43 protein-coding genes and 1 pseudogene are annotated in these 57,671 nt (G+C 72.4%); 26 read left to right on the top strand and 18 right to left on the bottom strand.

All coding sequences use genetic code 11. The features are described from left to right. From IH26_RS0148020 to IH26_RS0148035, 4 genes are all read right to left on the bottom strand, one after another. Positions 1 to 873: HAMP domain-containing protein (locus IH26_RS0148020; RefSeq protein ID WP_030443015.1), on the bottom strand; the 873-nt coding region annotated here is incomplete at its 3' end. Between the two features lie 72 nt (positions 874 to 945). Continuing rightward, positions 946 to 2,166, bottom strand: a complete 1,221-nt coding sequence (locus IH26_RS0148025) for an outer membrane protein assembly factor BamB family protein (protein WP_030443016.1) — start codon at positions 2,164 to 2,166, stop codon at positions 946 to 948. Between the two features lie 32 nt (positions 2,167 to 2,198). Beyond that, the gene (locus IH26_RS0148030; protein WP_157437780.1) at positions 2,199 to 3,101 is read right to left on the bottom strand and encodes a hypothetical protein; all 903 of its coding nucleotides are present in this window, start codon (positions 3,099 to 3,101) and stop codon (positions 2,199 to 2,201) included. Positions 3,102 to 3,208: 107 nt separating this feature from the next. Beyond that, positions 3,209 to 3,658, bottom strand: coding sequence for a MerR family transcriptional regulator (locus IH26_RS0148035; RefSeq protein ID WP_245666024.1), 450 nt, complete (start codon positions 3,656 to 3,658; stop codon positions 3,209 to 3,211). 24 nt (positions 3,659 to 3,682) lie between these two features. Between IH26_RS0148035 and IH26_RS0148040 the strand changes: the two genes are divergently transcribed. The 5 genes from IH26_RS0148040 (at position 3,683) to IH26_RS0148065 (ending at position 13,020) form a co-directional block, all read left to right on the top strand. Next, a complete protein-coding gene (locus IH26_RS0148040) occupies positions 3,683 to 5,146 on the top strand; it encodes an MFS transporter (protein WP_034217748.1) in 1,464 nt (487 codons plus the stop codon). Positions 5,147 to 5,413: 267 nt separating this feature from the next. Beyond that, positions 5,414 to 10,156 (top strand): DUF4011 domain-containing protein, encoded by a 4,743-nt coding sequence (locus tag IH26_RS0148045; protein ID WP_030443020.1) that lies wholly within the window; start codon positions 5,414 to 5,416, stop codon positions 10,154 to 10,156. Between the two features lie 14 nt (positions 10,157 to 10,170). Beyond that, positions 10,171 to 11,568, top strand: a complete 1,398-nt coding sequence (locus IH26_RS0148050) for a WD40 repeat domain-containing protein (RefSeq protein WP_084599788.1) — start codon at positions 10,171 to 10,173, stop codon at positions 11,566 to 11,568. A gap of 647 nt (positions 11,569 to 12,215) precedes the next feature. Continuing rightward, on the top strand, positions 12,216 to 12,662 hold the full coding sequence (locus IH26_RS0148060) for an Hsp20/alpha crystallin family protein (protein ID WP_030443022.1): 447 nt from the start codon (positions 12,216 to 12,218) through the stop codon (positions 12,660 to 12,662). 61 nt (positions 12,663 to 12,723) lie between these two features. Further along, on the top strand, positions 12,724 to 13,020 hold the full coding sequence (locus IH26_RS0148065) for a hypothetical protein (RefSeq protein WP_157437781.1): 297 nt from the start codon (positions 12,724 to 12,726) through the stop codon (positions 13,018 to 13,020). A 428-nt stretch (positions 13,021 to 13,448) separates the two neighbouring features. On the opposite strand, the gene IH26_RS56790 is transcribed toward IH26_RS0148065, so the two are convergent. Beyond that, the gene (locus IH26_RS56790) at positions 13,449 to 14,828 is read right to left on the bottom strand and encodes a serine/threonine-protein kinase (RefSeq protein WP_157437782.1); all 1,380 of its coding nucleotides are present in this window, start codon (positions 14,826 to 14,828) and stop codon (positions 13,449 to 13,451) included. A 344-nt stretch (positions 14,829 to 15,172) separates the two neighbouring features. Between IH26_RS56790 and IH26_RS0148075 the strand changes: the two genes are divergently transcribed. After that, a complete protein-coding gene (locus IH26_RS0148075) occupies positions 15,173 to 15,712 on the top strand; it encodes an HXXEE domain-containing protein (protein WP_034217750.1) in 540 nt (179 codons plus the stop codon). 4 nt (positions 15,713 to 15,716) lie between these two features. Further along, on the top strand, positions 15,717 to 17,222 hold the full coding sequence (locus IH26_RS0148080; protein ID WP_030443026.1) for an alkaline phosphatase D family protein: 1,506 nt from the start codon (positions 15,717 to 15,719) through the stop codon (positions 17,220 to 17,222). Here the strand turns inward: IH26_RS0148080 and IH26_RS0148085 are convergent, their stop codons facing one another. The 3 genes from IH26_RS0148085 to IH26_RS0148095 are packed head-to-tail and all read right to left on the bottom strand — an operon-like array spanning position 17,223 to position 19,785. Continuing rightward, complete coding sequence (locus IH26_RS0148085) at positions 17,223 to 17,522, bottom strand: hypothetical protein (protein ID WP_030443027.1); 300 nt, start codon at positions 17,520 to 17,522, stop codon at positions 17,223 to 17,225. An 11-nt stretch (positions 17,523 to 17,533) separates the two neighbouring features. After that, positions 17,534 to 18,844: an MFS transporter gene (locus IH26_RS0148090; protein ID WP_030443028.1), complete on the bottom strand. Its 1,311-nt coding sequence runs from the start codon at positions 18,842 to 18,844 to the stop codon at positions 17,534 to 17,536. Positions 18,845 to 18,873: 29 nt separating this feature from the next. Next, the gene (locus IH26_RS0148095) at positions 18,874 to 19,785 is read right to left on the bottom strand and encodes an AraC family transcriptional regulator (RefSeq protein WP_030443029.1); all 912 of its coding nucleotides are present in this window, start codon (positions 19,783 to 19,785) and stop codon (positions 18,874 to 18,876) included. A gap of 140 nt (positions 19,786 to 19,925) precedes the next feature. Here IH26_RS0148095 and IH26_RS0148100 point away from each other — a divergent pair, with 140 nt between their 5' ends. The 5 genes from IH26_RS0148100 to IH26_RS0148120 all read left to right on the top strand — a co-directional run bounded on the left by IH26_RS0148100 (position 19,926) and on the right by IH26_RS0148120 (position 27,711). After that, on the top strand, positions 19,926 to 22,916 hold the full coding sequence (locus IH26_RS0148100) for an alpha-L-rhamnosidase (protein WP_034217751.1): 2,991 nt from the start codon (positions 19,926 to 19,928) through the stop codon (positions 22,914 to 22,916). 1 nt (position 22,917) lies between these two features. Further along, entirely contained in the window at positions 22,918 to 24,231 is a 1,314-nt protein-coding gene (locus IH26_RS0148105) for an ABC transporter substrate-binding protein (RefSeq protein ID WP_030443031.1), read from the top strand. Positions 24,232 to 24,242: 11 nt separating this feature from the next. Further along, on the top strand, positions 24,243 to 25,160 hold the full coding sequence (locus tag IH26_RS0148110) for a carbohydrate ABC transporter permease (RefSeq protein ID WP_030443032.1): 918 nt from the start codon (positions 24,243 to 24,245) through the stop codon (positions 25,158 to 25,160). After that, positions 25,157 to 26,002: a carbohydrate ABC transporter permease gene (locus IH26_RS0148115; RefSeq protein WP_245666025.1), complete on the top strand. Its 846-nt coding sequence runs from the start codon at positions 25,157 to 25,159 to the stop codon at positions 26,000 to 26,002. The genes IH26_RS0148110 and IH26_RS0148115 overlap by 4 nt, the downstream gene beginning before the upstream one ends. Before the next feature lie 98 nt (positions 26,003 to 26,100). After that, positions 26,101 to 27,711 carry a glycoside hydrolase family 27 protein gene (locus tag IH26_RS0148120; RefSeq protein ID WP_030443034.1) on the top strand — a complete coding sequence of 537 codons (1,611 nt, stop codon included), beginning with the start codon at positions 26,101 to 26,103 and terminating at the stop codon, positions 27,709 to 27,711. A gap of 3 nt (positions 27,712 to 27,714) precedes the next feature. Here IH26_RS0148120 and IH26_RS0148125 read toward each other — a convergent pair whose 3' ends face one another. Continuing rightward, the gene (locus IH26_RS0148125) at positions 27,715 to 30,756 is read right to left on the bottom strand and encodes an AfsR/SARP family transcriptional regulator (protein ID WP_034217753.1); all 3,042 of its coding nucleotides are present in this window, start codon (positions 30,754 to 30,756) and stop codon (positions 27,715 to 27,717) included. 213 nt (positions 30,757 to 30,969) lie between these two features. Next, positions 30,970 to 32,418 (bottom strand): DUF8189 domain-containing protein, encoded by a 1,449-nt coding sequence (locus IH26_RS0148130; RefSeq protein WP_030443036.1) that lies wholly within the window; start codon positions 32,416 to 32,418, stop codon positions 30,970 to 30,972. 109 nt (positions 32,419 to 32,527) lie between these two features. Here IH26_RS0148130 and IH26_RS0148135 point away from each other — a divergent pair, with 109 nt between their 5' ends. The 3 genes from IH26_RS0148135 to IH26_RS0148145 all read left to right on the top strand — a co-directional run bounded on the left by IH26_RS0148135 (position 32,528) and on the right by IH26_RS0148145 (position 39,689). Beyond that, positions 32,528 to 32,971 carry a GNAT family N-acetyltransferase gene (locus tag IH26_RS0148135; protein ID WP_034217755.1) on the top strand — a complete coding sequence of 148 codons (444 nt, stop codon included), beginning with the start codon at positions 32,528 to 32,530 and terminating at the stop codon, positions 32,969 to 32,971. Between the two features lie 78 nt (positions 32,972 to 33,049). Further along, positions 33,050 to 38,188: a diguanylate cyclase gene (locus IH26_RS0148140; RefSeq protein ID WP_030443038.1), complete on the top strand. Its 5,139-nt coding sequence runs from the start codon at positions 33,050 to 33,052 to the stop codon at positions 38,186 to 38,188. A gap of 196 nt (positions 38,189 to 38,384) precedes the next feature. Next, complete coding sequence (locus IH26_RS0148145) at positions 38,385 to 39,689, top strand: neutral zinc metallopeptidase (protein ID WP_030443039.1); 1,305 nt, start codon at positions 38,385 to 38,387, stop codon at positions 39,687 to 39,689. Here the strand turns inward: IH26_RS0148145 and IH26_RS0148150 are convergent, their stop codons facing one another. After that, entirely contained in the window at positions 39,690 to 40,463 is a 774-nt protein-coding gene (locus IH26_RS0148150; protein ID WP_051809868.1) for a phosphatase PAP2 family protein, read from the bottom strand. It lies immediately after the preceding gene. A gap of 434 nt (positions 40,464 to 40,897) precedes the next feature. On the opposite strand from IH26_RS0148150, the gene IH26_RS0148155 reads away from it, so the two are divergent. Then, positions 40,898 to 43,252, top strand: coding sequence for a transglycosylase domain-containing protein (locus IH26_RS0148155; protein WP_084599790.1), 2,355 nt, complete (start codon positions 40,898 to 40,900; stop codon positions 43,250 to 43,252). A gap of 13 nt (positions 43,253 to 43,265) precedes the next feature. Here the strand turns inward: IH26_RS0148155 and IH26_RS0148160 are convergent, their stop codons facing one another. Continuing rightward, entirely contained in the window at positions 43,266 to 43,700 is a 435-nt protein-coding gene (locus IH26_RS0148160) for a hypothetical protein (protein ID WP_051809873.1), read from the bottom strand. Positions 43,701 to 43,775: 75 nt separating this feature from the next. Between IH26_RS0148160 and IH26_RS0148165 the strand changes: the two genes are divergently transcribed. Next, positions 43,776 to 44,303, top strand: coding sequence for a VOC family protein (locus IH26_RS0148165; RefSeq protein WP_030443043.1), 528 nt, complete (start codon positions 43,776 to 43,778; stop codon positions 44,301 to 44,303). On the opposite strand, the gene IH26_RS64150 is transcribed toward IH26_RS0148165, so the two are convergent. The 4 genes from IH26_RS64150 to IH26_RS0148185 all read right to left on the bottom strand — a co-directional run bounded on the left by IH26_RS64150 (position 44,272) and on the right by IH26_RS0148185 (position 46,947). After that, positions 44,272 to 44,406, bottom strand: coding sequence for a hypothetical protein (locus IH26_RS64150; RefSeq protein WP_281179850.1), 135 nt, complete (start codon positions 44,404 to 44,406; stop codon positions 44,272 to 44,274). The two genes, IH26_RS0148165 and IH26_RS64150, sit on opposite strands and share 32 nt — an antisense overlap. A 12-nt stretch (positions 44,407 to 44,418) precedes the next feature. After that, on the bottom strand, positions 44,419 to 45,228 hold the full coding sequence (locus IH26_RS0148175) for an N-formylglutamate amidohydrolase (RefSeq protein WP_030443044.1): 810 nt from the start codon (positions 45,226 to 45,228) through the stop codon (positions 44,419 to 44,421). Then, positions 45,225 to 46,232, bottom strand: coding sequence for a glutamine synthetase (gene glnII, locus IH26_RS0148180; protein ID WP_030443045.1), 1,008 nt, complete (start codon positions 46,230 to 46,232; stop codon positions 45,225 to 45,227). Before glnII ends, IH26_RS0148175 begins: the two co-directional genes overlap by 4 nt. A gap of 163 nt (positions 46,233 to 46,395) precedes the next feature. Continuing rightward, a complete protein-coding gene (locus IH26_RS0148185; RefSeq protein ID WP_051809875.1) occupies positions 46,396 to 46,947 on the bottom strand; it encodes an Rv1733c family protein in 552 nt (183 codons plus the stop codon). Between the two features lie 107 nt (positions 46,948 to 47,054). On the opposite strand from IH26_RS0148185, the gene IH26_RS0148190 reads away from it, so the two are divergent. The 3 genes and pseudogenes from IH26_RS0148190 to IH26_RS64830 all read left to right on the top strand — a co-directional run. Further along, complete coding sequence (locus tag IH26_RS0148190; RefSeq protein ID WP_030443047.1) at positions 47,055 to 47,552, top strand: hypothetical protein; 498 nt, start codon at positions 47,055 to 47,057, stop codon at positions 47,550 to 47,552. A gap of 183 nt (positions 47,553 to 47,735) precedes the next feature. Next, a complete protein-coding gene (locus IH26_RS0148195; RefSeq protein WP_063763894.1) occupies positions 47,736 to 50,414 on the top strand; it encodes a winged helix-turn-helix domain-containing protein in 2,679 nt (892 codons plus the stop codon). A 130-nt stretch (positions 50,415 to 50,544) separates the two neighbouring features. Further along, positions 50,545 to 51,216: pseudogene (locus tag IH26_RS64830) on the top strand (YhjD/YihY/BrkB family envelope integrity protein); the annotation flags it as partial. Between the two features lie 72 nt (positions 51,217 to 51,288). Here the strand turns inward: IH26_RS64830 and IH26_RS64835 are convergent. Continuing rightward, positions 51,289 to 51,795, bottom strand: a complete 507-nt coding sequence (locus tag IH26_RS64835) for a DUF7144 family membrane protein (RefSeq protein WP_425394468.1) — start codon at positions 51,793 to 51,795, stop codon at positions 51,289 to 51,291. On the opposite strand from IH26_RS64835, the gene IH26_RS0148205 reads away from it, so the two are divergent. From IH26_RS0148205 to IH26_RS0148225, 5 genes are all read left to right on the top strand, one after another. Continuing rightward, the gene (locus IH26_RS0148205) at positions 51,794 to 52,267 is read left to right on the top strand and encodes a DUF6069 family protein (RefSeq protein WP_034217759.1); all 474 of its coding nucleotides are present in this window, start codon (positions 51,794 to 51,796) and stop codon (positions 52,265 to 52,267) included. The two genes, IH26_RS64835 and IH26_RS0148205, sit on opposite strands and share 2 nt — an antisense overlap. A 7-nt stretch (positions 52,268 to 52,274) precedes the next feature. Then, complete coding sequence (locus IH26_RS0148210) at positions 52,275 to 52,760, top strand: hypothetical protein (protein ID WP_030443051.1); 486 nt, start codon at positions 52,275 to 52,277, stop codon at positions 52,758 to 52,760. A gap of 54 nt (positions 52,761 to 52,814) precedes the next feature. Further along, the gene (locus IH26_RS60700) at positions 52,815 to 53,246 is read left to right on the top strand and encodes an RDD family protein (RefSeq protein WP_030443052.1); all 432 of its coding nucleotides are present in this window, start codon (positions 52,815 to 52,817) and stop codon (positions 53,244 to 53,246) included. Between the two features lie 24 nt (positions 53,247 to 53,270). Continuing rightward, positions 53,271 to 54,527, top strand: a complete 1,257-nt coding sequence (locus IH26_RS0148220; RefSeq protein ID WP_245666026.1) for a hypothetical protein — start codon at positions 53,271 to 53,273, stop codon at positions 54,525 to 54,527. Positions 54,528 to 54,604: 77 nt separating this feature from the next. Then, entirely contained in the window at positions 54,605 to 56,224 is a 1,620-nt protein-coding gene (locus IH26_RS0148225; RefSeq protein ID WP_169789928.1) for a protein kinase domain-containing protein, read from the top strand. 3 nt (positions 56,225 to 56,227) lie between these two features. Here IH26_RS0148225 and IH26_RS0148230 read toward each other — a convergent pair whose 3' ends face one another. Then, the gene (locus IH26_RS0148230) at positions 56,228 to 57,058 is read right to left on the bottom strand and encodes a class II glutamine amidotransferase (RefSeq protein ID WP_030443055.1); all 831 of its coding nucleotides are present in this window, start codon (positions 57,056 to 57,058) and stop codon (positions 56,228 to 56,230) included. 24 nt (positions 57,059 to 57,082) lie between these two features. On the opposite strand from IH26_RS0148230, the gene IH26_RS62430 reads away from it, so the two are divergent. Beyond that, positions 57,083 to 57,292 (top strand): hypothetical protein, encoded by a 210-nt coding sequence (locus IH26_RS62430; RefSeq protein WP_211268900.1) that lies wholly within the window; start codon positions 57,083 to 57,085, stop codon positions 57,290 to 57,292. The last annotated feature ends 379 nt before the right edge of the window (positions 57,293 to 57,671 follow it).

The following is a 57,671-nucleotide window of genomic DNA, read 5'->3' on the forward strand; positions in this document are numbered from 1 at the left end:
CGCCTGACCCAGCTCGGTGGCCACCGCGGTCAACTCGTCCGACGCGCCCGCCAGCGCCGACGAGGTCTCCCCGACCGTGGCCACCGCCTCGCGCATCGACGTCAGCGCCGTGGCCAGGGCAGCCGCCATTTGACCGACCTCGTCATTGCTGCGCACGTCGACGGCGGTGGTCAGGTCACGGTCGGCGACCCGGCCCAGGGCGACGACCATGCTCTGCAGCGGCCGGGTGATCGACCGGGAGACGACCAGGGAGATCGTCACCAGGGCCGACAGACCCAGCACCAGGGCGACGCCGATGGTGGTCTTGAGCCGGGCCATCGCGTGATCCGAGGCGGTCCGGGCCGCGTCGACCTGCCGCTGGGCGAGTTCCCGCGTCGCGGTGATCTTGTCTTCGACGGCCTGGGCCCGCGCGGCCTCGGCCTTCAGCAGGGTGACGGCCGCGGCGCTCGCCGGGTCGGTGGCCAAGATGACCGGCATCTGCGCGTCGACGCCCTTCAGGTAGGCGTCGTAGTCGCTGTGCAGAGCGTCCAGGCTGGCGCGCACGTCGCCGCCGACCGGCAGCGCCAGCACGGCCGCCCAGTCGGCGGCCGCGGCCTGCTTGATCCCGGCGAGCTGGCCGGTGGCCGCGGTGCGAGTGGCGTCATCGGTGGCCAGCAGCGCGTCCCGCTCGGCGATCTGCACGTTGCTCTCCTGCATGTCCAGATCGATCAGGAGCGCGTTCGCCTTGTTCAGCACGACGCGCAGATCGCTGGACGAGCGCACGCCGCCCAGGCTGAGGTAGGTCGCGAGGCCGATGGCCAGCGCGACCGCCACTCCGGTGCCGCCGAGGATGGCCAGCTTCAGCCCGACGGTCGTACGCAGTCCCTTGCCCATCGCAACGCTCCTCATCTCGCCCTGAGCGTAGATCTCGGGCCGTCGCGGTCAGCCGGATCGCCGAAATCGGGGCTAACGCTTCCGGTCCTTGACGCCGACGGCCACCAGGGTCGAGCCGTCCAGATAGATCAGACGGTTCGGCGCGAGGAGAACCGGGGTGGGGGCCGGGTGCGACCAGAGGAGGCCGCCGTCGAAGCGGCAGGCGACCACGCCGGAGCCCGCGGCCAGCACCCAGACGGTGCCGTGGCCCTCGGCCCACGGGTGACCGTCGGCCGGCGGCGGGACGGCCAGCGGACCGACCGGGCCACCCGGCCCACGGCCGCGGTAGCCGACGCCGGGTGTCCAGGTGATCTCGTCGTGCCCGCCGGACACGAGGTATTGACCGGGCTCGCGCGGCGTCGACCGCACGGCCCCGGAACGGGCGTCGAGCCGGAGGAACGCGCCCTCGACCGGGATCAGCGGGCCATTGATGTCGGCCGTCAACCGGGCCGGGTCGTAGCCGCACGGCGCGGCCGGTGCGCCGGCGTCGTCCCAGGCGGCGGTGCGGGTCCAGACGATCCGGCCGTCCTCGACGCCGCGGAAGGTGGCCGTGCAGACGGGCAGCGCGGGCGGCGTGACGAGGACGGTCCGGTCGAGGCCCGGAAACGGCATCACGCCCGCGCCGGGCGGCCGCGGGAGCGACCAGCGGGTGCTGCCGTCGGCCGCGTCGACCAACGAGAGCGTTCGCGGGCCGAACAGGTAGACGCCGCCCATCGTCGGGCCGGCATCCATCATGTCCACCACCGGTCCGGTGCGGTGGCGGCGCCACACGACCTTTCCGCTGATCTGGTCGCGCTGTGTGAGGTCGCAGCCGGACCGCCCGCACCCGGCGACGAACACGAAGGCACCCGGGTCGGTCCCGCCGAGGACGGCCTGGGTGCCGGCCTGCTCCCAGAGAGTGTGCCCGTCGTAGGCGGAGAGGGCCAGAACCGAACCGGACGGGCTGCGCACCACCACCGCTGACTCGCCCACGCGCACGGAGCCGGCGGTGACCGCGTACGGCGCCGGGAGGTCGGCCTCCCAATGCATCACGCCGCGGATCAGGTCGAACGACACCAGCCGGCGACCCTCGCCGAGGTAGCCCCGCTGGTCGTCGACGAAGGCCCACTGCCGGCCGGCGGGCGCCGGAAGCGGCGACGGCAGCCGCCACATCTCGACCAGCGGCCCGTCGACGAGGCTCGGCGGCGGCGGGGGCATGCAGGCGCTCAGCACCAGCAGCGCGGCGGCCGACAGCAGGATCAGGCGGCGGAGCATCCCGCCAGCATGCCTCGCCCGCACAACGGGCTTCACCGGCCGAGCGAGGACCGCAGCATCGTCATCTCGGCCGACCGCGCGTCCAGCGACCGGGTGCGGTGGTGCCCCTCGAGCTGGACCCACATGCCGAGGAAATGCTGGATGAGCTGGCCGCGCGGGTCGGAGATGACCAGCTCGCACATGGTCCGCGGCTCGCGCTCGTTGTCGTCGGTCTCGCACAGCTCCTGCAACTGCAGGATCAGCACCTTGCGATCGATGATGAGAAACTTGTACGGAAAGCTGGTCGGCGTCACCCGCAGCGACACGTCCCGCCCGGCGGAGTGCATCTCGCACATCCGGACGCAGTGCCGCGCGAAGGTGCTCTCCGACTGCGACGACCCGGCCTCGGCGAACGCGAACGGCGACTCGGTGTCCGGCACCTGGCAGTACCGCCGGTACCGGATGCCCGCCTTCTCCACCCGGTCCAGGATGGCGTCCAGGTGCCAGGCCATCACGTTGGACTGCATCGCGATGTCCGGCCGGACGCCGCTCTCGGTGACCCGGTCGAGCACCAGGATCTCCCGCTGCGCCTCCTGGAACGCCCGCACCACCAGGTCATCACCCGGCGACCGGTACTCGTTGACGTCCTTGAGCATCTGACAGCGCACGGTGATGTCGAGCACCTGGAACAGATCCTCCACCGACTGCTGCGTGCTCCGCGACATCGCGACCACCGCGGCGGCCAGCCCGATCACCGTGAGGCACAGCAGCATAACCGCCATGTCCTCCAAGCGCCGCGGCCCGGTGATCTCGTTCTGCACCACCGCGCCGAGAATCGCGCCCGCGACCGCACTCGACAAGGTGAGCACCACCAGCGCCAGCTGTCCCGTCTTCTTGCCCGGCACCGCGCCTCCCCCACGCTCGATCTCGATCTTCCAGCGTAAGCGCCGGGTCACTCCAGGTGAGACAGTCACTCGGCCTATTGCGTACGGGACGACCCCGCCCCGCCGGATACCGACCCACGTACTCGGGGACCACCGCACCCCAGCGCGGGGGCTCCGTGTTACGGGATCGGTGCCCAGAGTCGGTCGGCCTCCCCGGCGGCGAGGTGGCCGCGGTAGACGTCGATCTTGCGGTCGATCAGCTCGAGGTTGGTCTCCAGGGCCGCGATCTGCTCGCGTACGGCTTTGCGGTGTGCTTCGAGGAGTTCGAGCCGTTCCTGCTCGTTGCCGGGGCCGGCGGCAACCAGCTCGGCGTAGCGGCGGATGCCTTTGATCGGCATGCCGGTGGCGCGGAGCTTGGTGCAGATCACGATCCACTTCAGGTCCAGGGGGCCGTAGCGACGGCTGCCGCCGGTGGTGCGGCCGACCGGGGTGATCACCAGGCCGGCACGCTCGTAGTAGCGCAGGGTGTGGATGCCCACCCCGGTGCGCTGGGCCGCCTCGCCGATCGACAGACCGGCCGCGGGCACCGGACCGGCCACGGGGACGATCTCTTCCTTGACCTCGACCACGCTCTAGATCCTAGCGTCCGGTCCATGCCGAAACCCGCTCAGCGCCCCGTCCGTCCCCGGCTCGTTCTCGCGATCTGCTGCGTGTCCATCGTGTTGGTCGTCATGGACATCTCGATCGTCAACGTCGCCCTCCCCGCGATCCAGCGCGACCTGCACGCCACAACCGCGCGGTTGCAGTGGACCGTTGATGCCTACACCCTCGTGCTGGCCTGCTTCCTGGTGCTCGCCGGCTCGAGCGCGGACCGCTACGGGCGCCGGCGTACCTTCCAGATCGGGCTGGCGGTCTTCGCTCTCGGCTCGCTGCTGTGCGCGCTGGCGCCCGGCACCGGTTGGCTCGTCGCCGCCCGCGTCCTGCAAGGGATCGGCGGGACGATGCTCAACCCGGTCGCGATAGCGATCATCGCCAACACCTTCACCGGCGCCGCCGAACGCGCCCGGGCCGTCGGCGTGTTCGCGTCGATGTCCGGGCTCGCGCTGGTGCTCGGCCCGGTCCTGGGAGGATTCCTCGTCGGGACGCTCGGCTGGCACGCGGTCTTCTGGGTGAACGTCCCGATCGCCGTGGCGGTGATCGGGCTCGCCGCGTTCTTCGTGCCCGAGTCGCGCGGGGCCAGGGCCCGCCGCTTCGACCCGGTCGGGCAAGTGCTCGTGGTCGTGTTGCTCGGCTGCGCCGTCTCCGCCGTCATCGAGTCGCGTCCACAAGGTTGGGGCTCGCCACTGGTCCTGGGCCTGCTGGCCATCGCGGTGGTCGCGCTGGCCGCCCTGGTCGCCTACGAGCCCCGGCGTCATGACCCGTTGCTGGAGCTGCGACTGTTCCGCAGCGTGCCGTTCAGCAGCGCCATCGTGATCGCACTGTGCGCGATGTGCGGCTTCGGTGCCTTCCTGTTCCTCACGACGCAGTACCTCCAGGTCGTGCGCGGCCTGTCGGCGCTCCAAGCAGGCCTCGCCCTGGTCCCGCTCGGCGTCGTCGTGCTTGCCGTGGCGCCACTGGCGGGACGGCTGACCGGCTCGGCGGGGCCGCGACTTCCGCTCGTGGTGGCCGGGGCGACGCTGGCCGGGGGAAGCGCCGTCTTCGTGCGGCTCTCCCCGGCGACCCCAGCAGCGCTGGTCGTGACGGGGTTCGTCTGCTTCGGGGTCTTCCTCGGCGCCGTCAACCCGCCCATCACGAACACCGCGATCTCCGGGATGCCACGCTCGATGTCCGGCGTGGCCGGCTCGGTCGCCTCCGTCGGACGCCAGACCGGTACCACCCTCGGCGTCGGGCTGGCCGGCGCGATCGCGGGCGCGCCCGCCGACCACGGCGGCGCGGCGTACCTGCACGCCGCCCGGACCGTCTGGTGGCTCCTGACCGCACTCGGCCTGATCATCGTCGCATCGGGAATCACCAGCACCACTCGCCTGGCCCACGCCACCGGCGCACGCGCGGCGACCCTCTTCGCCGAAGTCGACCAGACACCCGAACCCGTCGCACCGAATCGAGCACGGCGCTGATGCCGGGCACCGGACGGAACCCCACCGCGGAGGGCGACGTGGTCGGTGCGTTACGCCGGGAATGGGTCGCGTTCTGCTCGGTCGCGTGGTGGCGTGCCGAGTGCCAGACCTTCTGAGCCCACGTCAGGTCGGAGGCGTCGTCGTGCCTGTACTCACGGCAGATCCGCAGGTCGGCCGAGGGGGAGCCGCGCGGCGTGGACAACCGCCGGAACGAAGCTTTCTCGCGAAACGCCAGCGGTTACCGCCCGTCGTTGGTGAAATCGGTATATGACGCCCGAAAACGGCACCGCGGCCGCCCTGCGCTCCTGGCGGGACGGCCTGGTGAACCTCGACGCCGGGAACCGGCTGATCAACTACCGGCGGTCGGAGACCGGGGCCGTGGAGATCGCCGGGCCGCCGCCGCAGGTGATCGTGCGGGCGCTGCGGGCCGGCGGTGACCACGGGTTCACCGGCGAGGGCGAGTTCTTCCGTACGCAGCTCGCGGCGCAGCCGCTCGGAAACGTGTTGCGACGGTTGATGCGCAAGTCCCGCCAGGATTTTCTCGACCGGGGTGTGGACGCGCTGCACCTGGCGATCGGCATGCTGCACTGGCGCGACGAGGACGACGCACCGTTCACCAGCCCGCTGTTGCTGCTGCCGGTGGAGCTGACCGCGGCCGGCCCGGCCGACCTGCCGAAGCTGCGCGGGCGGGACGACGACCCGGTGGTCAACCCGGCGCTCACCCTGCGGCTGCGGCTGCTCGGCGTCGATCTGCCGGCGGTGGAGTCGCTCGCCGATCTGGACCTGCCGGAGTTCCTGACCCGCACGCGAGCGGCGATCGCGGGGCGGGACGGCTGGCGGGTCGAGGAATCGGTGCTGTTGTCGACCTTCAGTTTCCACAAGGAGGCGATGTACCGGGACCTGCGGGACAACGAGGAGCGCATCCTCGAGCACCCGATCGTCCGGGCGCTGGCCGCCCGCGACGGCGAGCCCGGGTGCACGCCGATCGCCGCCGCCGACGTGGACCGGCTCGCGCCGCCGGAGGACGTGCCGCTCGTGCTCGACGCGGACGCCTCCCAGCGCGCCTGCGTCGCGGCGGCGGTCGCCGGGCACAGCTTCGTGCTGGACGGCCCGCCCGGCACCGGCAAGTCGCAGACCATCGCCAACATGATCGGCTGCCTGCTGCACGCCGGGAAACGCGTCCTGTTCGTCTCGGAGAAGGCGGCCGCGCTGGAGGTCGTCCGCAACCGCCTCGCCTCGGTCGGCCTCGACGGCTGGCTCCTCGAACTGCACAGCAACAAGGCCACCCGCAAGGAGGTCGCCCGCGGTCTGGCAACGGCCCTGGACGAGCCGCCCATTTCGCCGGCGGCGGGCAAGCTGCACGGAGACCCGCGCGATTCCCGGCAAAGGCTTTCCGCGTACGCCGAGGCCATGAACGAAATCCGCGAGCCGCTCGGGACAAGTCTCCACGACATCCTCGGCCGCTGCGCCCGCCTGGCCGACGTGCCCACCGCGCCCGCCCCGGCCTTGTCCGCGCTCGCCACGTCCGCGCCCGCGCCCGCCGCGGCCCGGCCCGCGCCCATCCCGGACTGGCCCTCGCTCACCCCCGACGCGCTGCGGGAAGTGCGGGACGCCGCCGACCGGCTCGCCCGTTCCTGGCGGCCCGCGACGCAGGGCGACGACTACACCTGGCGCGAGGTCACCGACCGGAACCCGCTCGACGGCCGCCTCGAACGCGCCGAGCACGCGCTGCGCGAACTCTCCCGCGCGGCCGCCCGCCAGGCCGTGCTCGCCGACGCCTTCGACCTGGCCCGCCCCTCCGGCGCGGCCGCACTCGCCGCGCTGGCCGCGCACGCCGCCCAGCGGCCGGCCGGGGTCGCCGACGCGTGGCTGACCGCCTCCAGCCTGCGCCCGGTGCGGCACGCCGCCGCCGAGCGCGGCCGGAAGCTGGCCGGGCTCCGCCAGGCCCGCGAGGCGGTCCGGGCCGCGGCCGGCGTCGAGTGGGACGACCTGCCCGGCGAGGACCTGCCCGAGGTGACCGTCCCGGCGCTGCGCCCGCCCGCGGTCGACCCCGGCCCGCTCACCGCCGAGGCCGCCACCGGACTGGCCCGCCGCTTCGAGGCCGACGCGACCCTGCTCGAGGACCGGATGCGCGACCTGGCCCGGGTCGCCGAGGCGCTCACCCTGCCGGCCGCCACGACCTTCGCCGACGTGGGCCGGGTGGTCGCGATCGCCGAGCTCGGCGGGCGGCCGAACCGGCCGGAGCCGTTCTGGTTCGGGGCGGGCGCGCTGGCCAAGGCCACCGCGGCGGCGGCCGCGCTGCGCCGGGGCGTGGAGGCGCTGACCGTGGCCGAGGGGCAGGCCCGCCGCTACTTCCACGAGGCGATCCTCGACCAGCCCGTCGAGCAACTGGCCGACCGGCTCACCCGGGTGCACCGCGGCCTGCGCAAGCTGTTCGGCGCGTACCGCCGGGACTACGAGGCGGTCGCGTCGTTCGCGCTGCCGTCGGTCTCCTCGTCCGAGGCGGTCGCCCACCTCAACCTGGCGATCGCCTGGCGGGCCGCCCGCGCCGAGCTGATCTCGCTGGAACGGCAGCACGCCCCCGCCCTCGGCCGCTACTGGCGGGACGCGACCACCGACCTCACCGTGCTCGGCGACGCCCTGCAGACGGCGACCGACCTGCTCCGCTGGACGCCGCCGCAGGCCGTGCCGGCGGTGATCGACCACGTCTGCGCGCCCCGCCCGGACGACGGCCTGCTCAGCGCGGCGGCCGCGGTCCAGGCGGCGGTGGCCCGGTGGCAGGCGGCGCTGCGGCCCGCGCCCGAGCCGGCCGCCCGGCCCGAGCTGGCCCAGGGTGCGGTGCGCGACGCGATCGCCTGGCTGCGCGCCGGCGTGGCGCCGCTGCGGGCCGCCGCGCGGGTGGTGAGCGCGTACGACGAGGCCACCGGCCGCACCCTCGACCTGGCCGGCGCCCGGCGGCTGGCCGAACTGCGGCAGGCGGCCGTCGACGCGGCGCGCGACCTGCCCGCCTCGGCCGGGGAGGTGGACGAGCGGGCCGAGGCGACGGCGATCGACTGGGCCGAGCGGGCCCGCGCATTGGCCGGGCACCCGCTGACGAAGGCACAGGCCGGCGCCCTGCGGGACGGGCGAGCCGAGCACTCCACCACGCTCGCCGAGAAGGCCGCCGCGTGGCTCATCGCCCGGGACGCGGTGACCAACGCCTTCGCGGCCGGGCGGCGGGACCAGCTGACCCGGGCGCTCGACGACTACGACCGGGGGCCGGGGCTGCTGCGGGAGCTGCGCGAGGACTCGCGCGGGCAGGAGGAGTGGTTCAGCCACGTCGCGGCGCGCGAGGTGCTGGCCGCGTACGGGCTGGACGCGGCGGTCCGGTTCTGCGCGGACACCCGCGTCCCGCCCGCGCAGCTGCGGGACGTGCTCGAACGGGCGCTGCTGCGGGCCTGGGCCGACGACGTGCTGCACCGGGACGAGCGGCTCGAACCGCTGCGGGCCGAGGAGCGCGACCACCTCGTCGCCGAGTTCCGGGCACGGGACGAGGAGCTGGAGGCGACCGCGCCGGGCCGGATCGCCACGGCGCTCGCCGCTCGCCGGGCCGCCGGCCTGCCCGCCGAGGAGGTCGCGCTGCTGCGCCGCGAGGGCATGAAGGAAACCCGGCACCTCGCCGTACGCAATCTGCTCGGAAAATGCCGGACGGCGGTGCTGGCGATGAAGCCCTGCTTCCTGATGTCGCCGCTGGCGGTGAGTCAGTTCCTGCCCGCCGACATCGGCTTCGACGTGGTCATCTTCGACGAGGCGTCGCAGGTCACGCCCGCCGACGCGATCAACTGCATCTACCGCGGCGCGGCGCTGGTCGCGGCCGGCGACGACAAGCAGCTGCCGCCGACCTCGTTCTTCGAGACGGTCGCCGAGGGCGGCACCGACGTCAGCGACTTCCAGTCCATCCTCGAACTGGCCAAGGCCTGCGGCGCGTTCCCCGGCCTCGGCCTGGCCTGGCACTACCGCAGCCGGCACGAGGCGCTGATCGCCTTCGCCAATCAGGCCTTCTACCAGGGGCGGCTGGTCACCTTCCCGGCCGCCGACGAGGAGCGGGCGGACACCGGCGTGCACCTGATCCCGGCCAACGGCGTCTACCGGCGGGGCAGCAGCCGGGACAACCCGGCCGAGGCGGCGATCGTCGCCGACCGGGTGGTGCAGAGCCTCGCCACGCGGCCGGACCTGTCGCTGGGCGTGGTCACCTTCTCGGTCGCGCAGGCCGAGGCGATCGAGTACGCGCTCTCCGAGGCGGTCGCCCACCACCCGGGGCTGGACCGGCTGCTCGACGGCGACCGGCTGCACGGTTTCTTCGTGAAGAGCCTGGAGGCGGTGCAGGGCGACGAACGGGACATCATGATCTTCTCGGTCGGCTACGGGTACGACGAGCACGGCCGGATGAGCGCGAACTTCGGCGCCCTGAGCCGCCCCAACGGGTGGCGCCGGCTGAACGTGGCGATCACCCGGGCCCGCCGGCGGGTGGAGATCGTGTCGTCGATCCGCTCGCACGACGTACCCGAGAACGCCGGCGAAAGCGTCCGGTACCTGGCGGCGTACCTGGAATTCTGCGAACGCGGCGGAATCCGCCGCGCCGACGGCGACCAACCGCTCGGCCCGCTGGCGGAATCGGTGCGCGCGGCCGTCGAATCGTGGGGTTACGAGGTACGCGCCCGGGTCGGCTCGGCCGGCTACCGCCTCGACCTCGGCGTCGTGCGGCCGGGCACGAACTCGTTCCTGCTGGGCATCGAGTGCGACGGCGCGATGTACCACGGCTGCCCGGTGGCGCGCGATCGCGACCGGTTGCGCGCGAAGGTGCTCGCCGGGCTCGGCTGGGACCTCTACCGGGTGTGGGGCGCGGCCTGGTACCGCGATCGCGCCGAGGAGGAGAACCGCCTCCGCGACGTGCTGAAACGGGCCGAACTGCCCGGCCGGCACGAGGCTCCGCTTTACACCCCGGTGGGTTCTGTCAAAGTTGTGTATTGACTCACGCTCTGTCGATGTCCAGCATGGTTCGGGTGACGGTCGGATCGAGGGGACCGGCGCACGCCGCGCCGATCAGCTGTGTCGCCTTCCGAGCCGACGGACTCCGTCTGGCCAGCGGTTCGCATGATCGGCGGGTGATCGTGTGGGACACCACCGACCCGCAGCGCCCGGTCCGGATGACCGAGTTCGCCCATAACGCTGCGGTGCTGTCGGTGGCCTTCAACCCGGCGGCCGCCGACCTCCTGGCGACCGGCGCGGCCGACGGCACGGCGGCGGTGTGGCGCGTGGTCGACGACCGGCCGCCCTCGCTGATGAAGGTGCTCTCCGGCCATCCCGGCCCGGTCACCGCGGTCGCCTGGATGCCGGAGGGCCAGCACCTGCTCTGCCAGATCGACTCGTCCCGCGCCGCCGTGTGGGACGCCTTCGGCGAGACGTACCTGGGCGAGCTCGACGACGCGGTCCGGCTGACCATCAGCCCGTACGGCCTGGTGGCGACCATCGGGGCGGACAGCGTGGTGGCGGTGCGTGACCTGTGGCGCGACCCGGGCCGCATCACGTACGTGCCGGGTGCCGCGGTCGAGGACTGCGCGTGGTCCCCCGACGGGTCGACGCTGGCGCTGGCCGGCGACGACGGCGCGCTCGAACTGCTCAACCCCGGCCTGCTGCCGATCCGCTCGGTGCGGCTGGGCGACACGCCGCTGCGGGGCATCACCTGGTCGGCGGACGGCACGTCGCTGATCGCCGGCACGTACGACCCGGCCCTGGTCGCCCTCGACCCGGCCGGCCGCCCGCAGTGGCGCAGCAGTGAGGCCCGGCTCTGGCCCCGCTCGCTGGCCGTCGCCGGCTCGCTGGTGGCGGCGGCGACCTTCGGCGGCCGGCCGCACCTGGTCGACCTGGCCACCGGCGCCGGCATCGACCCGGGCATCCCGCCGGCCGAGCCGTCCACGCCGTTCCGCGGCGGGATGCTGGCGGCCACCGGCCGGATCGTGACCGCCGGCACGACCGGCGACCGGCACCCGATGTGGGAGCACGAGACCCGGGTGGCGACGGTCGCGGCCCTCGCCGACCGGGTGGCGGTGTCGGCGGCCCATCGGGCGATCCGGGTGATGCTGGTCGGCGACGGCTCGACGGTCGAGAGGGGCATCACCCTGCACTCCCCGGAACCGGTGAAGGCGGTCGAGGTGCTCGGCTCCCCGGACGCCCCGGTGGTGGTGGCGGCCTCGTTCGACTTCCGGCTGTTCTCGTGGACGCTGGATTGGACCGGGATCCCGGCGGGGCCGCGGGTGATCGGGGAGTTCGGGTACGGGATAGCGGCCCTCACCCGGCTCGACGACCACCGGCTGACCGCCACGGACCACCACGGCGAGCTGGTGATACTGGCGCTGGGGGCGGATGGCGCACTGTCGGCGTAGCCGGTGCTACCTCCGCCGGCCGGCCGCGGCGATGGCGGCCGTGATCCCGATGATCGCGATGACGACGAGCAGACAGCAGAGCAGATGCCACGGTTTGATCGCGCCCACGCCGAAGACCGTACCGGTTCCGGTGCGGAACGGCCCCCCTGGGTGATCGCCGGGACCGCGGAGGTGAGCGAACGAGGATCGGATCGATCAGTTCCGCGTCCCCGAGCCGGCGCGGGACGTCCGGCGTGCAGCCGATGATCTCCGCGGCGCGACCCATCGTGCAGGCGGGATAGTCATCGTCGTCGAGCATGTCGCCGGGTTGTGCCATGTCACCCCGATCACGAGGGCCCCGGCGCTGTCAGCGCCGGAGCCCAAGGGCTACGGGTCAAAACACCATCTACCGGCGGCTTCGCCGGCTTGTCGTGTCCGCACCGGCCGCCGGTGACGGCTTCGGGGAGCAGGGACGGAGTATTCGGCTCGCCGCGGACGGATGCGGGACCCTCCGTTCCCAACCCGGTCGAGGCCGGCCCCGTCCACTTCCCAGGTGTTCGACAGCGTCGTCCTATTGTTGACGTCCTGCTTGTCATCGCAATGACGACGTGTTAGAAAGACAGCAACGCGCATTGACAGCCGAAGTCGCAACGCAGGGGGTGGGGACCATGTTGATGCGCAGCGAACCCTTCACCGAGGTCAACCGGCTCGCCCAGCAGCTGTTCGGAGCCCCGGCGACCGGGACCTGGTCGCGGCCGACGGCGATGCCCGCCGACGCGTACCGCGACGGCGACGAGTTCGTGATCGCCTTCGACCTGCCCGGGGTCGACGCCGACGCGATCGACATCGGGGTGGAACGCAACGTGCTGACCGTGCGCGCCGAACGCCGCCCGATCGACCTGCGCGAGCAGGCCACGATGCAGCTGAGCGAACGCCCTCGCGGAGTGTTCTCCCGGCAACTGTTGCTCGGCGACGCGCTGGACACCGACCACATCGACGCCGCGTATGACGACGGCGTGCTGGTCGTGCGGATCCCGATCGCGGCGAAGGCCAAGCCTCGCAAGATCACTGTAGCCGGGCGGGAGCGCACCCAGCAGCCGGTGATCACCGGCTGACCTGGTGGTTCGGCACGTCAGCTCCTCCCTGTAAGACCGGATGTGGCGGGTGGTGACCGGCATGACCAGCAATCCCGTAGCGCAGGCGGGCACCGCGTTGTCCCCGGAATGGGACCGCGGGTTCGACGAAGCGTTCACCGAACTAATCTGCGGCGACCCCGATCTCGTCCGCGCCGAGTTCGACGACCTCATCGGCGCCGGCTTCGGCGATCCGCCCCCGCCCCCGGTGCCACCCGCCCCGTCCGCCGCCCAGCCGGAACCCCCGAAGCCGAACCCCGGCCCCTCGCCGACGCCGGCGGCCCGGGACGACGGATCCCGGCGCGACGCCCCCGGCAACAACCCACGATCGCCGCCCTGACCCGCCCCGCGGGGCAGGGCGGCACATCCCAGGGCACGAACGTCATCGGCCCCCCGGCCCGTGAGGTCCCCGGTGCCCGCCCGTCCCGAGTCCTGGTTCCCACCTCCCACCGCCCCCGGGGCCGGCGTTCGAACGCCGGCCCCGGGGGCGACACCACGAGATCGACATTGCGCACACCTCCCGCGGCGCCGGGTCACGGGGAACGCCCGCTATTGGACGGTGTGCTGAAGCCGCCCGGGGCGTGCTTTCGCCCGCCCGTGAACCGCGGGGGCGCAAGGCCTGGCCCCACCCGTACCGGGCGGGGCCAGGAGAACACAGGGGTACGACACATTTCCGGGCCCCTCCACGGGCGCCCGCGAGAGCCGCCTCGAACCGCCGGCCTGATGGAGTTGCTCGTCCGGCGGGTCCAGGGTGCCGGCCGCGGGCGGTCAGTGGAACATCGCCGTCCTGGTCTCGCCGTCGGGGGAGCTGGCCAGGCAGTGCAGCAGCGTGCCGCCGCTGCCCGGCTGGTCGATCGGCCAGGCCTCGCGGCGCCATGACTTCGTCTTTGCCGGGCTGCTGCTGTGTGCGGCCAGCACGTCGGCCGAGCAGGCGGCGGCGATGTCGGCCTGGCGCATCAGGTCGTCCGGGGGCACCTGCTCGGCGCCGGCCGGGATACGGATCGCGGCGAAGGTCTCCCAGTAGTGGTCCGTGGTGCAGTCGACCGCCCGGGGCGAGAACGCCTTGCCGCTGATCTCGGTGAGGCCGGCCCAGCACATCGGCTCGGCCGGGCAGAATTCCGGGCCGCACGCCACGAAGCCGGCCATGCCCGCCGTCGAGGACGACGAGGCCGCCGTGGGGGTCGGCGCCGCGACCGCCGAGGATCTGCCCCGGGTCAACAGCCAGGCCCCGAACGCGACCACCAGAACGGCGGCCAGCACGGCCGCGCCGTACGCAATGCGGTGGTTCTGCTTTTTGGAGGGGGAAACGAGCGGTACGCCGCCGAAACGGGTGCCGCGGGCGACGTGGGCGAGCTCCGCAGCCGACGGCCAGCGCTGCGCCGGATCGGTGGCCAGCGCCCGCTCGACCACGAGGAGGATCGGCGCGGGCAGCGTGATGCCGATCGTGCGCGGCGCCGACTGCAGTCGCTGGAGGGCCACCGCGTAGGGATTGTCGCCCACGAACGGCTTCTCCCCCGCCAGGCATTCGTACGCGGTCAGCCCGAGCGAATAGATGTCGCTGAGCGGCGTGGCCGGCTGCCCGAGCACCTGCTCCGGTGACAGATAGCTGGGCGTCCCGAGAATCGCCCCGGACGCGGTGAGCTGACTGGCGGACGAGTGCCGGGCGATCCCGAAGTCGGTCAGCACCACCGACCCGTCCCGGCGCAGCAGGATGTTGGCCGGCTTGACGTCCCGGTGCACGATCCCCTGGTCGTGCACGGCCTGCAGCCCGTCGGCCGCCTCGGCCAGCACCCGCATCGTCTCGGCCGGGTCGAGCCGCCCCTCCCGGACCAGCCGCTGCGCCAGGGACTCGCCGTCGACGAACTCCATCACCAGGTACGCGAAACCGTCCCCGCGCCCGAAGTCGTGCACCGCCGCGACCGACCGGTGACCGACCCGGGCCATCGACGTCGCCTCGGCCAGGAACCGCCGCGCGAACTCCGGATCCCCCGCCACCGACGGCAGCATCACCTTCACCGCGACGACCCGCCCCAGCAACTCGTCGACGGCCCGCCACACCTCACCCATCCCGCCGGCGCCGATCCGCTGCTCGAGCCGGTACCGCTCACCCAGCCGAACCCCGGCCCGCATCCCGCCCCCAAGTTCCACGCGCGACAGCTTAGGGGGTTGGCCGCGGGCCGCCCATGGGGCGAGCACCCACGACTTCCGGCTCGCGAACGGCAACGACGAGCCGCCGGAGAACGCGTGCCACACCTGGCAGTAGCCGACGCCGGCCGGCTGGAACGGCTACCCGGCCGGGATCCGGGACATCCCGAGCGCGTACGACTTCGGCAGCGCCAACTTCGGGCTCAAGGACGCGAACTTCGCCGCCCACCTGACCGAGGCCGAGCCGGCCGGTATCCCGTTCGATCCCGACGCCTGACCGGTCCGGGGGGAGGTCGCCGCTCCCGGCGGTCTCCCCGGGGGCATGCGGCCGGGCCTACGCTGACCTGATGAGGTCACGCGAGGGGGACGTGCCGGCGGCGGTCACCTGGGGGCTGCTGGCCGCGTGGGCGATCCACGACACCGAGGAACTGATCACGATGGGCGGCTGGGTCGACCGGGCCCGGCCGCGGCTGCGCCGGCGCTTCCCGCGGGTGCCCGACCGGGTCTGGGATCTGATGCGGGTCACCCCGGCCCAGGCGGCCATCGCGATCGGGGCGGTGGGCGTGGTGGTCGCGGCGGCCGCGGCGGACGGGGCGCGCACCGGCGGGCGCAGCCGGTTCTACCAGGCCGCGCTGCTGGGGTTCGGGCTGCACACCGGCAGTCACGTGGCGCAGTCGGCGATCACCGGCGGCTATACGCCGGGCGTGGTGACCGCGCCGATCGTGGCGGCGCCGTTCTCGATCTGGGCGGTGCGGCGGCTGCGGCGGGCCGGCGTCCCGATCGACCCGGGCGGCTCGCCGGCGTCGGCCCTCCTGTTCGCGGGTGGCACGATCCTCGCCGCCCAGGGGCTCGCCCGCCTCCTCGTCAGAAATCGGGATATACACTGACAAGGTGTACAAGGTAAATCGTCGCACCTTCGTTCTCGGCGGGCTCGGCGCGATGGTGGCCGTTCCCCGGCGGAATGCGTACCCGTTCACGCTCGGGATCGCCTCCGGCGAGCCGGCCTCCGACAGCGTCGTCCTCTGGACCCGCCTCGCGCCCGATCCCCTGGCGGCGGACGGCCACGGCGGCATGCCGGCCGCCGACGTCCCGGTCGAGTGGCAGGTGTCGCCGACCGGGTCCTTCGCCAAGATCGTAAGCAGCGGCACGGCAACGGCGAGACACGACGACGCCCACACCGTGCACGTGATCGCCGGCGGCCTCGCCCCCGATCGCGAGTACCACTACCGCTTCCGCAGCCAGGGCCGGCTCTCCCCGACCGGCCGTACGCGCACCGCCCCCCGGCCCGGCGCCGCCGCCCGCGACCTGGTCATGCTCTTCGCCTCGTGCGCGAACTTCGAGGCCGGCTACTTCACCGCGTACCGCCGGATGGCCGAGGAACGGCCCGGCCTGATCCTGCACCTGGGCGACTACATCTACGAGGGCCAGGCCAAACCGGGTCACGTACGCGTGCACCTCGGGCCCGAGATCCTCACCCTGGCCGACTACCGCCGCCGCTACGGCCAGTACAAGGTGGACCCGGACCTGCAGGCCGCGCACGCCGCCGCGCCCTGGATCGTGGTCCCGGACGACCACGACGTCGAGGACGACTACGCCGGCAACCACCGCCTCGACGACATCCCGCCGCTCACCGCCGCGCAGTGGACGGCCCGCCGCGCCGCCGCCTACCGCGCCTACTACGAGCACCTGCCGTTGAGACCGAGAAGCCAACCATCCGGTACGAGCATGCGCCTGTACCGCCGCCTCGAGTGGGGCCGGCTGGCCACCTTCCACATGCTCGACACCCGTCAGTTCCGCGACCCGCAGGCGTGCGGCGGCCACTACCGGGTCTGCCCCGACGCGGACCGGCCCGGCCGCAGCATGACCGGAAAGGCGCAGGAGGACTGGCTGCTCGACGGCCTCGCCCAGCACCGGGCCACCTGGGACATCATCGGCCAGCAGGTCTTCTTCGCCGGCCAGCTGGACAGTCGCGGAACGGGCAACATGGACGCCTGGGACGGCTACCGCGCCGCCCGCGACCGGCTGCAGCGCGGCTGGGTCGAGCGCGGCGTCCGCAACCCGGTGGTGCTGACCGGCGACATCCACACCGCCTGGGCCAACGACCTCAAGCTCGACTACGCCGACCCGCGCTCGCGGACGATCGGCGCCGAACTGGTCTGCACCTCGATCACCTCGCGCGGCGACGGCAGCCCATCGACCGCGATCCCGACGGCGAGCGTCAACCCGCACCTGAAGTTCTACTCGGACCGGCGCGGCTACACCCGGGCCACCGTCACGCCCGAGCAGATCACCGCCGACTTCCGTGGGGTGGACGCGGTCAGCGTACGCAATGCTCCGATCCGGACCCTCGGATCGTTCGCGATCGCCGACGGCCGGCCCGGCGTCCAGCGGCCCTGATCAGCGCGCCGCCGTGCAGCGCAGCCTCGGCTCGGCCCCCGGGGTGCGGACCACCGTCAGCCGGTACGTGCGCAGGACCGCGCAGTTGCGCTGGTCGCTCGCCGGCGGCCCGACCGGCCGGTACGAGATGGTGCCGGTGGCGGGCAGCCCGTGCCGGACCCGGGCGATCCCGGCGGGCCCGAGCACCACTTTCTTGACCAGGTTGGTCGCCACGGCCGGCGCACGGCAGGCGTGCCAGCCGGCCGTGGCGACCACGACGACGGCTGTCACCTGCAGGGCCCGGAGGAAGATCGTACGCATCGGGCGTGATCCTAGCGCTGCAGTTCAACCTCGCTCTCGCCCACCGTGGCCGGCGCCCGCCGGGGCATCAGCAGCAGCGCCGCGAAGCCGAGCACGCAGCAGCCGATGATGTACCAGCTGATGCCGACGCTCGAGTTCGTCTCCTGCAGGATCTTGGTGGCGATCAGCGGGGCGGGCCCGCCGGCGATCACCGAGGACAGCTGGTAGCCCAGGCCGGCGCCGGAGTACCGCAGGTTGGCGCCGAAGCCCTCGGCGATCAGCGCCGCCTGCGGCCCGTACTGCATGTCGTGGAAGATCAGCGAGACCACGATCGCGATCAGCACCAGCACGGATTCCTTGGTGTTGAGCAGCCCGAAGTACGGGAACGCGAACAGCGCCGTCAGCACGATCCCGGTGCCGTAAACGCGCCTACGCCCGTACATATCCGACAGATGGCCAAAGAGCGGCACGCTGATCAGGCCCACGGCGGCGGCGACAAGGATGAAGTCCAGGACGCGATCGCGGGTCAAATCCAGGTGCTTTGTCGCATAGGTCAGGACAAAGCTGGTGAAGAGGTAGAACGGCGCCTGCTCCCCCATCCGTACGAAAGCGGAAGTGAGAATTTGCCGCCACTCCGTGCGGATCACCTCGACCAGAGGACGCCGCACGATGGTCTCGGTCTTGCGGACCGCCTCGAACTCGGGGCTCTCCAGCACGCGCAGCCGGACGTAGAGGCCCACGCCGATCAGCACGAAGCTGAGCAGGAACGGGATCCGCCAGCCCCACGAGTCGAACGAGTCTCCGGTCCAGTCGGTCATCAGCCGCACCACGCCGGTGGAGAGCACCAGCCCGAGCGGCACCCCCAGTTGCGGCCACGACGCCATCAACCCCCGCCGCCGGCGCGCTCCCCACTCCATCGAGAGCAACACCGAACCGCCCCACTCGCCGCCGACCCCGACGCCCTGCAGGACCCGCAGCAGGGTGAGCAGCACGGGCGCCGCGTACCCGATCGAGGCGTAGGTGGGCAGCACCCCGATCAGCGCGGTCGCGATGCCCATCAGCAACAGCGTGGCGATCAGCGTGGCCTTGCGGCCGATCCGGTCGCCGTAGTGGCCGAAGATCGCCGCGCCGACCGGCCGGGCGGCGAACCCGACGAACTGGGTGCCGAACGACAGCAGGATGCCGGTGAAGGCGGCCTGCTTGGGGAAGAACAGGGCCGGGAAAATGAGGGACGCGGCCGTGTTGTAGAGGAAGAAGTCGTACCACTCGATGGTGGTGCCGACCGTGCTGGCGATGGCGGCCCGGCGGCGCTGTATTCCGCCGGGCGCGAGGTCAGTGCCCATGGTGGCCTCCAACGGAAATTGAAGGCGCTCTACCCCTCCGGTACTTTCGGCAAACGCAGCCGGCGGGTGAACCTGGCCCGGTACGTGGACGCGCTCAGCCCGTAGTGCGACTTGAACCGCCGGGCGAAGTAGTTCTGGTCGGGCCAGCCGACCGACTCGCCGATCCGGTTGATCGGCTGGTCGGTGTGCAGGAGCCGGTTCGCGGCCAGCTCGACGCGGTGCCGGGAGAGATACGCCATCGGCGGCAGCCCGGTCGCCGCCTTGAACAGCCGCACCAGGTAGCCGGGCGCGAGGTGCAGTTCGGCGGCGAGGGCGGTCAGCGTCCAGTGGTACGCCGGGCGCTCCTCCATGATCCGCATGCCCTCCAGCACCGCCGGGTGGATCTCCGCGGTCTCCGGCGTGCCGGCCGGGGCGAGCGCGCGGGCCACGCAGCTCAGGAACAGGGTGAGCCGCCCGATCAGGTCGCCGCGATGGGTGGCGACGTCGGCGTTGCGCAGGTCGTGCAGCCCTTCGAGGTGTTCGAGGCACTCGTCGTACGCCGGCTTCCCGAGATGCCCGGTGAGGACGCCGCGGCGCTGCTCGGCGTACGGCCCGGTCCAGAGCAGGTGGCCGAGCTGCGGATCCTCCCGGGTCCAGGCCAGCTCGCGCCGCAGCAGCTCGATCGAGAACCCGCAGTTGTACAGGTCGAGCCCGCGGCAGTCCTCGTACCCGTGCCAGACGCCCGGCCGCAGCATCAGCACGTCGCCGACCGCCAGCTGCTTGCGCCCGGCCAGGCTGCGCTGGGCGCCCTCGCCGCCCATCACCACGGCGATCTCGACGAAGCTGTGGGTGTGGATCGGGTGCGCGTCCTCGTGCACGTAGTGCCCCGCGAACGCCAGCGTCCCGTCGATGATGTGCAGCAACGTGCGCACCTGCTCGACGGGGAAGACGTCCTCCTTCATTGCGTCACCGTATGGCGCAGGTGAATTTCGTGCTACCTCCGGTGCACATCGGGCTATGTCGTGACCCAGCACACACCGCAGGATGAAGGCGGTCTTGAATCGTTTCACCCGCTTCATCGTTTTACTCAGTTTGGAGTGCCATGCCCGAGCTCGCCGCACCGACCGACCTTCGCTTCGAACACCACCCGGCCGACCGCCCGGTGCTCGGCATCGGCACCGCGACCCCGCGCCTGTCCTGGCAGGTCCCGGCGGCGCCGGCCGGCTGGGCGCAGACCCGCTACGAGATCGAGATCAGCCGAGGCGGCGCCCGCTCGTTGCATGACGCCGCCTCCGGCGAGCAGATCCTGGTGGCTTGGCCGGCTGCTGCACTCCTGGCCAGAGAACAAGCTTGGGTACGGGTACGGGTGGGCGACACCGATTCATGGAGCGAGTGGTCCGCCCCCGGCGTGGTCGAGGCCGGCCTGCTGACCGCCGCCGACTGGACCGCCCGCCTGATCAGTCCCCGGGATCTGGCCACGATCGGAGACCCGGCCCCGATCCTGTCCGGTTCCATCGACCTGCCCGCCGACATCGTCATGGCCCGGCTCTACGCCACGGCACACGGCCTCTACATCGCGAGCCTGAACGGCCGGCGGGTCGGCGACGAGCGGCTGGCACCCGGCTGGACGGCGTACCAGCACCGGCTGCGCTACCTGACCTACGACGTCACGGACCTGGTCACGAGCGGCACCAACCGGCTGGAGATCCTGCTCGGCAACGGGTGGTTCCGCGGGCGGCTCGGCTTCCAGGGGCGGCACGCGGTTTACGGCGACCGGCTCGCGGCGCTGGCCCAGCTGGAGGTGACGACCGCGGACGGGGCGGTGCACGTCCTCGGCACGGACCGCTCGTGGACCGCCCGGGAGAGCCGGATAGTCGCCGACGACCTGTACGACGGCCAGCGCACCGACCTGCGCATAGCCGACGGCTTCCTCGCCGAGCAAGATACTAGCTGGGCGAGATACTCGCCCAGCGAGATACTAGCCGCGCAAGATACTAGCTCGGCTAGTATCTTGGCCGGCGAGTATCTCGCCCAGCGAGATACTCGTTCGGCGAGTATCTCGCCCGGCGCGACAAGCCCGGGCGCGACAAGCGCGGTGGACGTGCTCGACGCCGACCTGGCGCTGCTGGTCGCCCCCGACGGCCCACCCGTCCGCGTCACCCAGACCGTCCCGGCCGTCGCGGTGACCACCTCCCCCAGCGGCAAGCAGCTCATCGACTTCGGCCAGAACCTGGTCGGCTGGGTGCGCCTGCGCGTGCGCGGCGCCGCCCCCGGCGACGAGATCGTCGTCCGGCACGCCGAGGTCCTCGAGAACGGCGAACTCGGCGTCCGCCCCCTCCGCACCGCCAAGGCCACCGACTCCTACGTCCTGGCCGGCCCCGCCGAGACCATCCTCGAACCGGAGCTGACCTTCCACGGCTTCCGCTACGCCGAGGTCACCGGGGTCACCGTTCAAGAACAGGACATCGAGGCCGTGGTCGTCGGCTCCGACCTGCGCCGGACCGGCTGGTTCGAGACCGACCACGCCCTGCTGAACCGCTTCCACGAGAACGTCGTCTGGGGCATGCGCGGCAACTTCGTCGACGTCCCGACCGACTGCCCGCAGCGCGACGAGCGGCTCGGCTGGACCGGCGACATCCAGGTCTTCTCGCCCACCGCCAGCTTCCTGTTCGACACCGCCGGCTTCCTCGGCAACTGGCTCGCCGACCTGGCCGCCGAGCAGCAGAAGGACGGCTCCGTCCCGTACGTGATCCCGGACGTGCTCCGCCGGCCCGGCCCGGCCACCGCGGCCTGGGGCGATGCGGCCACCATCGTGCCCTGGGTGCTCTACCAGCGCACCGGCGACCGGGGCCTGCTCGAACGGCAGCTGCCCAGCATGCGCGGCTGGGTCGACAAGATGGCCGCGCTCGCCGGGCCGGCCCTGCTGTGGGCCGGCGGTTTCCAGTTCGGTGACTGGCTCGATCCGACCGCGCCGCCCGCGGACCCGTTCCGGGCCAAGGCCCTCCCGGACGTCATCGCCACCGCGCACCTGGCCCGAAGCGCCGAGATCGTCTCGCTCGCCGCCGAGGTGGCCGGCGACCCCGGCACCGCACGCGAGTACGGCGAGCTGGCCGCCCGGGTCCGGCAGGCGTTCGCGCGCGAGTACGTGACGCCCGGCGGCCGGGTGCTCGGCGACGCGGCCACCACGTATGCGCTCGCCCTGCAGTGGGCTCTGCTGCCGGACGCCGGGCAGCGCGCGCACGCCGGGGAGCGGCTGGCCGACCTGGTGCGGGCCGCCGGGTTCCGGATCAGCACCGGGTTCGTCGGCACGCCGCTGATGACCGACGCGCTCGCCGACGCCGGGCACGCCGACCTCGCGTACCGGCTGCTTCTGCAAACCGGCTGCCCGTCGTGGCTCTACTCGGTGACGATGGGGGCGACGACGGTCTGGGAGCGGTGGGACAGCATGCTGCCGGACGGGCGGATCAACCCAGGCGAGATGACCTCGTTCAACCACTACGCGCTGGGTGCGGTCGCCGACTGGCTGCACCGGCGGGTGGCGGGGCTGGCCCCGGGCGCGCCCGGCTACCGGCTGATCGAGGTGCGGCCGCTGCCGACCGCGCGCCTGACCCGGGCCGCCGCCCGGCATCTGACGCCCTACGGGGAGGCATCGGTGGCCTGGGAGAGGTCCGACGGCGAGCTGCGCCTGACCGTCGTGGTTCCGGTGGGTGCCGCGGCCGTCGTCCGGGTGCCTGGCCAGGACCAGGACCTGGACGTACGCCACGGGAAGCACGAATGGCGCGTCCCCGACCCGTACTCCGACGGGGTTGTGGCCCCCCAGGGGCCCGGATCCTCCGCACCGTCCGAAGGACCAGGTGCCGGTGATGACGCAGCGCCCTCGATCCGGCAGTTGATGGACCACGCACCCAGCTGGGACCGGCTGGTCGCCGCCGCCGTGGAATCCGGCGTCGCGGCCGATGAGGCCCAGCTCGCCGAGCGGCTCGAACGCTTCTTCGACGCGCCGGCGGCAACCGTCGTCGACGCCGCCACCGCGGACGGCTTCGTCCCGGGCGCCGATCGGATGCGCGCCCTCTATTCCCCCGGAGGTAACTGACATGAGAACACGACACATAGCGGTCGCCCTGCTCGCCGCCGGTTCGATGGCGCTCACCGCGTGCAGCGCCGGCAGCCTCGGCTCCAGCGACAGCTCCGCCGGCGGCAAGGTCACCCTCAACTTCCTCGTCGACAACGGCGCGGAGACCGTGAAGATCGCCAACCAGCTGGCCAAGGACTTCGCCGCCAAGAACCCGGCCATCGAGATCAAGGTGGAGACCCGGCCGGCCGGCACCGACGGCGACAACCTGATCAAGACCCGGCTCTCCACCGGCGACATGAGCGACGTGTTCGAGTACAACTCCGGCTCGCTGTTCCAGGCGATCGCGCCGGAGAAGAACCTGGTGCCGCTGGACGACGGCCAGAACATCGGCAACCTGGACAAGAACTTCACCACCACCGTGACCGCGAACAACAAGGTGTACGGCGTCCCGTGGGGTGGCTTCATGGCCGGGGCGATCCTCTACAACAAGGACGTGTACGCGAAGCTGGGCCTGTCCGTGCCGAAGACCTGGGACGACTTCATGGCCAACAACGCGAAGATCAAGGCGGCCGGCATCGCCCCGGTGATCCAGAGCTACGGCGAGACGTGGACCAGCCAGCTGTTCGTGCTCGGCGACTTCGCCAACGTGCTCACCGCCGACCCGCAGTTCCCCGACCAGTACACGAAGAACCAGGCGAAGTACGCGACCACCCCCGCCGCGCTGGCCGGCTTCCAGCACCTGCAACAGGTCCACGACCTCGGCTACCAGAACAAGGACTACGCCTCGGCCAAGGTGCCGGACGCGCTCCGCTACCTGGCCCAGGGCAAGGGCGCGAACTACCCGATCCTGTCCGCGCTGATGAGCGAGCTGATCGCGGAGAACCCGGGCAGCGAGAACAAGATCGGCCTGTTCGCCATCCCCGGCACGGACGCGTCGCAGAACAAGCTGACCGTCTGGAGCCCGGCCGGCGTCTACATCCCGACCACCACGACCGGCGCCAAGCTGGACGCGGCCAAGAAGTTCCTCGCCTACATCGCCAGCTCCGACGGCTGCAACTCGCAGACCGCCGCATCGACCCCTACCGGCCCGTACGCGGTCAAGGGCTGCACGGTCGGCGACAACGTCCCGCAGGCGGTCAAGGACATGCAGGCCTACATCGACGGCGGCAACTCCAGCCTCGCGCTCGAGTTCCTCTCCCCCGTCAAGGGCCCGGCGCTCGAGCAGATCTGCGTCGAGGTCGGCTCCGGCATCAGCAAGGCGGACGCCGGCGCCAAGCACTACGACGAGGACGTGAAGAAGCAGGCCCAGCAACTCGGGCTGTCGGGCTGGTAGGAGACGAGCCCGTGGCGACCACCACCGTGACCCGGCCCGCCGAGACCCTGGTCTCCTCGGCGGGCCGGGTACGGGCCAAGAGCCCGTACCCCCATTGGTTCTACCTGCCGGCCGCCGTGATCTACGGCGTGCTCTTCATCGTGCCGACGATCATCGCCTTCTACTTCAGCCTCACCCGGTGGAGCATCTTCGACTCGAAGTTCATCGGGCTCGGCAACTACAGGACGTTCTTCCAGGAGCCCGCGCTCGTCACCAGCCTGTGGCACACGCTGATCTACGCGGTCGTCACCTCGGGCCTCAAGGTCGTCCTCGGCCTGCTGCTGGCGATGCTCCTCACCTCGCAGATCCTCGCCCGCGGCTACCTGCGCTCGGTCGTGTTCTTCCCGGTGCTGGTCTCCACGATCGGCGTCGGCCTGACCTTCACGGTCCTGATGAACCCCGAGAAGGGCCTGATCAACCAGTCCCTGTCGCTGATCGGCATCCAGGGACCCGGCTGGCTCACCGACCCGTCGTACGCGCTGCTGTCGGTCGCCCTGGTCGACGTGTGGAAGGGCGTCGGCCTGGCGACCCTGATCTACATCGCCGGCATCGTCTCCATCCCGCAGGAGTACTTCGAGGCGGCCCGCGTCGACGGCGCCGGCGCCTGGGAGAACTTCCGGCACATCGTGCTGCCGCTGGCCCGCCCCGCCACGGTCACCGTGATCACCTTGTCGCTGATCGGCGGCCTGCGCTCCTTCGACCTGATCTGGGCGATGACCCGGGGCGGCCCCGGCTTCACCTCGGACGTGATCGCCTCGGTCATCTACAAGCAGTACCAGGCCGGCTTCTACGGCCTCTCCACCGCCGGCAACGTGGTCCTGTTCCTCGTCGTGACGGCGATCGTGCTGCCCCTGTCCCGCTTCCTGAACCGTAAGGAGGTCGAGCTGTGACGGTGCTGACCTCGCGGCGCCCCCGCAAGAACTTGCTGCTCAGCTTCTTGGCCATCGTGCTCTCGGTGATCGTCTTCCTGGTCCCGTTCGCCTTCGTCCTGCTCACCGCGATCAAGGACCAGCAACAGGCCAGCTTGCTCGACTTCTCCTGGCCGCACCAGTTCCGCCTGGTGCAGAACTTCATCGACGTGGTCGAGGCCCGCGACTACATGCTCATCATCGCCTTCATCAACAGCACCATCCTGACGGTGGCGAGCGTGACCCTGATGGTGGTCTTCGGCGCGATGGTGGCCTTCGTCCTCCAGCGCCGCCGCAGCAAGTGGAACGCCCTGGTCAACGCCCTGGTCCTGGCCGGCCTGATCATCCCGCCCGCGGTGGTGCCGACGATCTGGGTCCTTCAGAAACTGGGGCTCTTCCGGACGATGCCCGGACTGATCCTGGTCGAGGTGGCGTTCGGCCTGTCCTTCGTGATCCTGCTGTTCCGCGCCTTCATCGGCACGATCCCGCGGGAACTCGACGAGGCGGCCGTCATCGACGGCGCCGGCCCGATGCGCCTGTTCTTCCGGGTCATCCTCCCCCTGCTCAGACCGGTCATCATCACCTCGGTGGTGGTCCAGTCGGTCTTCGTCTTCAACGACTTCACCAACCCGCTGTACTTCCTGCCCGGCGACCAGAACGCCACGGTGCAGCTGACCCTGTACAACTTCGCCAGCACCTACAACACCCAGTACAACCTGCTCTTCATGAACATCCTGCTGATCACGATCCCGCCCCTGGTCATGTTCCTGTTCTTCAACCGCCAGATAGTCGCCGGCATGACCGCCGGCGCCATCAAGGGCTGACAACGACGTCTTAACAGGAGGACAACGCCATCCTGCGAGGGTGCGCGGACTGCAATCCTGCCGACCGGGCAGGCGCGCGACGCTCGCATGGGGGATGGATGCACAGAAGAAGAGGCTGGGCCGCGGCGCTCGCCGGAGTCACGCTGGTCCTGGCGACGGCCGGCGGGGCGGTCCTCGGCACGGCGGCCACGCGGGCCCTGGCGGACGCGCCGGAGCCGGCATGGGACAACGGCTTGGCCGCTACCCCGCCGATGGGCTGGAACAGCTGGTACACCAACAAGTGCGCGGTGACGGAAAGCTCGGTGAAATCGGCCGCCGACACGCTGGTGTCCTCCGGCATGGCCGCGCTCGGCTACAAGTACGTGAACATCGACGACTGCTGGATGCAGTCGACGCGCGACTCCAGCGGGAACCTGCAACCCGACTACGGCAAGTTCCCCGACGGCATCGCCGGCACCGCGGACTACATCCACGGCCTCGGCCTCAAGATCGGCATCTACGAGAGCGCCGGCACCCAGACCTGTCAAGGCCTGCCCGGTAGCTACGGCCACGAGCAGGCCGACGCGAACCTGTTCGCCTCCTGGCGCATCGACCTGCTCAAGTACGACAACTGCGGCAACCACGGGGTGCCCGCCCTCACCCGGTACACCGCCATGCGGGACGCCCTGCACAACACCGGCCGGGCCATCCTCTACAGCATCTGCAACTGGGGTCAGGAATCGGTGCCGACGTGGGGAGCCGGGGTCGGCAACATGTGGCGCACCACCGGTGACAGCACCGCGACGTACGCCAGCATGTTGTCCACCTTCAAGGGGAACATGGCGCAGGCCAGCTTCGCCGGGCCACACGGCTGGAACGACCCGGACCTGCTGCAGGTCGGCAACGGCAAGACGGCCACCGAGGACCAGGCCGAATTCAGCCTCTGGGCGGAGATGGCCGCGCCGCTCATCGCCAGCACCGACCTCGCCTCCGCCAGCAGCGCGACCATGTCGGCTCTCACCAACAGCCGGATCGTCGCAGTCGACCAGGACTCCCTCGGTGTGCAGGGCACCCCGGTCAAACTCAACAGCGGGCTGGACGCGCTGACCAAGCCGCTGTCCAACGGGGACGTCTCGGTGGTCCTGTTCAACGAGACCGACAGCGCCGCGACCGTCACCACGAGCGCCGCCGCCGTCGGCAAGTCCGGCGCGTCCAGCTACCGGCTGACCAACCTGTGGACCGGGGCCACCACGACCACCACGGGCACCATCAGCGCCTCGGTGCCGGCACACGGCGTGGTCATGTACCGGGTCTCCGGCGGGACGGCCGCCTCCACCGGATGGTCGAGCACGCTGCTCGGTGCGCAGTCCTCGCGCTGCCTGGACGCGACCGGCGCCGAGCGGACCAACGGAACCCAGGTGGAGCTCTACACCTGCGTCGACGGGGCGGTCAACCAGTACTGGCACCTCACCCCCGGCGGAGAGATCCTGGTGTACGGCAACATGTGCCTGGACGCGAAGGGCGCGACCACCACCAACGGCACGCCGATCGACCTGTACACGTGCGTGGGCTCGGACAACGAGCGATGGGTGTACCGCGACGACGGCCACATCGTCGGCGTGCAGTCGGGCAAGTGCCTGGACGCGATCGGACAGGGCACCGCCAACGGCACGAAGATCGATCTCTACACCTGCGTGGACCAGCCCAACGAGGTGTGGAACAAGCCGTAGCCGTCACAGTTGCCCGGTGGCGGCCAACCGCTTGTCGACGTCGACGACTTCGATCGCGCCCAGCCGGGCGAAGGTGTCTCGCGCCTCTTCCCACAGCCGCCGGCTCTCCGCCGGATCGGTCGTGAGCAGGCATTCGGCCAGGCCGGCCTGCGCGCGGGCGGTCAAGTAGGACAGCCGGCGGCCCCGCGCGATCCGCAGGGCGTGCTCGGCCATCGCCCGCGCCTCGCCGGCCCGCCCGGCGAGGCGCAGCGTGTCGGCGAAGTCGGTGCGGAACCGGGCCTCCCACCACGGGTGGCGTATCGGCACGATGGCGTCCAGCACCCATCGATGCTCGGCCAGCGCCTCGGCGTACCGGTGCTGCGTACGCAGCAGATTCGCGAGCTCGTGCCGCGCCTCGATCTCCCCGGCACGGTCGTGTACGCGCTGGAACAGGCGCAGCGACGCGGTCAGCAGCCGCCTGGTCCGCCCGGTGCCGGCGAGGCCGGCCGCGTGCTTGATGAGGGCCAGCATCAAAAGGCAGTTGCCGACCCGGGCCTCGTCACCGGCCTCGGCGGCGGCCATCAGCGCGCGCCGCTGGTAGCGCAGGGCGTCCGGGTATCGGCCGAGGCGGAAACTGGCCTGCGCCAGGGTGTAGACGGCGGTGGACGGGCCGGCGCTCTTGACCGGCCGCGCCTCGGCGGCCAGTGCGACGCGCATGCTGTCCGGCCAGCGGTCCATCACCCCGTAGATGTTCGCGAGGTTGCCCAGCGAACTCGTCACCCCCGCAGTCTCGCCCAGCCGCTCGCGGAGCCGGACGGCCCGCAGCATCATCTCGCAGGCCTGGTCCAACTCGGCGCGCATGTAGTGCGCGGAGGCCAGGTAGTGCAGCACGGTCGCGGCGGCGGAATCGTCGCCGAGCAACTCGGCGGCCGCCAGCGCCCGCTGATGCAGGCTCGCGATGTCGTCGACGTAGCCGCGGGACCAGAGGTACCGCCACGCGGCCCGGGGGATCCGCCAGGCGTAAGCGGGCTCGACCGCCTCGGCCGCCCGCACCAGCGCCATCAGGTGGGGCCGTTCGCGTTCCAGGCGCGCCGCCGGGTCGGCCAGGGCGGCCAGCAGGTCCGGCCGCAGCGGCGCCGGGGCGCGCAGATCCCGCACCAGCAGGGCCCGGCGCGCCGCCTCGACCGTCGCGGCGGCCGCGTGCATCTGCTGGTCGAGCAGGCCGAGCAACGCCGCGCGGCGGTCGGCCGCTGGCAGGTCCGCGACGAGCATGGCGGCATACTCGCGGATCAGGTCGTGCAGCCGGAAGACCCCGGTGTCCAGCTCCTCGACCAGGTGGACGTCGACCAGCTCGTCGAGCACCTCCTCGGCCTGCCCGAGCGGCAGGCCGGCCAGCGCGGCCACCGCGAGGGCGTCGAAGGTCTCCGCCGGGTGCAGCCCCAACAGCCGGAACGCCCACTGGGCCCGCTGCGGGAGCTGCCGGTAGGACAGTACGAACGCGTCGGCCACGGTACGGTCCTCGGCGGCCAGCTGCGGCAACACCGACCCGTCGAGGCGCCGCACCAGCTCGGCGACCCGCCATCTCGGCCGGTGTGCCAGCCGGGCGCCGGCCAGCCGTACCGCCAGCGGGAGGCCACCGCAGCGGCGGACCACGTCCTGTGCGGCCTGCGCCTCGGCGTACACGCGGTCGCCGACGATACTGGCGAGCAGAGTCAGCGCCTCGTCGGCGTCCAGGACGGGCAGCGACTCCAGGTGCACTCCCTCCAGCCGGGTCAGCCGCCGCCGCCCGGTCACCAGGGTCAGCGCGGACGCCGCCGCGGGCAGCAGGTCCGCGACCTGCGCGCTGGACGCCGCGTTGTCGAGCATCACCAGCACCCGCCGCTTCGCCACCTCCGACCGCCACAGCCCGACCCGCTCCACCGCGTCGGCGGGAATCGCCTCGGCCGGGATGCCCAGCTGACGCAGCAGGATCATCAGGGCCGAGCCCGGCGCCAGTGGCTGCTGCTCGCTGTGCCCGTGCAGGTTCACGTACAGGTGCGCATCCGGGTACCGGTCGCCGACCAGCGACGCGACGTGCAGCGCCAGCGTCGTCTTGCCGCTGCCCGCCATCCCGTCGACGACCACCACGACCGGGGCCGACTCGCCGGGTTCGCCGCGCTCGCCGATCAGCTTGAGCAGGGCGCGGATCGTGCTCTCCCGGCCGGTGAAGTCGGCGACGGTCCGCGGCAGGCACCGCACCGGCCCCGAGGCCCGCGACGCCAAGGCCGTTGCCGGCTGCTGCTGCGGCGGCGGCGGCGCAACTGTCGCGGGCGGCTCCGGCGGCTGCGGCCCCGGCAGCGTTCCGGTCAGAATCTGCTCGTGCAACCGCTGCAGCGCCCCGCCGGGCTCGATACCCAGTTCGTCACGCAGCACCGCGCCGGCCCGCCGGTACTCGGCGAGCGCGTCGGCCTGCCGCCCGGACCGGTGCAGGGCCATCATCAGCTGCCCGCGCGGCCGTTCCCGGAACGGGTGCCGTGCGATCAGCGCCCGCAACTCCGCCACGAGCTGACCGGAGCTCCCCAGCCCCAGCTCGGCGTCGACACACTGTTCCACCGTCTCCAGCCGCAGCTCTTCCAGCTCGTCGGCGGCCGCGTCCAGCGGAAGCACGTCCCGCAGCCCTTCCAGGGCCGTCCCCCGCCACAACGCCACGGCCGAGCGCAGCAGGGCGACGCCATCCGCTGCACGGCCCGCGGCCAGCGCCCGGCTCCCCGCGGCCGCCAGCGCCCGGAACTCGTCGACGTCGAGCTCGCCGGGCTCGATCCGCAGCGCGTAGCCGCCCCCGGTGAGCCGGATGCGGGAATGCCCGATCGCCTGGCGCAGGTGGTGGACGTGCACCCGCAGGCTGCTGCGGGCCGCGGGCGGCGGCAACGCACCCCACAGCGCCTCCTGCAGCGTGTCGACCGACACCGGCCGATTCAGCTGCCAGGCCAGCACGGCCAGCAGTCTCGGCAGATGGCGCCCCGGCAACTCGGCCGGCGTGCCGTCATCGGCCAATACCTCGAGAGGACCGAGCAGCCTAATCCTCACCGCGAACAGCCTTGCCCATCACACACCAGACTTCCTGCCGATCCCCCGTATTGATCAGCAGGGCTCACCATAGCGACGGCGCACCGGCGCTGCCATCCCGTCGGCACGCAAACCCGGTCACGGGCCGGGCGGCGCCGGCGGCCCGGCCCTCCGCTCATGCGACCGCCCGGCCGCTGGTGTGCGGCCGGGCGGTACGGTGCGATCATCCGTGGTTCAGGCGAGAATGCCGCCGATCTTCTGCCAGTGCCAGGCGGCACCGGTGTAGTAGTCCTGCCACAGGGCGCCGTCCGCGCCGCGGGCGTAGACGTTCAGGTTGGAGCCGTTGAAGTTCACCGCGGTACCGCTGGTGATCTCACCGCCCAGGTTCTGCATGATCCAGTTGCCGCCGTGGTAGTAGTACTGGTACAGCTCGTTGGTGCCGGACGCGCGTCCGAAGACGTGGATCTCCCCGGCGTACCAGGTGGCACTGAACCCGCTGTCGAAGTCGCCACCGATGCTCTGCAACGTCCAGGCGCCGCCCGCGTAGTAGTACTGCCAGAGCTGGCCGTCGGTACCGAGCATGAACACCCGCAGCGTGGTCCCGTCGAGCATCACCGCCGGGTTGTCCAGGATGTAGCCGCCGATCTTCTGCTGGTGCCAGGAGCCGCCGGAGTAGTAGTACTGCCACAGCTGGCCGTCACCGCCCCGGCCGAAGACCCGCACCACGCCGTGGTCCAGGAGCGCACCGACGCCGGAGGTGAGGGTGCCGCCGATCGACTGCTTGGTCCACGTTGCGCCGTCCCAGTAGAACTGCCACAGCGCGTGGTCGGCGCCCTGGACGAACACCCGCAGCAGTCCGGCGTCGGAGTCGTAGAAGGCTGCCGGGCTTCCGATGATCTGCCCGCCGATCTTCTCGTCGTTCCATTTCCCGCCCGTGTAGTAGTAGTCCCACAGCGAGCCGTCGCCGCCGCGCAGGAACGTCCGCTCGATGGGCTGCGCCGAGTTCGTGCTGTCCTCCGCGACGCTGACCCCGGTCGCGCTGTCGACGATGTGGTTGTACCGGTAGGCCGTGTAGTGCGATGTCGGAAGGCCGGCAAGCTCGGGATCGTCGAAGCTCCCGTCCGGGAGCTTCCCGTCCGGGTAGTGATTCATGGGGGTTCCGCCGAAACTGTAGTACTGGAACCGAGTCTTGGCGTTGTCCTCCCAGCCCTGGAAGACGATCGCGTGGTTGTCGCTGCCGACGTCGTCGACGAGGATGTCACCCGGTTGCAGGTCGGAGTGGTTGTCCACCCGCGTCGTGATGCTTCTGTCGCCCTCGAGTTCCCAGGTGCGCGGCTGGGGTCGGGAATCGTCGTAGTGCCAAGCCATGTCCACCAAGCCGGAGCAGTCGCGCCGGTACGTGTGATCGCCGTCGACGTCCGTTGTGTACAGGTCCGAGCTGTAGGTCAGGTCCGAGTCTTTGTTTCGCGCGCGGTTGTACCAGTTGCGGACCCGGCTCAGCACCTCCGAGCGGCTGATATAGGTGTTGTAGCTGTTGACGGCCGGGTTGTAGGTGTCGTCGGCGTGCGCCGCCGAGACGTCGACGGCGAGGTCCGCGGCGACCGTGCCGGCGAACGCGATGACCGGGGTGAGAACCAGCGCGGCGAGCCGTCTCGCCGACCTTGTTCGTGGTGTCCTGCTCATGAATCCCCCTGACTGTTGGAGTACAGCGACGGGGACTGTTCCAAGCAGCCGTTAAGCGGTCGTTGTATCGGCGTTGGTGCACCGTTGGCGCGGCTCATAGGATCGCGGCGTGCATGACGTGATCGTTCGGGCCCGGGCAGTCGACGAGGCGGTGCTGCTGCCGCTCATCCGGGAGTTCTGCGAGGTGGACCAGCACCCGTTCGAGCTGGAGCGGGTGCTGGCCGGGCTGCGGCCGCTGCTGGCGGACGACCGGCACGGGCAGGTCTGGCTGATCCGGGAGCCCGGCGGAGACGTCGGCGGGTATGCGGTGGTCACCTGGGGCTGGTCCCTGGAATCCGGCGGCCGTGAGTGCCTCCTGGACGAGATCTACGTCCGGACGCCCGGGACCGGCCTGGGCGGACAGGCCCTGGAAGCGATCGTCGAGGCGGCGGCCGGGGCCGGGGCGAGTGCGATGTTCCTGGAGACCGAGGCGCACAACGAGCGGGCAAGGGCGTTCTATCAGCGCGGCGGCTTCACCACCGAGGACTCGATCTGGATGAGCCGAACCTGCTAGGCCGGGCGCGGATCGAGGAGCCGTCGCTATTTTTCCGATTTGCCGGCATTGCTCGCGAAGGCTGCCGACGATGGGACGGTGAATCCCGAGACGCCGCACGGTGTGACCATCCTCGCCGAGCTGGGGCGCGGCGCCCAGACCGTCGTCTACCGGGTGCGGCGTGACGGCCGCGACTGGGCGATGAAGGTCTTCCCGGCCGGCGCCGGCGACGCGGCCACGCCGGCGTTGCGGCGCGAGGCGTCCCTGCTGGCCTGGACCAACCACCCGGGCCTGCCCCGGGTGCACGAGGTCGGCGAGACGGGGCACCGGCCGTACCTGATCATGGAATTGATCGAGGGGCGGAGCCTCGCCGAGGAGATCCGGATCCGGCCGCTCGGCGTGGACCGCGTGATCGGCCTCGGGGCCCAGCTCGCCGGCGCGCTCGCCGCCCTGCACGACGTGGGCCTGGTGCACCGGGACGTGAAGCCGCAGAACGTCATGATCGAGCCGGACGGGACGGCCCGGCTCATCGATCTGGGGATGGCCGGGCGCGCCGCGGCCGGAGTGGTCGAGCAGACCGTCGGCACGCTGCAGTACTGCGCGCCCGAGCAGAGCGGCACCCTGCACCGGCCGGTGGACGCGCGCAGCGATCTGTACGCGCTGGGCGCCGTGCTCCACGAATGCCTGACCGGCGCTCCGCCGTTTGCCGCCGCCGACACCGGTGAGCTGCTGCGGATGCACGCCGCGACGCCGCCGCCCGATCCCCGGGCGGCCCGGCCGGAGGTGCCGGACATCCTGGCCGAGGTGATCGGCCGGCTGCTCGCCAAGGATCCCGACGACCGGTACCAGACCGCCGCCGGACTCGCCGCCGATCTGAGCCGGCTCGCCGCCGACCCGGCCGCCGCCTTCGTCCCCGGCGCCGGCGACGCGGGCGTCCACCCGGCCGATCCGGTGCCGTTGACCGGCCGCGACCGGGAACTGGCCCGGCTCACCGAGCGGTGGGCGCGGGCGCGGGCCGGTGCCGGCGGGTTCGCCGTCGTGGCGGGCGGGCCGGGCGCCGGCAAGACGCGGCTGGCCGAGGAGCTGGCCCGGGTGGCCCGCGAGGCCGGGGCCGAGGTGCTGACCGGCGCCTGCCCGCCGGCGCCGGTACCGCTCGCCCCGCTGCGCGCCGCACTCGGTGACCGGCTGGACGACCTCGCCGGCGACCCGGACGCCTTCACCCGGTCGGTCGTCGACCGGATTCTCGACCTGGCCCGCGCCGCCGGCGGCGCGCTGCTCGTCGTGGACGACGCCGACCGGGCCGACGAAGCGACCCGCGCGGTGCTACGCCTGCTGGCCGCCGCGCCGGCCGGCGTGCCGCTGCTGGTGGTGCTGACCCTCGCGCCGGAGCGGGCCGGCGACCTCCCGCCGGGCGTGCGGCCGCCACCCGACTCGACGGTCACGCTCGGGCCGCTCGGCGAGACCCAGGCGGCAGCCCTGATCACCGCGTTCGCGCGGGGCCGTGACCTGGACACCGAGGTGCTGAGCCGGTTGGCCGGCCGGGGCAGTACGACCCCCGCCGAGGTCCGCGAGTATCTCGCCGCGGTGGTGGACGCCGGCGTGCTCACCCCGTTCCGGGGTCGGTGGCGGCTGGACGTCGCCGAGTTGGACCGGATCGCGCTGCCCGCGGACCTGCGCGCGCTGGTGCTGCGGCGGCTCGACGGCCTCACCGGGCCCTGCCGTGACCTGCTCACCGCGGTGGCCGCGATCGGCCCGGAGTTTCCGGTCGCGCTCGCCGCCGGCGCGGCGGGCTTCGGCCACGAGGAAGCGGCCGGTCTGCTGACCGAGGGCACGGAACGGGGCGTGGTGCGCCGGCAGGAGGACGGCTACGCCTTCGCGCACGAACTGCTGCGCCGATCGTTGCTGGAGCGCGCCGACCCGGCGCGGCTGCGCGATCTGCACCAGCGCCTCGCCGAATCGCTCGGCGAGGCCGGCGGTTCGGGCGCCGCGTACGTGTACGCCCGCGCCCGCCACCACCTGGCCGGGCATCCCGGCCGCAACCCGGCCGGGGTGGTCGAGGCGTGCCGGGCCGCCGCCGCGCTCGCCCTCGCCGAACACGCCCCGCACGAGGCGGTCGCGCTGCTCGAACCTGCGTACCGGCTGGCCGCCGCCCTGCCCGTGGCCGGCGAAGCCGCCGCCCTCCCCGTGGCCTACGAAGCCGCCGCCGTGCCGGGGGCCGGCGAAGCCGGCTCTCTGCCGGTGGCCGGCGAGATCGGCGAGCTGCTCGGGGCCGCGTACCACCGGGCCGGGCACCTCACCCGGGCCGTCGACACCCTGACCGCGACCCTCGCGACCGTCACCGACCGGACCGTCCGAGCCCGGATCCTGCTCGCCGTCGCCCTGCTGCACGCCGACGCCTGGGACCTCGAGCCGTGCCTCGCCACCATGCACGAGGCCCTGTCCGAACTGGACAGCGAACTGCCCGGCAACCCGCTGGCACTGTTCGCCGGCTCGCTCGCCGGATTCGCCGCCGGGCTCGCCATCGAGCGGACCGGCCTGGGGTTCGGCACCGCCACCGGCGCGGCGGCCGACCGGCTCCGGCTCCAGGCCCGCCTGTACGGTGCCGGGGGCGCCGCCGCCGCGCTCGGGCTCGACGCGATGCTGGCGCTCTCGCTGCTGCTGCGGTCGCTGTACCCGGTCGTCCGGCTCGGCATCTGCGCCGAGTACGTCCAGGTGCGCTCGGACCTCGCCAGTTTGCTGGAAATGCTGGCCGGCCCACGGTTCGCCGGTGGCTTCGACCGGGCCGCCCGCGCCGCCGCCGCGCTCGGCGACCGGGCCGCGGTCGCCTTCGTCGCTCAGCAGCGGAGGCTGATCCGATACATCGCGGGGCGTGGTTCGCCGCGGTGCATCCTGGCCGACTCGGCCGACCCGGAGCGCCTGGTCGAGGCCGGCCGGTACGTCACCCAGCTCGGCGGCACGCTGTGGGTGCAGTTGCTCGCCGGCTTCACCCGCGACGCGGAGACGCTCTACCGGGAAGGCGTCGCCCGGCTGGCCGCCGCCGACCTGCCGGAGAGCTCCCTGATCCTGGCCGGCGCCTCGGTGGCCGCCGCGGCCGGCCGGGTCGCCGAGGCGGATGCGGCGCTGAACCGCGCGGCCGAGCACCCGGAGGCGTTCCGCAGTCCCAGCCGCCGGGTGAGCCTGCTGCTGGCCCGGGCTCAGGTGGCGGTCGAGCAGCGCGACCTCGGCCCGGCTTTCGACCGGGTCGCCGCCGACGTCGCCGCCCTGGCGATCAGCCCGAAGACGATGCTCGTCCCGCTGCGCGGGCTCTACGCGTACCTCGCCCTCGGCCGCCTGGAACAATGCCGCACCGCGACGCCGCAGCACGGCGATGCGGCATCGGCCGCCGCACGGGAGGCCGTCGGCACCCTGCGCGGCGTCGCGTCGTCGGCCTTGCTGAAGGCTCATGCCACGGTGGCCGGGGCCTGGCTGCGCCAGCTCGACGGCGACCCGGCCGGCGTGCTCACCGCGCTGGCCAAGGGCGGCCCCCTCCTGCGGGCGGTGGACGCGCCGCTGGTCAGCTTCGAGGCGGCCCGGCTGCGGGCGTACGCGCTGCGGGCGCTCGGTCAGGAGGCCGAGTCGACGATCGCCGCCGCGGGTGCGCTCGCGCTCGCCGCCCGGTACGACTGGCCGCATCGGGCGGCCTGGATCCGCGACGAGTTCGGCCTCGACCCGTTCGCCGCCGCCACCGGCCGCACCACCCGGGCGACCGAAACCGACGCCTCCGCCGCCGGGTACCGGCTGCGGCTGGACGCGGTGGCCGCGATGGGCGTGGCCTCGGCCCGGATCGTCGACCCGGGGCAGCTGACCCGGGTCGCGCTGGACGAGACCATCCGGATCCTCGCCGCCGAACGCGCCTACCTCTTCCTCGCCGACGAGCGGGAACGGCTGGTGCCGCATCGGGGCCGCGACGCCGCCGGCCACGACCTGACCGAGCTGGTCGGCTACGGTTCGAGCCTGGTCGAACGGGTCCGGCGGGACCGCGAACCGCTGGTCGTGACCGGCACCGACGAGGGGGCCGCCCTCGGTTCGCAGAGTGCCGTCGCGCACGGCCTGCGCAGCATCATGGTTTCCCCGCTGCTGCACGACGGGCGGCTGCTCGGCGTGCTCTACCTGGACAGCCGGGTCGCCAAGGGCATGTTCACGACGGCCGACGCCGGCGTGCTCGCGGCGATCACGATGCACGTGGCCGCCGCCCTCGAGACGGCCCGGGCCGCGCAGCTCACGGTGGACATCCGCACGGCCCAGCACGAGCGGGACATCGCCGAGACGCTGCGGACGGCGATGCAGCGGGTCTCCGGCACGCTGGTGCCGGCCGAGGTGCTGGACCGGATCCGCGTCGTGATCGGCGATGCGCTGGCGGCCGACGAGACCCGGCTCGCGATCGTGGACGACGATAAGATCATCTTGGTCGACGACCCGGACGAGGCCGTTGCCGACCTCGGCGAGGCCTTGCTCGACAGCGCCGGCCCGGTGTCGGCGGACACCGGCGACCAGGCGCCTCCGGCCATCTTCGCCGCGGCCGCCCGGGCCTCCTGGCTGGCACTGCCGCTGCGGACCCGGGAGAAGCCGGTCGGCGTCGTGTTCGTGTCGGCGGACCGGGCGGGGGCCTACGGCGAGAGCCATCGCGAGATCGCCGCCGTCCTGGCCGGCCAGGGGATGATCGCCTACGAGAACGCGATACTCTTCGCCCGGGTGGAGCAGCTCGCGCTCACCGACGGGCTCACCGGCCTGTTCAACCGCCGGCATTTCTTCCACCTCGCCGACCGGGAGATCGCCACCGCCCGCCGGCGTGGCACCCCGCTGACCGCGTTGATGTTGGACATCGACCACTTCAAGAAGATCAACGACACCTGTGGACACCCGGTCGGCGACCAGGTCATCGTCGAGGTGGCGGGGCGGCTGAGCCGGACCATCCGCAAGACCGACCTGCTCGGCCGGTACGGCGGCGAGGAGTTCGCCATCTTCCTGCCCGACACCGCGGCCGACGGCGCGCAGATCCTCGCCGAGCGGGTCCGGGTGGCGCTCGACGAACGGCCGATCGACACCGATGCCGGGCCGTTGGCCGTCACGGCGAGCATCGGGCTGGCACCCTACGAGCCCACCGACACCGAGCCCGGCACCCTCCTGGCCCGGGCCGACGAGGCGCTCTACCAGGCCAAGCAGGGCGGCCGCAACCGGGTGGCGAGCTACGCCCCGTGAGCCCGCGAGGCCTCGCGAGGCCGACGGAACGACCGGGCGGGCCCGGGTACGCGGGGAAGCAGTCCTTCCGCCTCGAGGAGCCGGGCGCCGGCCGGTTGAACACCTCGCGCCTTCTGCACGTTCTGCAATGGTGGGAGGCCTCTTAGTGCTTGCGGAGCTTGGGTACTCCTGAAGTCAGGATGCCGAGGGAGGGCCGATGCGGGCGCTGCGAATCGTCGCCGGGGTGCTGGTGCTGGCGCTGGCCGGGTGCGGGGTGGTGCCGGCGCCGACCGCGCCGGGAAAGACCGCCTCGCCGACGGCCAAGCCGGCGGACGTGGTGACCAAGTCATTGAGGGACGTCGAGCGGTATTGGGCCGGTGAGTTTCCCAAGTTGGCGAGCGGGAAGAAGTTCCGGCCGATCACCGGCGGATTCCATCCGTACACGGAGCGGAAGCCGGCGCCGGCCTGTGGCGGGCAGTCGGTCGAATACCAGCCGAACGCGTTCTACTGCCCGGACGGTGATTTCATCGCCTGGGACGCGCAGAATCTGATCCCGCAGCTGCAGGAGGATTTCGGGCCGCTGCTGGTCGGGGTGGTGATGGCGCACGAGTACGGGCACGCCATCCAGGTGCGGCTCGGCCGGACCAAGGACCCGACCGTGGTGCTCGAGCAGCAGGCCGACTGCTACGCCGGGGCCTGGCTGGCCGACGTGCGGGCGGGGCACTCGACGGCGTTCAAGAAGCCGACCGCCGAGCAACTCGACAACACCGTGGCCGGCATCCTGATGCTGCGCGACCAGCCGGGTATCGCGGCGACGGCCGAGGGGGCGCACGGCAACGCCTTCGACCGGATCCGGGCCTTCCAGGAGGGCATGCAGCAGGGCGCCCGGAAGTGCGCCGGCTATGACGCGGACAACCTGCAGGTCACCGAGGTGCCGTTCAGCGACCGGCAGGAGGCGGCGACGGGCGGGGACCTGCCGTACGACCAGGCGATCAACCTGCTCGCCCAGGACGCGCAGCAGTACTGGACCCGCACCTTCCCCGGCCTGGCCAACCAGCAGTGGCAGCCGGTCAAGGTCGAGACCTTCGACACCTCGGCGCCGAGCTGCAAGGATCCGGACGTGACGGCGAACGGCGCGGCGTTCTACTGCCGCTCCGGCGATTTCATCGCGTTCGACGGGCAAAACCTGGGACCGCAGCTGTACGACCGGATCGGCGACTTCGCGGTCGGGATGCTGCTGGGTGACCTGTTCGCGCGGGCCGCACAGGACCGCCGGGGCGCCTCGACCAGCGGCAAGGCCGGGCAGCTGGCCGTCGACTGTCTCGCCGGATCCTGGACCAACGATCTGCTCACCCGCGATCAGAACGGCAACCACCTGCGGCTGTCCCCGGGCGACCTGGACGAGGCGGTGGCGGCGCTGCTGGCCTTCGGGCGGGGCAGGGACCAGGGCGGGGCCTCGGCCTTCGACCGGATCTCGGCGTACCGCAAAGGGGTTTTGGAAGGTCTCGGGGTTTGTTCCTGATCAGACCCGACCGAGCGCCGGCGCCTTCGCGGCGGCGGTCGTGGTGTTGAGCACGGCGGCGACCATCCCGAGCAGGGCGGTGGCGACGATCGCGTCCAGCCAGTAGTGGTTGCCGGTCACCACGACCACCAGCAGGGTGAGCGCCGGGTGGGCCAGCCAGAGCCAGCGCCAGCGGCTCGTGGTGGCGCCGATCAGCGCGATCGCGACCGCGAGGGCCCAGCCGACGTGCAGCGACGGCATCGCCGCGTACTGGTTGGTCAGCGTGTCGGTGCTCGGCGAGCCGTAGACGGCCGGGCCGAAGAGGTGGCCGGTGTCGACCATGCCGACGTCGTCGAGCATGCGCGGCGGGGCGAGCGGGAAGACCAGGTGGACGGCGAGCGCGCCGGCGGTCAGCCAGGCGAGCAGCCGCCGGGTCGGCACGTAGCGCTCGGGGCGGCGGACGTACAGCCAGATCAGCGCGGCCGCGGTCGCCGGGAAATGGACGTACGCGTAGTAGCAGTTCGCCGCCTTGATCAGCCAGCCGTGCGCGATCGCCAGGTGCTGCAGCGCATATTCGCTCGGCAGGTGCAGAGCGCGCTCGAGGTTCCAGACGTGCTCGGCGTTGGCCAGGGCCTCGCCGACATGCCCGTCGGCGGCGACCCGGCCGATCTTGTACGCCAGGAACAGCACCGCGACCAGCAGGATCTCGTAGAGGGCCCGCCGGAGCGCCCGCCGACGCCGCGGCGGCTGCCCGGCCGGGGCCGCGCCGGTGGACTCCTCCTGGATCAGGCTCATCGCGTCTCCCCCGGTATCGGCTTCGCGATCCACGGAGCAGTGCGGCGGACCGGTCTGCGATCTTCGCAGATGTCCGCAACCGCAGGGTATGACGCCCTTCACCCGCGGGTTTCATGTCGTTAATCTGTGACCGAACGCCGCCTGAGCAGGCCCGTTCGGGTGAGGGCGGGTCGCCCGGTCCGAACGCCGCCCGCCGCCGGCCGTTACGGTGATCACCGTCGAATCAATGGCGAAACTATTGCCTGGGCAATTCCTGACAGATCACTGGATCTTGATTTTGAGTGGATTTTCACTGCCGGCGCGTTTCGAGTGGCCAACAATGCGATTCGCCGCGTAGTGTTCCCCGCCATGCGCGCGCAGCTTCCGGAACGCATTCCCCGCGGTACGAATGTGCTCACGCACGGTATTCGCCGAATGGCAGATCGGAGGGGCGCATGAATTCCTCCGGACGGGCGAGCGTGCCCGGAATTGGTCCTTCCGCAGGTAGCGCGCCGGTCCGCGGCAGCGCGTCGATCCGGGGCAGCGCCTCGGTGGGCAGCGCGCCGGTCGGCGGCGCGCCGGTGGGCGGGCCGCCCGCCATGGCTCGCGCCTCCGTGCGCCCCGCCATCGGCCTGGAGCCGCCGGAGCCGCCGCCCGGCTCGGGCCGCCGGACGAAGGCGGCGAAGAAGCGCCGCCGCACCAACATCCTGACCGCCGCGGCCGCCGTCATCGTCATCATGCTCGGCGCCGGCGTGGTGGCCGGCACCTACTTCTTCGACGACGTGGCCCTGCCGCCGCCGGTCACCGAGGACCAGTCCAACGTGATCCTGGACAGCAAGGGCACCGTGCTGGCCCGGCTGGGCACCGCGAACCGGACCGTCGTCCCGGAAGAGAAGATCAACAAGGTGGTCGAGCACGCCGTCGCCGCCGCCGAGGACAAGAACTTCTACACCCACCACGGCATCGACGTGAAGGGCATCGTCCGCGCGGCCTGGAACAACTTCACCGGCGGCGCGACGCAGGGCGCGTCCACGATCACCCAGCAGTACGCCCGGCACGCGGCCGATCTCAAGGCGATCAGCATCAACACCACCCCGGCCGGGCAGAAGAACGCCATCACGCCGTACGAGGCGGCCGTGCTCGCCTCGATCATCAAGCAGCCCTACCCCAACAAGGCCTACGGCGGCTACGACCCGAACTACAACCTCTCCGGCGCCAAGGATCGCTGGGAGTACACGATGAAGAACATGCTCGACATGGGCTGGATCACCCCGGAGCAGTACGCCGCCCGCAAGTACCCGGTGGTCAAGAAGCCCAGCGCCAACACCTGCAAGACCTGCGCCGCGAACAAGCCGGTCGGCATGATCTTCCGGCACGTGGAGAACGAGCTCAACGGGATGGGCATCTCCCAGGCCGACTTCGACAAGGGTGGGCTCACCGTCACCACGACGATCGACCCGGACGTGCAGAAGGCGGCCGAGGAGGCGGGCTCCCGGGCGAGCGCCACCTCGCCGATGCACGCGACGCCGTCGACGTACCAGGCGGCGGCGATCGGGATCGATCCGAACACGGGGCGGGTGCTCGGCTACTACGCCGGGGACAATCCCAACGGCATCGACTACGGCGGCTACATGGCCGGCGACGGCTCCGGGGTGATCGGCGGCCAGTCCCCCGGGTCCAGCTTCAAGATCTACACCCTGGCGGCCGGGCTCAAGGAGGGCGTGTCCTTCCAGAGCACCTGGGACGACAAGAAGCTCCGGCCGGACGGCAAGGCGATCAGCAACGCGGGCGCCGACCCGGGCGCGATCTGCGGCGGCAACGGCCGCAACTGCCCGCTGGAGACCGCGACGATCAAGTCGTACAACTTCCCGTTCTACTGGATCGCCGACGCGATCGGGCGGGAGAAGGTGATCGCCGCGGCCAAGGCGGCCGGCATCAAGCACATGTACACCGACGGCGGCAAGCTCGTCGACATCGCGAACACCGACAAGTCGACCTGGCTGAAGTCCGGCTACTTCGACAACGAGGTGGCGTTCGGCCAGTACCGGATCCCGCCGCTGGAGCACGCCGAGGGCGTCGCCACCATCGTGGCCGGCGGGGTGCACCACGCCGCGCACTTCGTCGAGCAGGTCAAGAAGGTCGACCCGGACACCGGCAAGGTCTCGTACCTGAACCCGGAGAAGGGCGACGGCGGCAACCGGGTCTTCGACGCGGACCAGATGTCCAACCTCGACGGCGTCCTGCAGAAGGTGGTCATCGCCGACCACCGGCAGCTGGCCGGCGGCCGGCAGAGCGTCGCCAAGTCCGGCACCTGGGAGTACACCACCACCAAGGGCGACGACGGCGGCTCCGGCGACTGCTGGTTCGTCGGCGGCATCCCGCAGCTGGCGGTCACCGTCTGGGTCGGCGGCAAGGACAAACGGGTCGCGCTGAAGGACCCGGTCACCGGCAAGAACATGTTCGGCGCCGGCACGCCGGCCCGGATCTGGAAGAAGTTCCTGGACTCCGCGGCCGACGCGATGGGCTGGAAGAACCAGGACTTCCCGGACCGGGTGCTCACCGGCGACCCGGCCAAGTTCGGCAACGGGGTGAAGCCGGCCACGCCACCGCCGACCGGCCCGACGCAGCCGACGTGTGCGCAGGCCCTGGTCGGCGGCACCTGCGACAACAACGGCGGCGGCACCAACAACGGCGGCGGCGGCCAGAACAACGGCGGCGGGACGACCACCACCGCCCCGACGGTGGCGCCCACCACGGTGACGCCCACGCTGACGTCACCGACGACCACGCCGACCAGGAGACCCGGTTAGCGGGCGGTGACGGTCACGCGTCGGGCGGGGGATGTCCCTCGTGCACGGTGATCGTTCCGCCCTGCGTCGCGAAGAGCCGGGCGCTGTCGCGGGCGATGTTGGTCTGCACCCACGTCTGCTGCTGGGGTGGCAGGTGCGCGGCCAGTTGCCCGACGAGCGACCGCAGGTCGTCGATCGCCGAGGGGTCGTCCTCGACCAGGTCGGTCAGCCGCACCAGCCAGCGCGTCCGTTCCTGGTCGCGGACCTCGGGGCGGTGGTCCGGCGTCGTCCGGTCGACGGTCGCGACCAGGGCGTCCAGGCGGCGCCCGGCCGCGGCCTCCCGGGCGGGCTCGCCGCGGCCGAACAGCCTGGTGAAACCCGCTCGGGTTGCCTTCCACGCATCGGTGGCCACCGCGTTGACCAGAATCGTCGCGCCCGAGGCCAGGATTGCCTCGATCTCCGGGGTCATGCCCCTCAGCCTGACAGGTAGCGGCAACCCGGCTTCAGGACAGGAACTGGCCGGAACGCGCCCTAGCATCGGCGCATGGAGAACAACACACCGGCCGGGTACACGAGCGTCGCGCCCTGGGTGGTCACGCCGGACACCGGGAAGCTGCTGGAGTTCGTGACCGCCGTGTTCGGCGGGGTCGAACTGGGACGGGTGCCGCTCGAGGACGGGTCGATCGGGCATGCCGAGATCCGGGTGGGCGACACCGTGGTGCTGGCCTTCGACCGGCGGGACGACTGGCCGGCCATGCCGTCGCTGCTGCGGGTCTTCGTGGACGATGCCGACGCGGCGATGGAGCGGGCGGTCGCGGCCGGCGCCGCGGTGGTGACGGCGCCGGCCACGCACGCGTTCGGGCAGCGGGGCGGGCGGGTGCGGGATCCGTTCGGGAACATCTGGTGGATCAGCGCGGTGGTCGAGGAGGTGCCGGTCGACGAGGGACTGCGGCGGCTGGGCGAGCCGCGCTACGCCGAGGCGATGCGGGCGGCGCAGGAGACCCTCGATCGGGAGCTGAGCGGCCGCGAGCACGGCACGGTCAGCCGGCCGGCCGGCGCAGCGGGAGCCTGAGCGCCAGGAGCACGGCCACCGCGGTGACGGCGACCGACCACCGGAACGCCTCGTCGAACGCCACCGGCAGCGGATGGCCGACGGCGGCCCGGGAGAGCACCACCGCCAGGACCGATCATCGAGATCGTGGACGAGGTCTTCCTGCCGCTGGTCCGGAAATCGCGGTGACCAGGCCGGTCAGGGCGGCGGCCAGGCGATCGAGGCCGGCGTGCGGCGGCCCGCCCGGCTCGGTCATGTAGCCGTCGCGGCGGATCTCGATCATCAGCGAGGAGACGCGCGGGTCGGTCCCGTAGTAGTCGAGCGGCACATAACAGCCCGCGAACGGGGTGTTCAGCTCGTTCGAGGGGAACGCCGCCTGCGCGGCGGCAAGAAGCCAGCCAGGAGTGTGGTCGCGGTCCGTGCCTAAACAGACCGGTGGGCGGGCGCCTTCGCGATGGAGTTCGTACGGGAGGCGAGCCGTCGAATACGAATGGACGTCCACGATGACGGCGTGCCCGGCGTCCGCCAGCCGGTCCGCGACCACCTCCGTGAACGCGGTCGCATAGGGAACGAAGTGCGTTCGGAGCAGGGCTTCGTCCCGTACGAAATCGGGTTCTCGAAGTTTGCGGCCCGCGTAGCCGGCGGTATAGACGGCGCCCATGCCCACCGCCCGCATCTCCTCCCGGTCGTCGGGGAAGCGCTCGGGGTCGACGACCAGCCGGGACCAGCGGTTCTCGAAGATCCAGGGACGGATCGCCGCCGCCTGTGCCGCGCGCCGGGCGAGCACGTCGGTGTGCGCGTCGGTGAGGTGATCGAGCTCCTCGGCCAGCGCCGCGTCGCCGGGCAGCAGGCCCGCCCGCGCCTCGGGCGTGATCGCCCGGGACGCGTGCGGGACGTGCAGGATCACCGGCGACGATGCGGCGCCGGGCGTGACCTCGAAGATCAAGCCAGGGCCGAGCAGCAGGTGTTGATGATCAGGCGGGTGGTGACGTACGGGTCGCAGTTGGCGTTCGGGCGGCGGTCCTCGATGTAGCCCTTGCCGTCCTTCTCCACCTGCCACGGAATGCGCACCGACGCGCCCCGGTCGGAGACGCCGTAGCTGTACTCGCTCCACGGCGCGGTCTCGTGCATGCCGGTGAGCCGGTGCTCGATGTCGGCGCCGTAGCCCGCGATGTGCTCGGCGACCTTGCCCTCCCCGCCCAGCGCCTCACAGGCCGTGATGATCGCCTTGTAGTCCTCGCGCATCGCGTTGGTGGAGAAGTTGGTGTGCGCGCCGGCACCGTTCCAGTCGCCCTTGACCGGCTTCGGGTCGAGCGTCGCCGCCACGCCGAAGTCCTCGGCGACACGGTAGAGCAGCCACCGGGCCACCCACAGCTCGTCGGCCACCTGCGGCGCGCCGACCGGGCCGATCTGGAACTCCCACTGGCCGGGCATGACCTCGGCGTTGATGCCGGACAGGTGCAGGCCGGCCTGCAGGCACAGGTCCATGTGCTTCTCGACGATCTCACGGCCGAAGACCTCGTCCGCGCCGACGCCGCAGTAGTAGCCGCCCTGCGGGGCCGGGAAGCCGCCGCCGATCGGGAAGCCCAGCGGGCGCCCGTCCCGGAAGAAGGTGTACTCCTGCTCGATGCCGAAGAGCGGCTCCTGGCCGGCGAATTGAGCCGCCACCGAAGCGCAGGCCGCCCGGGTGTTGGTCGGGTGCGGGGTGCCGTCGATCAGCAGCACCTCGCACATCACCAGCACGTTGCTGCCGCCGCGGATCGGGTCGGGACAGCTGAGGACCGGCTTGAGCACGCAGTCGGACTTGTCGCCGGGCGCCTGGTTGGTGCTGGAGCCGTCGAAGCCCCAGATGGGCAGGTCCGCGCCGTCCTCGACGATCTTCGTCTTGCTGCGCAGCTTCGCGGTCGGCCGGGTGCCGTCCACCCAGATGTACTCGGCCTTGAACGCCATGTGTCCTCCTGGCTAGCGGTGCTGGTCTGCCGGACGACGCTGGCGCGGCCCCAGGATCGTAGCGAGTCGCAGATCGGCCCCGGCAATCACTCTCCGTGTTTACACGCCGGAAACAAAAGGGCCGTCGCAGTTCGGTGGCGGCAGCGCGGCGGTGGCTTCCTGGCTACCGCCGATACCTCGACCAGCGCGGGCCCACCTCGAGCCACTCGGCCTGCCACGATCGCAGCCGCCGCCGGTCCAGCAGCCGGCGGCACAGCTGCCGGACGGCCGCCAGCGCGGTCCCGACCAGCAGCAGGGTGACGATCGCGACCCCGGCCGCGTGGGCGGCCGGGCTGTGCCGCGGCGGCGCGCCGGTGACCGCTCCGCGCTCGTCCACCCAGATCGCCACCCGGGCGCCGGCCACCGTGTTCAACGGCGCCGCCACCGCGCCGCCGCGCGCGGTGCCGTCCGGCGCCTTCCACCGGGCCTGCGCGGCGCCCTCCGGCGGGACCGGCTTGCTCGTCAGCAGCGCCCACACCTCGAACCGGTGGGCCCGGTCCCAGGCGGCGGCCCTCGCCTCGGCGCGGTACGCGTCGCGCGCGGTGGCGGTGGCCAGCGCCGGGCCGGCCAGCACCAGCACGATCAGCAGCACGGCGTTCAGCCAGGCCTCGGCCCGGTCCGACCCGCGGCGCAGCGGGCTGCGGTGCCAGCCCAGCCGCCGGAGCAACGGTCGCATGCGATCGAGAATCGCCGAGCCGGGCCGCGGGCACGTCACCCCGGCCGGATGAGGTGGTCCCGGCGGCCCGTACCGGAGGCTGACCGTGTCGAGGAAGGGAGCGCCCCATGACCACCTTCGCCCGCACCCAGGCGGCCCGGCTGCGCGACGTCGTGGTCGGCGCGGTCTACCAGGCCGGGGACGCCGGTGAACTGGTGATCGCGAGCGTGCGGTACACGGCCACCCGGCCATTCACCGGCGAGACCGCCGACGCCGTCCAGCGGCGGCTCGCCGGGATGGCGGCGCGCGGCGCGGCGGAACGGGAGAAGGCCCAGGGCCGGGCGGGGGCCGCCCTGAACGCGGCGATCACCGCGCTCGCCACCAACGCCGTGGTCGACCGGATGGTCGACGCCCAGCTGGACCGGGTGTTGCGGCCGCTGGTCCGGGACATCCTCGACGACGTGCTCGAGATGCTGGAGAAGGAGCCGGAGCGGCTCCAGTCGTTGGTCCGCGGCCAGCGCGACACCATGGTGGACGAGCTCGTCGGCCGGATCCGCAGCGGGGCCGCGGCCGGCGACGTCGCGGTCGACCGGGTCACCGCGCGGGTGCTGCGACGGGAGGCCTGACCCGTACCTGCGCATACGTGGGCGCACACAAAGAGAAACATGTCAACTCGGAAATGCCTGTTCACCTTCGCGTAGTGAGAGGGTCACTCAGCGCTTAGTCCGTTTCGGACGATGCGGGATCCGTGCCCCGCGGTCAACGATGATCCAGTCGTTGTGACCCGAAGTGCTGTGGAGGGAGCAGTGGTGACAGCTGAACTCGTCGTCCCGGCACCGATCTCCTCGCCGGGGGCCGCCCCGGCCACCAGCGGCGATCCGTTGCTGCAGTCCAAGTTCGCCGTGCCGGAACCGCCCAGCTTCCTGGTCGCCCGGCCCCGGCTCACCGAGCGCCTCGCCCGGGGTGTCCGCGAGCCCGTGACCCTGGTGGTCGGACCCGCCGGCGCCGGCAAGACCCAGCTCGTCGCCTCCTGGGCGGCCGCCGGGAAACCCGGGTATCCGATCGGCTGGATCACGCTGGAGGAGGAGGACGGCCAGACCGACGCGTTCTGGGCGTACATCCTGGAAGCTTTGCGCCGGGCCGGCGTGCACCTCCCGGACACCCTGCCGGCGCCGGCCGCTCCCCGCCCCGCCGACCGGTCCTTCCTGGTCCGGCTGGCCGCCGCGCTGGCCGAGCGGCCCGAGCCGGTCGTGCTCGTGCTCGACGGCGTGGCCAACCTGCCCGGCCAGAACTGGGCGACCGACCTGGAGTTCGTGCTCCGGCACGCCGGGCGGATGCTGCGGCTCGTGCTGGTCAGCCGCTGGGACCCGCCGCTGCCGCTGCACCGCTACCGGCTGGCCGGCCGGCTCGAGGAGGTACGCAGCAACGACCTCGCGTTCACCGCCGACGAGACCGCCGAGCTGCTCGACCTGCACGAGGTGCCGCTGAGCAAGGGCGCCCTGGCCCAGTTGCTGCAGCACACCGAGGGCTGGGCCGCCGGGCTGCGGCTGTTCGCGATGGCCCTCGAGGACGCCGGCGACGCCGAGAGCCTGGTCGCCACGATCACCGGCAACGAGGCGACCATCGCCGAGTACTTCGTCGACGAGGTGCTGCGGATCCAGCCCAGCCACGTCCGGCGGTTCCTGCTGGAGACCAGCATCCTCGACATCTTCACCCCGGACCTGGCCGAGGCCGTGACCGGGCGCGGCGACGCGCGCCGGCTGCTGGCCGGGCTCTGCCGGCAGAACGCGTTCGTGCAGCCGGCCGGCGACGGGCTGGGCGCGTACCGGTGCCACCGGCTCTTCGCCGAGCTGCTCCTGGCGCAGCTGAGCCGGGAGGGCAGCGAGCGGATCCCGGAGCTGCACCGGCGGGCCGCCGCCTGGTTCGCGGCGGCCGGCCAGCTCACCGAGGCGATCGCGCACGCGGTCGCGGCCGGCGACTGGACGCTGGCCGCCTCGATCGTGATCGAGGACCACGCGATCGGCCGGCTGCTGCTCGACGGGCGGGACGGCCGGCTCGCCGAGCAGCTCCACGGGATGCCCGGCGACCTGGACAGCCCCGAGGCGGCGGTGGTCGCGGCCGCCCTGGCGCTCTCCGTCCGCGACGTGGCGGGCAGCGCGGCCCAGCTGGAACGGGCCGAGGAGCTGATGATGGGCCGCCCGGACGGCTACCGCCCGGCGCTGGCCCTCGCCCATGTGGTCACCGACGTGCTGCTCGCCCGGCTGCGGGACGACATGGACGGCGTGCTGCACGCGGTCGCCGCGGCCGAGCAGATTCTTGCCGAGGCGCCACCCGAGCGGCTCGAGCGGCACGGCGAGATCCGGGTCCTGATGCTCGCCACCCGGGGCGACGTGCAGAGCCGGCTCGGCGCGGTGGACGCGGCCGCGGTCACCCTCACCGAGGTCGTCACCGCCGCCGCGGGCGCCTGCGAGGGGGTGCAGATCGGCGCGCTGGCCCACCTCGCGCTGATCGAGGCGCACCGCGGCCGGCTGCGGCACGCCGAGAAGCTCGCCGACCAGGCGACCGAGCTGGCCGGGCGGGCGGGCGGCATCTCCCGGCCGGTCGGCGCCCAGCTGGCGCTGGCCTGGGTGGCGATGGAGCGGTACGACATCGACACCGCCGGGCGGCACCTGCGGGCGGCCGACCCGCGCCGGATCCGGCCGGTGGACGGCATGGTGCACGCCGCGTTCGCGCTGATCCGCTCCCGTCGCCTGCAGGCCCGCGGCGAGCTGCGCGGCGCGCTCACCGCGCTCGGCGACGCCGGGCACGTGCCCGGCGGCCTGGCCGCGCCGTGCTGGCTCAGCCGCCAGGTGACCCTCACCCGGGCCCGGCTGCTGGTCACGATGAGCCGGCCGGACCAGGCCCTGGAGACCCTCGGCAAGCTCGACGAGCCGGAGGCCGACGACGCCACCGTGGTGCGCGCCGCGGCGCTGACCGTGGCCGGCCGGGCCGAGCAGGCGTGGCAGCTGGTCGAGCCGGTGGCCGGGGCGGCCGGGGTGCCCGGACCGGTCAGCCTCGAGGCCTGGCTGGTGCTGGCCACCGCGGCGGCCCGCCGGGGCGAGGCGGACGAGGCACGCGGTGCGCTGCGCCAGGCGCTGCGCGCCGCCGCCCCGGAGTCCCAGCGCCGGGCGGTCCAGCAGGTCTGGGCCGACCTGCGCCGGGTGCTGCGGGACGACGACGAGCTGGCCGCCCAGTACCGCCAGTTGCAGGGCGCCGCGCACGCCTCGCCGGCCGCCGACTCCGGCGTCGTGGTCTTCGAAGCGCTCAGCAAGCGCGAGATGGAGGTGCTCGAGGGCATGGCGGCGATGCTGCCCACCGAGGAGATCGCCGCGACCCTCTACGTCTCGGTCAACACGGTCAAGACGCACGTCCGCAGCATCCTGCGCAAGCTGTCCGCCTCCCGGCGCAACGAGGCCGTGCGGCGGGCGCGCTCGCTCGGCCTGCTCTGAGAAACCGCCGGCCGTGGACCCGGAGCACGGGCTGGCCGCCCTTCCCGGGTGGCTGCGCCCGCGCGCCGCGCTCGTGCTGGCCTCGTGGTTCGGCACGCTGCTGCTGCGCTGCCTCACCGGCTTCCTGCGGGTGCAGATCTTCGACCGGTCGATGGGACTGGCCGCGCAGGCGTTCACCTCGATCTTCCCGCTGCTGATCACCTTCGCCGCCGTGCTCGGCACCGAGCACGCGGCCGAGATCGCCGACGCGCTGGACCTGCCCGAGTCGTCCCGGCGGCTGCTCACCGACGCGCTCGACGAGCGCGGGTTCGGCACGGTCGGCGTGCTCAGCGTCCTGATCGTGCTGGTCTCGGCGACCGGGCTGGCGCGGGCCATGGTGCGCGCGTACGCGACCGTGTGGGGCGTCGGGAAGGTACGCTCCGGGCCGGCCGCCGCGCTGCGCTGGCTCCTGGTGGTCGTCCTGCTGAGCGGCTTCGTGATCGCCGGCCGGGCGATCGGCACGCTCGCCGGCGACTCGCCGCTGCCGTGGCTCACCGACACCACCACGCTGTTCGTGGCGGACGTGGCGATCACCCTGCTGGTGCCCTGGCTGCTGCTCGGGCGGGCGGTGCCGGCCCGCCGCCTGTTGCCGGGCGCGCTCGCCTCCGGGCTGATCATGCTGGCGGTCCGGCCGGCCGGGCATGTCTACCTGCCCCGGGCCCTGCGCTCCAGCAACGCGCACCACGGGACGATCGGGCTGGCCTTCACGTACATCGGCTGGCTCTATGTCATTTCGTTCTGCCTGCTCGCGGCGACCGTGCTCGGGCAGGTGCTGGCCGCGGAGCCCGGCCCACTCGGGCGGGTGATCCGCGGCGAGGCCGGGCTGCGGACCCTGTCAGTGGCGGTACGCCCGGGTCAGCTCACCGCCGTGCGCCACCGTCGCGTAGAGGACGATCGCGCACAGGCCGATGGCGACCACCGACCAGAGCGGATGGACCGAGACGTACGCGAAATTGATCACGAAGGCCACGCAGGACAGGACGATCGCGGCGGCCCGGGCCCAGACCTGCCCGAGCATCAGGCCGGCGCCGGCCAGCATCAGGACCACGCCGAGGACGATGTGGACCCAGCCGAGCGTGGTCAGATCGACATCGAGCAGCAGATCGGACCGGCTGCCCTCGAGAGCCGCCGGCCGGATCAGGGCGAGCGACCCGACGGTCAGGTGCGCTCCGCCGAGAAGCACCAGCATTAGCCCGCCGAAGAGGATCCAGGCGATCCAGCCGGTCGGCTCGTCGTTGCGATGTCCAGCCACGCGGCCAGTGTCGCCGCCGCCCCCGCCGGTACGCGTCATCTGCGCCGGATGAGGTACGCCCGGGGGCTCCGTCGCGATACTCGGGGCCATGTCCAACGTCTATCGACCGCCGACACCCCCGCAACCCGTGCTCAACGCCGGCCGTCTGTGGGCCGGCGGCGCCGCCACCGCGCTGGTGGCCGCGCTGATCGCCGTGATCGGCATCCTGTTCGGCCGCGGTGTCCTGGACGTCGAGGTGCTCGCCCGCAAGGCCGACGGCGTCTGGGGCGACGCGTCGACCGGCTGGTACGCGGCCGGCGCCGCGGCCGCCGCCCTGCTCGCCACCGCCCTGGTCCAGTTGCTGATCCTCACCACGCCCCGGCCGCTGCGCTTCTTCGGCTGGGTGATCGCGCTGGCCACCGTGCTCGCCATGCTGATGCCGTTCGTCACCGACGAGAGCCGCGGGTCCCGCTGGTACACCGCGGGGCTCAACCTCGTGCTCGGCGTGGCGATCGGCACACTGGTCGCCGGCGTGGCGAAGAGCTCGCTGCGGCCGGCCCCGGCCCCGATCCCGTACCGCTGAGGCCGAGATGACCCGGCTGCGGATCCGCCTGACGCACAACAGCGCGGAGGGTACCGCGGCCGGCATCTACGGCCTCATCGTGAGCTCCTCGGTGCTGGTCACCGCGCACGCCGAGAAGGCGTACAAGCTGGACATCATCGTGGTGGCCACGCTGATCATCTACTGGCTGGCCGAGCGGTACGCGCGGATCGTCGCCGAGCGCATCCACGAGGGCCACCGGCCGCCCTGGCACACCGTCCGCGACCAGCTCACCAGCGGCTGGGAGATCATGAGCGCGTCGGTGCTCCCGCTGCTGGCGCTGCTGCTGGCCCGGGGCGCCGGCGCCGGGCTGAACCTCGCCGTCCTGGTCGCGCTGATCACCAGCACCCTGCTGCTGTGCCTGGCCGGCTGGCGGATGGGCGCCCGGCTGACCCCGGCCGAGCGGCTGGTGTCCACGCTGGTCGCGGGCATGTTCGGGATCGGCATGATCCTGCTGAAGATCCTGCTGCACTGACCGTCACCCGTCCGGGATGAAGCACCGCGGCCCCGGCGGCGCGACGATCGGGACATGAGCGCGACCACGGCCGGTTTCGCCGGGGCCGTCTCCCGGACCATCGCGTACGTGGTGGACGCGCTGACCGTGTCGATCACGTCGGCCGGGACCGCGACCGGGATGAGCCTGATCGCCTCGGTCGTCGGCAACGACGCGCGCGACCTGGCCCGCGCGCTCACCGCGGCGTACCTGGTCGCCCTGCCGGCCGTGTTCGCGCTGTACTGCACGGTCTTCTGGGGACTGACCGGGCGCACCCCCGGGATGGCCCTGGCCGGGGTGCGGGTGGTCACCCCGTCCCGGGGCCGGGTGCGCTGGATCGCGGCCCTGGCGCGCGGCATCCTGCTGGCGTATTTTCCGATCGGGTCACTGTGGATGCTCGCCGACCGTCGCCACCGGGCGATCCACGACCTCGTCGCCCGTACCCTCGTCATCCGGGAGGGCCCGTGATACGCCGGATTCTGGTACTTCACCTTGGCCAGCGAGCAGGGCCTGACCGGCCGGGTGCTGCGGATGCGGGACGACGCGTTCGCCCGGCTCGGCCGGCGCGCGCCCGGGTTCACCGTCACCCAGGTCACCGACTTCACGCCGGCGCAGGACGCCCGGATCGCCCGGCAGGTGCGCGGCACGGTCGCGGTGCCCAGCTATCTCACCGGGGACGGCGGCCCCGGCACCCGGCTTCCCGACGGGCCGCCCTCGGGGACGCTGGCCGCCGACTTCGTCTGCAATCTTCCGCGCTCGGCGAGCGCCACCGCGCCCGCCCACCTCTCCCTCTACGGCCACGGGCTGCTCGGGTCGCCCACCGAGATCGACGCGGGCAACGTCAAGGACATGGCCCAGGCGTACGACTTCCTGTTCTGCGCCACCAGCTGGATCGGGCTGGCCGCCGCCGACGTCCCGTACGTCGCCTCGGTCTGGAGCGACCTGAGCCGGTTCCCGTCGGTGCCCGACCGGCTGCAGCAGAGCTTCCTGAACTTCCTGTTCCTGGGCCGGGCGATGATCGCGCCGGGCGGCTTCGCGGCGAACCCGGCGTTCCGCGACGCCGCCGGGCGCAGCCTGCTCGACCGGGCCGGCGGCCTGCACTACGACGGCAACAGCCAGGGCGGGATCAACGGCGGCGCGCTCACCGCGATCGCCCAGGACTGGACCCGCTCGGTGCTCGGCGTGCCGGCGATGAACTACAGCACGCTGCTGCAGCGCAGCGTCGACTTCGCGCCGTTCCAGCAGCTGCTGGACCGGTCCTATCCGGACGCCCGAGATCAGCAGGTCATCTTCGCGCTGCTGCAGATGCTCTGGGACCGCGGCGAGGCGGACGGGTACGCCCAGCACCTGACCGGTAACCCGCTGCCGGGCACGCCGGCCCACCAGGTGCTGATGCACGTCGCGTTCGGTGACCACCAGGTCTCCCCCGCGGCCGCTCAGGTGGAGGCCCGCACGATCGGCGCCCGCATCCACGAGCCGGCCCTCGCCCCGGGCTGGTCCGACGAGGTGGTGCCGTACTGGGGCATCCCCCCGATCGGTCACTATCCGTACCGTGGCTCGGCCTTCGTGGTGTGGAACAGCGGGCTTGCGTACGCGCCGCCGCCCACCAACCTGGCGCCGGCCGGGCCGCAGTACGGCTCCGACCCGCACGAGTTCCCGCGGGCCCAGCCGGGGGCGCAACGGCAGAAGGCGACCTTCCTGCTCACCGGCAAGGCGAGCGACGTGTGCCCGGCCGGGCCGTGCCCCTGATTCAGGATTGAGTAGTATCGTTCGGGCGCGATGGTGACCGACGGTGAGCAGAGCGGCGTTTCGGGGGTCCGGCATCCATGAGGGGGCAGTTGCGGCCGACCGACCCGCGCCGGCTCGGGCGCTACCGGCTCGAGGCTCGCCTGGGCCAGGGCGGCATGGGCACGGTCTACCTCGGGCGGGGGCGCGACGGCCGGCCGGTGGCCATCAAGGTCATCAAACCCGAGCTGGTGCACGACGAGGAGTTCCGCGGCCGGTTCCGCAGCGAGGTCAACCGGGCCCGCCAGGTGCCGCCGTTCAGCACCGCCGAGGTCCTCGACGCCGACGCCGACCACGAGACCCCGTACCTGGTCACCGAGTACGTCGACGGCCCCAGCCTGGCCGAGGTGATCGCCGACCAGGGGCCGCTGACCGGGGGCAGCCTCTACAGTGTCGCCGTCGGGGTGGCGACCGCGCTTGCCGCGATCCACGGCGCCGGCGTCATCCACCGTGACCTCAAGCCCCGTAACGTGCTGTTCGCCCTGGGCACGCCCAAAGTGATCGACTTCGGCATCGCGCGGGCGTTCGAGGCCACCAGCCAGCACACCGCGACCGATCAGATGGTCGGGACGGTCGGCTACATGGCGCCCGAGCGGTTCGACACGGTGACCGACCGGGCGCTCGGGCCGGCCGCCGACGTGTTCGCCTGGGGCGTCGTCGTCGCGTACGCCGCGACCGGCCGCACCCCGTTCGACGCCGACTCGCCGGTGGCGACCGCCGCCCGCATCCTGACCCAGCCGCCCAACCTGGCCGGCCTGCCCGGGCCGCTGCGCGATCTGGTCGCGGCCGCCCTCGACAAGAACCCCGACCGGCGGCCCACCGCGACCGAACTGCTCGACCACCTGGTCGCCGCGGGCGTGCCGCACGCGGCCGCCCTGCCGGCGGTCGGGCTGACCCGCCCGCGCGCCGAACCGACCGGCACCGCGCGACGGCGGCGCTGGCGGCGTACGGCTCCGGTGCTGACCGCCGCCACGGTGGTCGCCATCGCGGCCGCCGTCTTCGCCTTCTCGCCGGTGCGTGCCATGCTGCGTTCCGCGTCGGCGGATCCGCAGGCGAGCGACCCGGCGGTGGCCGCCCTTCCGCCGTCCGGTGCCCCGGCGTCGCCGAGCGCCGGCCCCACGCCCAGCCCGGTCACGTCCCGGACGCCCAGGCAGGCCGCGAGACCGGCCGCGGAAGCCGGCGGCGCGACGGTCACGGCATCGCCCGCGACCCGGGTGCGGCTGTGCACGAACGCCGACATCACGGTCGCGATCTCGGCCCAGAACGACGTGATCACGGTCGGCACCCAGCGGGGACTGGTCAACGTGGTCAACAAGTCGGGTACGTCCTGCCGGGTCGACGGCCGCGTCTCCATCCGCCTCTACAACGCGGCCGACGAGCAGGTGGACGTGCCGGCCAAGGCGGTCGACCAGCCCGGACCGGCCGTCGACATCACCCTCCGGCCGGGCGGCGGCGCCTTCGAGGGCATCAAGTGGCAGGCCTGCGACCGGAACGACAGCAACTGCCCGACCGGCAACACGATCCGGGCCGGCCTGTCGTCGGCCGGCGGGGTCGTCGCCGACCTGGACGGCTTCCCCGCGGCGGCGGACAGCCGGATCACCATGAGCTCCGTCCAGCTCGGCACCCTGCAGCCGAGCCGGATCGGCGTCGTCGCCTGGTAGGCGTCAGCGCGGGGTGAACGCGCCCAGTTCGTCGGCGCCCTTCTGAATCACCCCGTAGCTGGACTCGGGCACCGGTTGCCAGGCGCCGGAGAGCTCGCCCAGCGGCTCCGAGACGACCAGCCGGGTCTCCTCGGACAGGCCCTCGATCGCCGCGAAGTCGGGGTGCAGGGAGCGCAGCGCGTCGATGTCCGTGCTGTAGAACAGCGTCCGGCTCTTGCCCACACTGGAGTAGCGGAAGGCCCAGACCCGGTCGCCGTCGGTGGTGCCGACCGTCATCTGCAGCGGGTCCGCGACGCCGTGGGCGCGGGCGACCTGCTCGACGAAGCCGGCCATCCGCTCGACCGCCCGCACCGGGTCGTCCCGCAGGCCGAAGGTGAGCGCCAGGTAGAACATCACCTCGGAGTCGGTCGAGCCGGCGATGCTCGGGAACAGCTCGGGGTCGACCGCGAGCATCAGCTCCCGCCGCAGCGTGCGGAACTCGTGGATCGCGCCGTTGTGGCACCACAGCCACCGCCCGTACCGGAACGGATGGCAGTTGGTCTGTTGCACCGGGGTGCCGGTGCTGGCCCGGATGTGCGCGAGGAACAGGCCGGAGCGGGTGACCCGGGCCAGCTCGCGCAGGTTGACGTCGCCCCAGGCCGGCCCGACACCCCGGAACAGGGCGGGCACGGGCAGCTCCTCGGGGCCGTACCAGCCGACCCCGACGCCGTCGCCGTTGGTGGTCTCGACGCCCATCCGGGAATGCAGGCTCTGGTCGATCAGCGAGTAGTGCGGCTTGTAAAGAAGCTCGTCGAGCAGGATCGGTGTTCCGGAGTAGGCCAGCCAGCGGCACATCGCGGACCCCCTTTCCCGCCCAGGGTGACCCGGATCGCGGCCGGCGGCAATCACCCCGCGCGGATGAGCCCCGCCTACTACGTGCTCGTCGCCGGGGACGGTGCGGTGCTCGGCCGGTTCAACCTGTACGACATCGGGGAGAACGGCGCGGATCTCGGCTATCGGGTCGCCCAGCATGTGGCCGGCCACGGGATGCGACCTCGACCGTCCGCGAGCTGCGCCGGCCGGCGGTGACCCGGCACGGGCTGCGCACGCTGCGGGCGGCCGGCGCACACCGGAACGCCGGGTCCCGCAGGGTGCTGACCAACACGGGTTTCGGCCCGGTCGGCCCGGTCGGCCCGGTCGGCCCGGTCGGCCCGGTCGGCCCGGTCGGCCCGGTCGGCCCGGTCGGGGTTCGCCGGCGACCCCGGCACCTGGTTCCGGCTCGACCTCGCCCCGGAGATCACGCTTGGGGTGAAGAGCGTCGGCCGCCGGTGACGGGAGATCGCCGGCGGCCGACGCGAGCAGGCACAACGCCCACCCCTTGGTGCCCTAATGAGTGCTAGGAGTTGGTCGTTCGGGCAGACTCCTGGGTTGGTAGCCGCTGGCCGGTGAGCACTTCGTGCCCCTGGAC

This window comes from Actinoplanes subtropicus (assembly GCF_000721705.1).
Classification (GTDB): Bacteria; Actinomycetota; Actinomycetes; order Mycobacteriales; family Micromonosporaceae; genus Actinoplanes; species Actinoplanes subtropicus.

What these genes read in the sequence shown, in the direction of transcription:
- IH26_RS0148150 (WP_051809868.1), bottom strand. Translation starts at nt 40,463, where the DNA reads ATGAGCCTGATCCAGGAGGAGTCCACCGGCGCGGCCCCGGCCGGGCAG.
- IH26_RS0148060 (WP_030443022.1), top strand. Translation starts at nt 12,216, where the DNA reads ATGTTGATGCGCAGCGAACCCTTCACCGAGGTCAACCGGCTCGCCCAG.
- IH26_RS0148090 (WP_030443028.1), bottom strand. Translation starts at nt 18,844, where the DNA reads ATGGGCACTGACCTCGCGCCCGGCGGAATACAGCGCCGCCGGGCCGCC.
- IH26_RS0148085 (WP_030443027.1), bottom strand. Translation starts at nt 17,522, where the DNA reads ATGCGTACGATCTTCCTCCGGGCCCTGCAGGTGACAGCCGTCGTCGTG.
- IH26_RS0148145 (WP_030443039.1), top strand. Translation starts at nt 38,385, where the DNA reads ATGCGGGCGCTGCGAATCGTCGCCGGGGTGCTGGTGCTGGCGCTGGCC.
- IH26_RS0148095 (WP_030443029.1), bottom strand. Translation starts at nt 19,785, where the DNA reads ATGAAGGAGGACGTCTTCCCCGTCGAGCAGGTGCGCACGTTGCTGCAC.
- IH26_RS0148210 (WP_030443051.1), top strand. Translation starts at nt 52,275, where the DNA reads ATGACCCGGCTGCGGATCCGCCTGACGCACAACAGCGCGGAGGGTACC.
- IH26_RS0148075 (WP_034217750.1), top strand. Translation starts at nt 15,173, where the DNA reads ATGAGGTCACGCGAGGGGGACGTGCCGGCGGCGGTCACCTGGGGGCTG.
- IH26_RS64835 (WP_425394468.1), bottom strand. Translation starts at nt 51,795, where the DNA reads ATGGCCCCGAGTATCGCGACGGAGCCCCCGGGCGTACCTCATCCGGCG.
- IH26_RS0148165 (WP_030443043.1), top strand. Translation starts at nt 43,776, where the DNA reads ATGGAGAACAACACACCGGCCGGGTACACGAGCGTCGCGCCCTGGGTG.
- IH26_RS0148045 (WP_030443020.1), top strand. Translation starts at nt 5,414, where the DNA reads ATGACGCCCGAAAACGGCACCGCGGCCGCCCTGCGCTCCTGGCGGGAC.
- IH26_RS0148120 (WP_030443034.1), top strand. Translation starts at nt 26,101, where the DNA reads ATGCACAGAAGAAGAGGCTGGGCCGCGGCGCTCGCCGGAGTCACGCTG.
- IH26_RS0148050 (WP_084599788.1), top strand. Translation starts at nt 10,171, where the DNA reads ATGTCCAGCATGGTTCGGGTGACGGTCGGATCGAGGGGACCGGCGCAC.
- IH26_RS0148225 (WP_169789928.1), top strand. Translation starts at nt 54,605, where the DNA reads ATGAGGGGGCAGTTGCGGCCGACCGACCCGCGCCGGCTCGGGCGCTAC.
- IH26_RS0148185 (WP_051809875.1), bottom strand. Translation starts at nt 46,947, where the DNA reads ATGCGACCGTTGCTCCGGCGGCTGGGCTGGCACCGCAGCCCGCTGCGC.
- glnII (WP_030443045.1), bottom strand. Translation starts at nt 46,232, where the DNA reads ATGGCGTTCAAGGCCGAGTACATCTGGGTGGACGGCACCCGGCCGACC.
- IH26_RS0148105 (WP_030443031.1), top strand. Translation starts at nt 22,918, where the DNA reads ATGAGAACACGACACATAGCGGTCGCCCTGCTCGCCGCCGGTTCGATG.
- IH26_RS60700 (WP_030443052.1), top strand. Translation starts at nt 52,815, where the DNA reads ATGAGCGCGACCACGGCCGGTTTCGCCGGGGCCGTCTCCCGGACCATC.
- IH26_RS0148230 (WP_030443055.1), bottom strand. Translation starts at nt 57,058, where the DNA reads ATGTGCCGCTGGCTGGCCTACTCCGGAACACCGATCCTGCTCGACGAG.
- IH26_RS0148025 (WP_030443016.1), bottom strand. Translation starts at nt 2,166, where the DNA reads ATGCTCCGCCGCCTGATCCTGCTGTCGGCCGCCGCGCTGCTGGTGCTG.
- IH26_RS0148205 (WP_034217759.1), top strand. Translation starts at nt 51,794, where the DNA reads ATGTCCAACGTCTATCGACCGCCGACACCCCCGCAACCCGTGCTCAAC.
- IH26_RS0148190 (WP_030443047.1), top strand. Translation starts at nt 47,055, where the DNA reads ATGACCACCTTCGCCCGCACCCAGGCGGCCCGGCTGCGCGACGTCGTG.
- IH26_RS0148100 (WP_034217751.1), top strand. Translation starts at nt 19,926, where the DNA reads ATGCCCGAGCTCGCCGCACCGACCGACCTTCGCTTCGAACACCACCCG.
- IH26_RS0148040 (WP_034217748.1), top strand. Translation starts at nt 3,683, where the DNA reads ATGCCGAAACCCGCTCAGCGCCCCGTCCGTCCCCGGCTCGTTCTCGCG.
- IH26_RS0148065 (WP_157437781.1), top strand. Translation starts at nt 12,724, where the DNA reads ATGACCAGCAATCCCGTAGCGCAGGCGGGCACCGCGTTGTCCCCGGAA.
- IH26_RS0148155 (WP_084599790.1), top strand. Translation starts at nt 40,898, where the DNA reads ATGAATTCCTCCGGACGGGCGAGCGTGCCCGGAATTGGTCCTTCCGCA.
- IH26_RS0148130 (WP_030443036.1), bottom strand. Translation starts at nt 32,418, where the DNA reads ATGAGCAGGACACCACGAACAAGGTCGGCGAGACGGCTCGCCGCGCTG.
- IH26_RS0148160 (WP_051809873.1), bottom strand. Translation starts at nt 43,700, where the DNA reads ATGACCCCGGAGATCGAGGCAATCCTGGCCTCGGGCGCGACGATTCTG.